This window comes from Parapedobacter koreensis, from assembly GCF_900109365.1.
GTDB lineage: Bacteria > Bacteroidota > Bacteroidia > Sphingobacteriales > Sphingobacteriaceae > Parapedobacter > Parapedobacter koreensis.
In genome coordinates this window covers 115344-173014 of sequence record NZ_FNZR01000008.1, presented here as the reverse complement: position 1 = coordinate 173014, position 57671 = coordinate 115344, and the positions used below count along the sequence as shown (strand labels likewise).

General features: G+C 48.1%; 40 protein-coding genes and 1 pseudogene (2 of these 41 cut by a window edge). 13 read left to right on the top strand and 28 right to left on the bottom strand.

The annotated features are described in order from the left end of the window. Positions 1-1270 carry the 3' portion of a serine hydrolase domain-containing protein gene (locus BMW65_RS18205; protein ID WP_090607542.1) on the top strand. It extends 239 nt beyond the left edge of the window, so the window shows 1270 of its 1509 coding nt (coding positions 240-1509); its start codon lies beyond the left edge, outside the window; its stop codon occupies positions 1268-1270. 4 nt (positions 1271-1274) lie between these two features. On the opposite strand, the gene BMW65_RS18200 is transcribed toward BMW65_RS18205, so the two are convergent. The 4 genes from BMW65_RS18200 to mutS all read right to left on the bottom strand — a co-directional run bounded on the left by BMW65_RS18200 (position 1275) and on the right by mutS (position 7972). Next, positions 1275-2750 (bottom strand): M14 family zinc carboxypeptidase, encoded by a 1476-nt coding sequence (locus BMW65_RS18200; RefSeq protein ID WP_090607540.1) that lies wholly within the window; start codon positions 2748-2750, stop codon positions 1275-1277. Next, a complete protein-coding gene (locus tag BMW65_RS18195; protein WP_090607539.1) occupies positions 2747-3793 on the bottom strand; it encodes a S66 peptidase family protein in 1047 nt (348 codons plus the stop codon). Before BMW65_RS18195 ends, BMW65_RS18200 begins: the two co-directional genes overlap by 4 nt. A 20-nt stretch (positions 3794-3813) precedes the next feature. Then, entirely contained in the window at positions 3814-5160 is a 1347-nt protein-coding gene (locus BMW65_RS18190; protein WP_090607537.1) for a dihydroorotase, read from the bottom strand. A gap of 202 nt (positions 5161-5362) precedes the next feature. Next, positions 5363-7972: a DNA mismatch repair protein MutS gene (mutS, locus tag BMW65_RS18185; RefSeq protein WP_090607536.1), complete on the bottom strand. Its 2610-nt coding sequence runs from the start codon at positions 7970-7972 to the stop codon at positions 5363-5365. An 88-nt stretch (positions 7973-8060) separates the two neighbouring features. Here mutS and mtgA point away from each other — a divergent pair, with 88 nt between their 5' ends. Together mtgA and BMW65_RS18175 are read left to right on the top strand one after the other, a co-directional pair. Then, a complete protein-coding gene (gene mtgA / locus BMW65_RS18180; protein ID WP_090607534.1) occupies positions 8061-8795 on the top strand; it encodes a monofunctional biosynthetic peptidoglycan transglycosylase in 735 nt (244 codons plus the stop codon). Positions 8796-8893: 98 nt separating this feature from the next. Beyond that, positions 8894-11464 (top strand): zinc-dependent metalloprotease, encoded by a 2571-nt coding sequence (locus BMW65_RS18175; protein WP_090607533.1) that lies wholly within the window; start codon positions 8894-8896, stop codon positions 11462-11464. Between the two features lie 96 nt (positions 11465-11560). On the opposite strand, the gene BMW65_RS18170 is transcribed toward BMW65_RS18175, so the two are convergent. From BMW65_RS18170 to BMW65_RS18095, 16 genes are all read right to left on the bottom strand, one after another. Then, positions 11561-12019, bottom strand: a complete 459-nt coding sequence (locus tag BMW65_RS18170; protein ID WP_090607531.1) for an ABC transporter ATPase — start codon at positions 12017-12019, stop codon at positions 11561-11563. A 33-nt stretch (positions 12020-12052) separates the two neighbouring features. Continuing rightward, the gene (locus BMW65_RS18165; protein WP_090607530.1) at positions 12053-12592 is read right to left on the bottom strand and encodes a DUF420 domain-containing protein; all 540 of its coding nucleotides are present in this window, start codon (positions 12590-12592) and stop codon (positions 12053-12055) included. A gap of 25 nt (positions 12593-12617) precedes the next feature. Then, a complete protein-coding gene (locus BMW65_RS18160; RefSeq protein ID WP_090607528.1) occupies positions 12618-13334 on the bottom strand; it encodes an SCO family protein in 717 nt (238 codons plus the stop codon). Then, positions 13334-13714, bottom strand: a complete 381-nt coding sequence (locus tag BMW65_RS18155) for a cytochrome C oxidase subunit IV family protein (RefSeq protein WP_090607527.1) — start codon at positions 13712-13714, stop codon at positions 13334-13336. Before BMW65_RS18155 ends, BMW65_RS18160 begins: the two co-directional genes overlap by 1 nt. A 26-nt stretch (positions 13715-13740) precedes the next feature. Beyond that, positions 13741-14469 carry a cytochrome c oxidase subunit 3 gene (locus BMW65_RS18150; RefSeq protein WP_090607525.1) on the bottom strand — a complete coding sequence of 243 codons (729 nt, stop codon included), beginning with the start codon at positions 14467-14469 and terminating at the stop codon, positions 13741-13743. A gap of 9 nt (positions 14470-14478) precedes the next feature. Further along, the gene (locus BMW65_RS18145) at positions 14479-15060 is read right to left on the bottom strand and encodes a cytochrome c oxidase subunit 3 (protein ID WP_090607738.1); all 582 of its coding nucleotides are present in this window, start codon (positions 15058-15060) and stop codon (positions 14479-14481) included. Between the two features lie 5 nt (positions 15061-15065). Continuing rightward, entirely contained in the window at positions 15066-15968 is a 903-nt protein-coding gene (cyoE, locus tag BMW65_RS18140) for a heme o synthase (protein WP_090607736.1), read from the bottom strand. A gap of 120 nt (positions 15969-16088) precedes the next feature. After that, positions 16089-17111 (bottom strand): COX15/CtaA family protein, encoded by a 1023-nt coding sequence (locus BMW65_RS18135; protein WP_317040490.1) that lies wholly within the window; start codon positions 17109-17111, stop codon positions 16089-16091. Between the two features lie 36 nt (positions 17112-17147). After that, positions 17148-19040, bottom strand: a complete 1893-nt coding sequence (locus tag BMW65_RS18130) for a cytochrome c oxidase subunit I (protein ID WP_177181204.1) — start codon at positions 19038-19040, stop codon at positions 17148-17150. 29 nt (positions 19041-19069) lie between these two features. Further along, positions 19070-20362 carry a cytochrome c oxidase subunit II gene (locus tag BMW65_RS18125; protein WP_245747684.1) on the bottom strand — a complete coding sequence of 431 codons (1293 nt, stop codon included), beginning with the start codon at positions 20360-20362 and terminating at the stop codon, positions 19070-19072. A 126-nt stretch (positions 20363-20488) separates the two neighbouring features. Beyond that, positions 20489-21724, bottom strand: coding sequence for a quinol:cytochrome C oxidoreductase (locus BMW65_RS18120; RefSeq protein ID WP_090607521.1), 1236 nt, complete (start codon positions 21722-21724; stop codon positions 20489-20491). A 20-nt stretch (positions 21725-21744) separates the two neighbouring features. Beyond that, positions 21745-22371 (bottom strand): c-type cytochrome, encoded by a 627-nt coding sequence (locus BMW65_RS18115; RefSeq protein ID WP_317040489.1) that lies wholly within the window; start codon positions 22369-22371, stop codon positions 21745-21747. After that, the gene (locus BMW65_RS18110) at positions 22364-22900 is read right to left on the bottom strand and encodes a DUF3341 domain-containing protein (RefSeq protein WP_090607517.1); all 537 of its coding nucleotides are present in this window, start codon (positions 22898-22900) and stop codon (positions 22364-22366) included. Before BMW65_RS18110 ends, BMW65_RS18115 begins: the two co-directional genes overlap by 8 nt. A 2-nt stretch (positions 22901-22902) precedes the next feature. Continuing rightward, on the bottom strand, positions 22903-24384 hold the full coding sequence (gene nrfD / locus BMW65_RS18105; RefSeq protein ID WP_090607516.1) for an NrfD/PsrC family molybdoenzyme membrane anchor subunit: 1482 nt from the start codon (positions 24382-24384) through the stop codon (positions 22903-22905). 20 nt (positions 24385-24404) lie between these two features. After that, positions 24405-27419 (bottom strand): TAT-variant-translocated molybdopterin oxidoreductase, encoded by a 3015-nt coding sequence (locus BMW65_RS18100; protein WP_090607514.1) that lies wholly within the window; start codon positions 27417-27419, stop codon positions 24405-24407. Positions 27420-27464: 45 nt separating this feature from the next. Continuing rightward, positions 27465-28754 carry a cytochrome c3 family protein gene (locus BMW65_RS18095; RefSeq protein WP_090607513.1) on the bottom strand — a complete coding sequence of 430 codons (1290 nt, stop codon included), beginning with the start codon at positions 28752-28754 and terminating at the stop codon, positions 27465-27467. 409 nt (positions 28755-29163) lie between these two features. On the opposite strand from BMW65_RS18095, the gene BMW65_RS18090 reads away from it, so the two are divergent. Then, on the top strand, positions 29164-29664 hold the full coding sequence (locus BMW65_RS18090) for a methionine-R-sulfoxide reductase (RefSeq protein WP_090607511.1): 501 nt from the start codon (positions 29164-29166) through the stop codon (positions 29662-29664). Here the strand turns inward: BMW65_RS18090 and BMW65_RS18085 are convergent. Beyond that, the gene (locus tag BMW65_RS18085; RefSeq protein WP_090607510.1) at positions 29621-30640 is read right to left on the bottom strand and encodes a LacI family DNA-binding transcriptional regulator; all 1020 of its coding nucleotides are present in this window, start codon (positions 30638-30640) and stop codon (positions 29621-29623) included. The two genes, BMW65_RS18090 and BMW65_RS18085, sit on opposite strands and share 44 nt — an antisense overlap. 150 nt (positions 30641-30790) lie before the next feature. Between BMW65_RS18085 and BMW65_RS18080 the strand changes: the two genes are divergently transcribed. Beyond that, on the top strand, positions 30791-33046 hold the full coding sequence (locus tag BMW65_RS18080) for a GH92 family glycosyl hydrolase (RefSeq protein WP_090607508.1): 2256 nt from the start codon (positions 30791-30793) through the stop codon (positions 33044-33046). A 216-nt stretch (positions 33047-33262) separates the two neighbouring features. Here the strand turns inward: BMW65_RS18080 and BMW65_RS18075 are convergent. The 4 genes and pseudogenes from BMW65_RS18075 to BMW65_RS18060 form a co-directional block, all read right to left on the bottom strand. Beyond that, a pseudogene (locus BMW65_RS18075) lies at positions 33263-34783 on the bottom strand (IS1182 family transposase); the annotation flags it as partial. A gap of 130 nt (positions 34784-34913) precedes the next feature. Continuing rightward, the gene (gene pnp / locus BMW65_RS18070) at positions 34914-37052 is read right to left on the bottom strand and encodes a polyribonucleotide nucleotidyltransferase (RefSeq protein WP_090607732.1); all 2139 of its coding nucleotides are present in this window, start codon (positions 37050-37052) and stop codon (positions 34914-34916) included. 166 nt (positions 37053-37218) lie between these two features. Further along, positions 37219-37497 (bottom strand): 30S ribosomal protein S15, encoded by a 279-nt coding sequence (gene rpsO / locus BMW65_RS18065; RefSeq protein ID WP_090607507.1) that lies wholly within the window; start codon positions 37495-37497, stop codon positions 37219-37221. An 89-nt stretch (positions 37498-37586) separates the two neighbouring features. After that, the gene (locus BMW65_RS18060) at positions 37587-38348 is read right to left on the bottom strand and encodes a class I SAM-dependent methyltransferase (RefSeq protein WP_090607505.1); all 762 of its coding nucleotides are present in this window, start codon (positions 38346-38348) and stop codon (positions 37587-37589) included. A 256-nt stretch (positions 38349-38604) separates the two neighbouring features. Here BMW65_RS18060 and BMW65_RS18055 point away from each other — a divergent pair, with 256 nt between their 5' ends. From BMW65_RS18055 to BMW65_RS18035, 5 genes are all read left to right on the top strand, one after another. Beyond that, positions 38605-39828 (top strand): ROK family protein, encoded by a 1224-nt coding sequence (locus BMW65_RS18055; RefSeq protein WP_245747683.1) that lies wholly within the window; start codon positions 38605-38607, stop codon positions 39826-39828. 140 nt (positions 39829-39968) lie between these two features. Continuing rightward, positions 39969-43445 (top strand): SusC/RagA family TonB-linked outer membrane protein, encoded by a 3477-nt coding sequence (locus BMW65_RS18050; protein WP_090607502.1) that lies wholly within the window; start codon positions 39969-39971, stop codon positions 43443-43445. A 10-nt stretch (positions 43446-43455) separates the two neighbouring features. Further along, positions 43456-45063 (top strand): SusD/RagB family nutrient-binding outer membrane lipoprotein, encoded by a 1608-nt coding sequence (locus tag BMW65_RS18045; protein ID WP_177181202.1) that lies wholly within the window; start codon positions 43456-43458, stop codon positions 45061-45063. Between the two features lie 509 nt (positions 45064-45572). Then, the gene (locus BMW65_RS18040; RefSeq protein WP_245747682.1) at positions 45573-47033 is read left to right on the top strand and encodes an alpha-L-fucosidase; all 1461 of its coding nucleotides are present in this window, start codon (positions 45573-45575) and stop codon (positions 47031-47033) included. 97 nt (positions 47034-47130) lie between these two features. Next, positions 47131-49488, top strand: a complete 2358-nt coding sequence (locus BMW65_RS18035; protein ID WP_090607498.1) for a hypothetical protein — start codon at positions 47131-47133, stop codon at positions 49486-49488. A 152-nt stretch (positions 49489-49640) separates the two neighbouring features. Here BMW65_RS18035 and BMW65_RS18030 read toward each other — a convergent pair whose 3' ends face one another. Beyond that, positions 49641-50732 carry a glycoside hydrolase family 18 protein gene (locus BMW65_RS18030; protein ID WP_090607496.1) on the bottom strand — a complete coding sequence of 364 codons (1092 nt, stop codon included), beginning with the start codon at positions 50730-50732 and terminating at the stop codon, positions 49641-49643. A gap of 296 nt (positions 50733-51028) precedes the next feature. On the opposite strand from BMW65_RS18030, the gene BMW65_RS18025 reads away from it, so the two are divergent. Genes BMW65_RS18025 through cysC form a run of 3 tightly spaced genes read left to right on the top strand, consistent with a single transcriptional unit; the run spans position 51029 to position 56631 of the window. Then, the gene (locus BMW65_RS18025) at positions 51029-51883 is read left to right on the top strand and encodes a glycoside hydrolase family 16 protein (RefSeq protein ID WP_143053920.1); all 855 of its coding nucleotides are present in this window, start codon (positions 51029-51031) and stop codon (positions 51881-51883) included. Between the two features lie 55 nt (positions 51884-51938). Beyond that, on the top strand, positions 51939-56123 hold the full coding sequence (locus BMW65_RS18020) for a hybrid sensor histidine kinase/response regulator transcription factor (protein WP_090607492.1): 4185 nt from the start codon (positions 51939-51941) through the stop codon (positions 56121-56123). Next, positions 56116-56631, top strand: a complete 516-nt coding sequence (gene cysC / locus BMW65_RS18015) for an adenylyl-sulfate kinase (protein ID WP_090607491.1) — start codon at positions 56116-56118, stop codon at positions 56629-56631. Before BMW65_RS18020 ends, cysC begins: the two co-directional genes overlap by 8 nt. A 2-nt stretch (positions 56632-56633) precedes the next feature. Here cysC and cysQ read toward each other — a convergent pair whose 3' ends face one another. Together cysQ and BMW65_RS18005 are read right to left on the bottom strand one after the other, a co-directional pair. After that, positions 56634-57443, bottom strand: a complete 810-nt coding sequence (cysQ, locus tag BMW65_RS18010; RefSeq protein ID WP_245747681.1) for a 3'(2'),5'-bisphosphate nucleotidase CysQ — start codon at positions 57441-57443, stop codon at positions 56634-56636. Beyond that, a protein-coding gene (locus BMW65_RS18005; RefSeq protein WP_090607489.1) for a sulfotransferase family protein crosses the window boundary here: on the bottom strand, positions 57436-57671 show its 3' portion. Its footprint extends 775 nt past the window's final position; only the last 236 of its 1011 coding nucleotides appear in the window; its start codon lies off the right edge, out of view — the gene reads right to left on this strand; its stop codon occupies positions 57436-57438. The genes cysQ and BMW65_RS18005 overlap by 8 nt, the downstream gene beginning before the upstream one ends.

Below are 57671 nucleotides of genomic sequence, written 5' to 3'. Positions count from 1 at the left end.
AATGCCCGTTACCCCCAAATCTGTATTCCGAATCGCTTCCATGACGAAAAGTTTTGTTGCAGCAGCCATTTTGCAATTGCGTGATAGCGGACTGCTCAAGCTGGACGATCCCGTAGCGCACTACCTCCCTGAGCTGAACAACCAGCGTTTGCTCACCACCGACGCCCCGCAGCTGACCATCAGGCACCTGCTTACGCACTCCGGTGGATTTCCGGAAGACAACCCCTGGGGCGACAGGCAACTGGACATCGATGATGAGGCATTTAGGACGCTTATCCAGGATGGATTTACGTTTTCGAATGCGCCCGGCATTGCCTATGAATACAGCAATACCGGTTTCGCATTATTGGGAGAAGTCATTAAGCGGGTATCCGGCCAGCGGTATGATGCCTATATCAACACCAACCTCCTGAAGCCATTAGGCATGAATGAGACGTACTGGGAGTATAGCGACGTACCGGACAGCCTGTTGGCTAAGGGATACCGGTGGGTCAACGGCCAATGGGTAGCGCAACCCATGCTCCACGACGGTGCATATGGCGCCATGGGCGGCCTGATGACCTCGCTGGAAGACTTTGCTAAATATGCTTCATTTTTCCTCCAGGCATGGCCTGCTCGCGATGAGGGGGATCATGGCCCGCTGAAGCGTTCATCGTTGCGGGAAATGCAACAACCTTGGACGTTCAACAATTTAACTGCCGGGGATGGTTGCCCGGTGACTTCTGCATATGGCTATGGGCTCCGATGGAGCCATGACTGTGATGGCGTCACTACCGTCGGACACAGCGGCGGCTTGCCCGGCTTCGGCAGCAATTGGATAGTCTTGCCCGACTATGGCCTGGGCATTATCTGCTTCAGCAATGTCACCTATGCGCCTGCGACATCCGTAAATCTGCAGGCAGCGAAATATATCATCAGCCAATCCGATCTTACGCCACGCCCAAAAGCTGTAAGCGTGGTACTCAAGCAGCGGCAGCAGGAGCTCATGGGATTCCTACCGGACTGGGAGGGGGCCGAAGGTAGTGATAGCTTTGCCGTGAATTTCTTTTTGGACAATTACATCGATATGCTCCGGTCGGAAAGCAAAGCCCTTTTCGATAAAGCCGGAAAAGTGCGCAAGGTCAACGAAATTGTAGCCGAAAATAATTTGCGGGGTACATTCGTCATCGAATGCGAGCACCATGACATTGCTGTCTATTTCACCCTGAGTCCGGAACAAACACCACGCATCCAGCAATATTCTATACGATTGCTGGCTGGTGAACGGTGATCGGTCACCATACATAGTTCTTAAACTCCTCTCGGGGTGTAGTGGCGAGATCGATCAGGTAGCCATTAATAACCGCATAGGCCGGTACGCCATTCCGCGCGAGAAAAAAATTGGCGTCCCGGCCAAGGTTTGGGCTTGCCGGGGTGGGCGGGCGCTGGTGAAAGACCACCAAGGGTAGCCCATGCAACCGCTGATCAGGTAGCTGCTGTACTTGAATGGCATAATAGCCCTGCCGCAAATAGTCCAGGGCCCGCGCCAACGAAACCTCCCCGACATCGCCAAACACTTTTGGATGGATTTTGCCCTGCATGAAATGGTAACCATCGGCGTCCAACTCGGTGTAACCGTAGTTTTCTTTCAAGTCGCCTACATCGGTAATATGCGATCTGACATAATAGTCGTTTTCCTCGGTCTGTTCATCCCGGTTTATCGATAGGTCTATTTTATAATCAACCGAATCACGCGATGCACCCACATTGCGTAAAAGCACATCCGAAAGCTTCGAATCGCTGAATGGAAGAGCCTCGTACTCGTCAATATCATATTGGTGGTAGCTTTCCTGTGCAATTTCGATTAAGGCATTCAAAATAATGATGAAATTGAGCTTGCGGATAAATTGCTTTTCGGGGTCGCCCTTATACCCGCCTGACTCTATCAACACCGTACTTGCGCCCCAGCCCTGGAAATTATCACCAAAGCCCCTGGGTGTATAGGTGTCGTCGTATTTGGCTACGCCACCCGGCACATAGCCCTGCAAAATACGGTTTATGCCAGCAGCAATCTTCATGGCATTGCCCCGTACTTCATTGATATCCCGCTCAGCATTATAGGCCGGAGCTAACAGCGCGACGGTCACCGGGGTGGAGGTACTGGGCACATTATAATAGATATTCATGTCGTGCAGGTTAAAACCATACTGGGGTTGCACGGTCTTGGCCGCATTAATCAACAGCCGGCCTTCCACTGTGGCGCCAGCCCGCGCATCACGGTTCAAATCCACATCCATGGCATTGCGACGAGTATACACATCGGCACCGTCGGGATTAAGCATGGGGATAAAATAAAGGCTTGTCTGTATTTTCAATAACTGACGGATGCTGTCCATACCGTCTCCCCCGGCTTCCAAAAAATTGAACAGATCCATCAACGCCATGGTAGCGGTGGGTTCGTTGCCATGCATCTGCGACCAAAGCATTACTTTCTTGGGGCCGGAACCATATTTCAGCTGATAAATGGATTTCTTAAGCACCGAAATGCCCAATTGGGTTACTTCAAAGACCTGGCCCGCCTTGCGCTTGAGGATAAGCGGTTCGATATCTGCATGTTTAAAACGACGATGCGTAATGGTCGGCTCGCGATAGGTCTCAAATGCGTTAGCCAGCATTGCCGTATCCGGCAGGTAAGTAATCCGGCGCTGTCCGTTGCCCTGGCAAGCCGCTGAAACCAAGAGTAAGCTGAATAGATAAGCAAAATGCTTCATACCATTGAAAATATGTTTTCCAATACGGTAATACTGCCATTTGCGGCGTTCATGCGTACCCTTGCGCCGATAGGCAGGATAAACTGCTCATCGATATGCCCGATAAGTGCGCCTTGGTATGCAGGTATTCCCAATGGTACAACATAATCATCCAATATTTGTTGCAATGTCAATGATTTATCCGGATGCTTTGCTTCGCAATCCGAACATTTACCAAAGATAAGCCCTTTGATTTTACGCAATGCTCCCGACAATGCCAACTGGCCGAGCATGCGATCGATGCGGTAAGGCTCTTCGCCCACCTCTTCCAAGAACAAGATGCTATCTTCAAAATCCGGGTAATAGTTTGAACCGGCGATGCCCGTCAATACCGTAAGGTTTCCCCCCAAGAGCTTACCTTCGGCCACCCCGGGCGTAATGGTCCGTACAACATCTTGTGGATCTGCTTTGGTAAAAATGCACTTTCCCAACTGTGCATAATTAGGCACACTTCCATTAAAAAAAAGCTGCTCAAATTGGTTGATGATTATTGGCGTCCATGGGCTATTGGCTACAGCACCGTGGAAGGTAACCAATCCCGTCTGGGTGTGGATGGCTTGATGAAACGCCGTGATATCACTATAGCCCAGAAAAATCTTGGGATTGCGGGCAATGAGATCATAATCCAGCTTGTCCAGCAGCCTCACCGCACCGGAACCACCCCGTAGGCATACAATAGCTTTCACGGTTGGATCGGCAAACATGTCGTGTATATCAGCAATACGCGCCTCATCTTTGCCCGCCAGGTGCCCATATTTTTCCCCCACATGCTGCCCCCATTTGACACGAAGCCCAAGGATACTGAAGTTTTTATCGGCGATGGCATATCCTTCGGTGTCTACCAATGCGGATGATGGTGTGATGATACCGATGGTGTCTCCCCTTCGGATCAGCGGTGGATAAACCGTGGGAATATGGCGGTTTACCTTAGTTAAAGCCAAGTTTGATCCGGGTAAGGCAGCCATCCCCATACCCAACGTTTTGATGAAGGTTCGTTTGTCCATGTTGTCTATAGGGGAATATGTTAGCGGTTGAACAGCAGGCGGTGCCCACTACCACTTTCCAGCACAGCACCGTGATCATACACCAGGTTGCCCGATACAAATGTATGGGTGATGGTCGATTGGAACGTGTGCCCCTCGAATGGCGACCAACCGCATTTTGACAGGATGTTCTCCTTGCTGACGGTATAGGGCTTATTCAAGTCGACCAAGACAAGATCTGCCCAGTACCCCTCACGGACAAAACCGCGCCTATCTAACTGGAAGCAGGTCGCGGTATTGTGGGCCGTCTTTTGCACCAACTGTTCTAACGTCAGCTTGCCATCGTGGTGCATATCCAATAATGCCTGCAAAGCATGCTGTACCAATGGGCCTCCAGAAGGTGCCTGCAAATACGGCTGTGATTTTTCGGCCAACGTATGGGGGGCATGATCGGTGGCAATCACGTCTATCCGTCCGTCAAGTACCGCTTGAAGTATACCTGCACGATCTTGCATGGTTTTCACTGCGGGGTTCCATTTGATAAAATTGCCTTTTTCAGCATAGTCGGCATCGCTAAACCAAAGGTGGTGTATGCAGGCCTCTGCGGTGATTCGCTTAGCCGCCAATGGTGTGCCGCTGTCAAAGAGATTGGTTTCCTTGGCGGTAGAGATATGAAGGATATGCAGGCGCGTACCGTGCCTCTTTGCCAGCGTCACAGCACGGGAAGACGATATGTAGCACGCTTCCGCCGATCGGATAAGCGGATGCATATCCACCGTGAGGTCATCGCCATGCATGGCTTTATACAATTGGAGGTTTTTCCTGATGGTGGCCTCGTCTTCGCAGTGCGTAGCGATGAGCATCGGTGAATTGGCAAATATGCCTTCCAACGTATGCTCATTATCCACCAGCATGTTGCCCGTGGATGATCCCATAAACACTTTAATGCCGCAGACCTCGCGGGGGTTGGTGCGCAATACTTCATCAAGGTTGTCATTGGCCGCTCCCATATAAAAGGAATAATTGGCCAAGGATTGGGTAGCTGCGATGTCGTATTTAGCTTGCAGCAATTGCTGCGTAAGCGTATTGGGCACCGTGTTGGGCATCTCCATGAAAGATGTCGTCCCGCCGGCTACTGCCGCGCGGCTTTCATGCCAGATATCCGCCTTGTGGGTAAGCCCAGGCTCCCGGAAGTGCACTTGGTCATCGATTAAGCCGGGTAAGAGGTGCAAGCCTTCGGCATTGATTTCTGTTGCCGTGGGGTGTGCGATTTCCGGTGCAATTCGTTCGATTACACCATCCACCATCAACACGTCCGAACTATAGACCTGCCCTTCATTGACGATTGTCGGTGCCTTAAGGAGTATCGTTGATGTCTGTTTTGCCATGTCCTATCCGATTCGGTATCCTTGCTCAAACACAAAGCCCCGTACGTGCAAATGAACGTAAAAAACTGAAATAAACAAAGACTGCCGTTTCGCTGAGCATAACATCAAATTCATTAATCCGTTTTCTGTATGACTACCGAAATCATGCCAACGTTTAACGAACGGCTGGCAAGGACGTAACAGCTGCTACGAAAAATAGAACTTAATTTTTCAACAACCGTTGGATCTCATCCAGTTTCATCAAGGCCTCCACGGGGGTAAGGGTATTGACGTCAAGGTTATTGAGCATATCACGGATTTTCACGAGGATGGGGTCATCTATGGAAAACATCTGCAATTGATAAGCCTGCTTCTGGATTTTTTTGATACTATCCTTGATGCGCTCACCGCCGGTACGCTCCTGTTCCAGCCGCTTGAGGATCTCGTTGGCCCGTTGTAGCAGCTTGGGCGGCATTCCGGCCAGCTTAGCCACATGGAGGCCAAAACTATGCTCACTTCCACCGGGCACCAATTTGCGCAGGAAGATCACTTTGTTGTTCACTTCCTTTACGGAAACATTATAGTTTTTAATCCTTGGGAAGGAAGTCGCCAATTCGTTTAACTCATGATAGTGGGTGGCAAAAAGGGTTTTGGCCCTCACCGTGGGGTGATGGTGCAAAAACTCCGCAATGGCCCAGGCAATGGATATGCCATCGTAGGTACTGGTACCGCGTCCGATCTCATCGAGCAGGATCAGGCTCCGCTCGGAGAGGTTATTCATGATGCTGGCGGTCTCATTCATCTCCACCATAAATGTAGACTCTCCGGACGACAGGTTGTCCGATGCGCCCACGCGGGTAAATATTTTGTCGACCAGCCCAATCCGGGCTTCCTTGGCCGGTACAAAACACCCCATCTGGGCCATGAGCACAATCAAGCCTGTCTGGCGCAACAGCGCCGACTTTCCGGCCATATTAGGCCCGGTGATGATGATGATCTGTTGGGTCTCGGTATCCAGGAAAACATCGTTGGTAATGTAGTCTTCACCTACCGGCAGGTGCTGCTCGATCACCGGATGGCGCCCTCCTTTGATGTCAATGGCCGTGCCATTATTCACTTCCGGTCTTACGTAGTGGTTTTTTTCGGAAATCACCGCGAAATTAACCAGCACATCAAGCTGGGCCACCAAGTGGGCGTTGTGCTGGACAGGTTTGATATACTCGGCGACAGCCGCTATCAACGCTCCGTACAACCGGGTCTCCAGCGCCTGAATCTTTTCCTCCGCACCTAATATCTGCTCTTCGTATTCTTTAAGTTCTTCCGTAATGTAGCGCTCTGCATTGACTAAGGTCTGCTTGCGCACCCATCCGGCGGGTACTTTATCCTTGTGGGCATTGGTCACCTCCAGGTAATATCCAAACACGTTATTAAAAGCAATCTTCAATGAAGGGATACCCGTAGCTTCTGATTCCCGTTTCTGGATTTCCAGCAGGTAATCTTTACCGCCGTAAGCGACCTTCCGTAGTTTGTCCAATTCCTCATCGACACCGGCTGCAATGACATTGCCTTTGCTGATCAATACCGGAGGCTCGGGATGAAGATGGGTTGCGATACGCTCGCTGATGCGGGTACAGGGATTCAGTTGCTCGGCGATAATGCCCAATGCTTCCACATCTGCACCGCTGGCCAATGTTTTCAGCCTGTCAATCGCTTGCAGCGCCCGCCGGAGCTGGGCAACTTCCCGGGGATTGGCCTTTTGGAGGCCAATCTTGCTAATCAGCCGCTCCAAATCACCGATCTGCCGGATTTCGCGTACCAGCTCTTCGCGAAGCTCGCCATGGCGGCATAAATAATCAACCACGGCAAGCCGTTCGTTAATGGCTGCCTGATCTTTCAGCGGCATCACTATCCAGCGCTTAAGCAGCCGGGCCCCCATCGGCGATGAAGTTTGATCCAACACGTCTACCAGGGTCACGGCATTTTCATTGGCCGAGCCCACCAATTCCAGGTTGCGGATGGTAAAACGGTCAAGCCACATATAGCGGTCTTCCTCAATACGCGAAATGTTGGATATATGCTGCAGGTTGCGGTGTTCGGTTTCGTTGAGGTAATGCAACGCTACACCTGCCGCTACGATGCCCGATGACAACCGGTCAATGCCAAAGCCTTTCAGCGATTTTACTTCAAAATGCTTAAGCAACGTTTCCTGAGCGTAATCACCACTGTATGGCCATTCATCGAGCGTATAGGTATAAAAATTAGCGCCAAATTCGTCTACAAACGCTTTGTACTGGCGCTTACCCATGATGACTTCCGTGGGCTTGAATCCCTGCAGCAGTTTATCGATGTATGCTGCATTGCCCTGTGATACCAAAAATTCGCCCGTGGAAATATCCAGAAAAGCAATGCCTATTGCGCTTTTATCGAAGAAAACAGAGGCAAGGTAGTTATTAGCCTTTTGCTGGACGATATTGTCATTATAGGATACACCCGGTGTCACGAGCTCGGTCACACCGCGCTTTACAATAGTCTTGGTGGTTTTCGGATCCTCCAACTGATCGCATATCGCCACACGCTGCCCGGCACGGACCAATTTGGGCAGGTACGTTTCAAGCGAGTGGTGCGGAAAACCTGCCAAAGCCGTCTCCGATTCGCTGCCATTGCCCCGTTTGGTCAGCACAATACCCAAAATGCCAGCGGCTTTTATTGCATCTTCGCCAAAGGTTTCATAGAAATCACCCACACGGAATAGCAACAACGCACCGGGGTATTTCACCTTGATGCTGTTGTACTGCTGCATCAATGGGGTCTCTTTCTTTGCTGCCTTTGCCAATGTAGGTTATTTTTTTGCGTGGGCGTAAAAATAGGATTATTGCAGGGATTTGACAAGTTTCTATTTGTATATTCGCATCACGAAAACAATGGCAGCCAAACGAAAACGCCGAAAACTGACGAAAAGCATAGTCCGGTTTATCCCTGTAATCCGGAACGTATACCTCCGCTGGACATTGCGGATAGTGGCCTACTTTTTTGCCGTTACCCTTGGGTGGGTACTCCTACTGTGCTTTATCAACCCGCCCATCACTTGGCTGATGGTACAGCGGGGGTTCGAACGCAAAAGCGACGGCAAAGCATGGAAAATCACGAAGCAATGGGTATCGTATGAAGATTTATCCGACAATTTGAAACGGGCGGCCATTTCGGGTGAGGATGCCCGCTTCATGGAACATTGGGGGTTCGACCGCAAAGCCATTGCCGACGCCTTCCGGCGCAACCAAGGGGGCGGCGCACTCCGTGGGGGGAGCACCATCAGCCAGCAGACTGCCAAGAATGTATTTCTCTGGCCCGGTCGCTCCTGGATACGCAAAGGATTCGAAACGTATTTTACGGTATTGATCGAATTGTTCTGGAGTAAAAAACGAATCCTTGAGGTCTACCTGAATGTCATTGAAACCGGAGATGGATTGTATGGCGCTGAAGCGGCAACGCAATATTACTATGGCAAATCTGCAAGCAATCTGACGAAACGCCAAGCAGCGCTACTGATAGCGGTACTACCCAATCCGAGGCGTTGGTCGCCGGCAAAGCCCACCGCGTTTATCAATCGGAAAACGAATGTGATTGTGCGCTATATGGGTTACAGTGACATCCCATAATTTGATATGAAACAGCAATTTTACCGCTGTAACGGCATCGGTCAAAAAAACAGAGAGGAAAAATAATACCTTTACCGCATTAACAATATGCTGCTATTATGATAAAAAATTATTTACTCTTAACGGGGGTAGGATTGGCGGTACTACTTGCTGCCCCTTCCTGTTCTTCAAAGAGAAAAACAGCCCAAGCCACTGCCAATGCACCGAAGGCACCCCAAGCGGCGGCACCTCGCGATTCTACCGCACGCACAGCACGGAGCGAAGGCCCAAAGAAAGTGGCCCCGAAGAAATTTGAGGATTTTATAAAGTCCAATGCCGAGATTGACAGCGGCCTCTTCAATATATACGTACAGGAAGATAAGCATTATTTCGAACTGCCGGATTCGGTGTTCGACCGGGATATCCTGGTCGTTACTCGGATCTCAAAAGGAGCCGCTGGCCTACGTGCCGGCATGAGCGGATATGCCGGTGATCAGATAAACCGTAATGTCATCCGTTTTGATAAAGGCCCCAACAACAGAGTGCTTCTCCGCAAGATTTCCTTTGCCGAGCGTGCAGATAGCACACAAGACATGTATCAGGCACTGTTGAACTCCAGCCTGCAGCCAATTGTCAACAGCTTTGATGTCGTCGCTTTCGGGAAAGGCAACAAAAGTACAGTCATCGACGTGACCGCTTACATCAGCGGAGACAATGATGTGTTCTTTTTTGATGGACGTTCAAAAACCTCCCTGCGGCTGGGCCAATTCCAAGCGGACAAGTCTTATGTAGGTACGGTACACTCCTATCCGCAGAATACCGAAATAAAAACGGTGAAAACGTACAACCTTTCCCCGCCACAGGGGGCGGGCGGGCGTCCAGCGGGAGGCGGTTCGGGTGGCAATACGGAAGGAACGGCTACGTTGGAGCTCAATACGTCTATCCTCCTACTGCCGAAAGTCCCTATGCGGGGCCGGTATTTCGACAACAGGGTCGGTTATTTCGCTGTCGGCTATACCGATTTCGGTGCCAACCCGCAAGGTGTAAAACGGCAATCACTGATCACTCGCTGGCGGCTGGAACCCAAAGAAGAAGACGTGGAGAAATACCTACGTGGTGAATTGGTGGAGCCAAAAAAACAGATTGTATATTACATAGACCCCGCAACACCAGAGAAATGGATTCCTTACCTTATTGCAGGTGTCAACGATTGGCAAGCGGCATTCGAACAGGCCGGCTTCAAGAATGCGATTGTGGGCAAACGGGCGCCTACACCCAAAGAAAATCCTGAATGGTCCTTGGAAGATGCCCGTTACTCGGCCATCGTATACAAACCATCCGATATTCCTAATGCCAGCGGACCCAATGTGAATGACCCACGCAGTGGCGAAATCATTGAAAGCCATATCAACTGGTATCATAATGTGATGTACCTGCTGCGCAACTGGTATTTTGTACAAGCTTCGCCAAACGACGGCCGAGCACGCAGGCTGACGTTTGACGATGAACTGATGGGTCAGTTGATCCGTTTCGTTTCCTCGCACGAGGTGGGTCATACGCTGGGACTGCGCCATAACTTTGGCTCCAGCTCGGCTTATCCCGTAGAAAAACTCCGTGACCCCAGCTGGATCAAAGAACATGGCCATGCCGCTTCCATCATGGATTATGCCCGGTTCAACTATGTGGCGCAACCGGGAGACGGTATTTCGGGAGCAGATCTTTATCCCCGTATCAACCATTATGACAAATGGGCTATCGAATGGGGTTATAAACTCATCCCACAGGCGGCATCGGCGACTGAAGAGCTTCCCATCCTTAATCAGTGGATCACGGGAAAGGTTACCGATCCCACCTATTGGTTCGGTACGGAAACCAACCCTGACGACCCTCGGTCGCAGAATGAAGACCTTGGCGATGACGCCATACTGGCCAGCAGCTATGGCATCAAAAATCTCCAGCGCATTGTGCCTAATCTCGTCGAATGGACCAAACAGCCCAATCAGCAGTACAATGATTTAGGGACCATGTATGGCGAAGTGATTACCCAATTTGGCCGATATGCTGGTCATGTGGCCAAAAACATTGGTGGAATCTATGAGACACCCAAGACGGTGGAGCAAGCAGGAGACGTATACAGCACCGTACCTACCGATAAACAACGACGGGCTGCCAACTTCCTCAACAAAGAAGTGTTTGCTACGCCCAAATGGCTGATCAGCCAAGATGTCGCGAACAAATCCGGCGCAGACCCTATGGCTTTGATCGGACGGGTACAAAACGCGACAGTCGATCGGATTATCAGTACACGGACAATCAACAACCTGCTGAAAGCCGAAGCAAAGCTGGGCACGAACACCTATCGGGTAACCGATCTTTTCAACGATCTTGATAAAGGGATATGGAGTGAATTGGCTAAGGGGCAGGCAATTGATATCTATCGGCGAAATCTGCAGAAGCATTATGTAGGCAGTCTTGCGGACCTGCTGACACCCCCTTCGGCAGAGATGAGAAGCCGCGGCGTGCCCGATCCGACCCAGTCGGACGTGAGCAGCGTCGCACGCGGACAACTGATCATCCTCCGTAACCGTGTCAGCACCGCCATCCGCGCTACCAAGGATAACTTAAGTAAATTTCATCTCCAAGACCTGCTTGCGCGGATAGATGCGAGTCTCGAAATAGGAAAGGATTAGAGGTAAACAGCGCCTGAACTGAAAACGGCTTGCCAATTAATAACAAAAACGTTGTTTGGCAAGCCGTTGTTATTTGCAGGCATATCCTCTTGCCTGCTAACGTGAAAATATCGTAGCATGCCAACTTTGCCGCAAGGGAACTTCCCATTTGTCTACCAACTCGGGATAGGAAGGCACGAGATTATTGAATACGATGGTATCGTCTGTCACCTCACCTGTGGCAATAAGCCGTTCGAATTCGGTGCGGGACACCGCTTTGATTTCATCTGCATGGCGATAAGCAACCTGCATGCGATCAAACAGGCTGAGCCCCGTCGCTTGCTCAATCTCCTTGAGGAGGTGCACGGATTTATCGATTGAGCAACCGGTAGGTGGTGCCACCGCATCATCAACCATGACAATAATAAATCGGTTATAACGGATTTCGGCTTTAGCGGCTAACGCCTTGCCATGGGCTTTCCATTGGGAGGTGAATCCCTCCAATTTCCCTAATATATAGGCTTTCTCACCGTCGGTCAACTGCCGATCGGCCTGGTATATCCAAATACGTTCCATCGTAACGCAAAGATACGGAATTTTCCATCCCCGTTAACCTCCGTAATACGGCGATATCATCAGGTACACGACCACGCCAGTGACGGCTACATAGAGCCAAAGCGGGAATGTAATCTTCGCCAGCTTGCGGTGTTTGGCGAAATTGCCAGACAACCCCCGCACATAGGTGACCAATACAAACGGGATAATAATAATAGATAATAAAATATGGGTAATCAGGATAAAGAAATACACATAGCGGATAACCCCTTCCCCACCATACGGTGTGGACTCGGAGGTCATGTGGTAAGCAACGTACATCACCAAAAATGCGACCGAACAGCCGATGCAAATCTTCACCAAGGCTTCGTGCAGTCTACGATTGCCCCCGCGGATGGCAACGACGGCCCACACCAGCAATACCGCTGTCACGCCGTTGATCGTTGCATAGATGGGCGGCAAGAATGTGAGCGGCCTCACATCATAACCCAAATCACGCAAATTAACACCAAACAGAATGGCTACAGCCACCGGGATAGCCACAGACAAAATAACGATCCACTTGTTATATCGTTTCTCAAGCACCTGTTCCATAACTACAAAAATGTAAAATCCAACCTCATTTATACGGGCTCTTTTCCCGAATTTCTTCTACCAATAACAGCTTGACCTCATCGATCAGCCGATCTACTTCCTTTTTCTGACTAGCGTCATAATACCCCCGGATACGCCGCTGTGAATCCACAAGGATCAGCGAAGCACTGTGGATAAAGCTGGCTGCTTTGGTCGTATCCTGTACAGCATCCACCAGAAAACCATTGCGAGCAATATGGAATACATCATCCTTACCCGCGGTAAGGAAATGCCATTTTTTTGTCTCCGGCTGATATCCCTTTGCATATTCCCGCAGTACTTCCGGTGTGTCATACAGCGTATCAACGGTAATGGTATAAAAGTTGACCAGCTCATTGTTTGCAAACCGTTCTGCCACCCGGTTCATTTCATCATTCATCTGTGCACAAAACGATGCACAACGGCTATAGAAAAAATTGACAACCACTACCGTAGAGTCATTGGCTAATACAGGTATCTCCTTCGCTTGCTGATTCACCAGTGAAAACGGTGGGATATGATGGAACAACGTATCGGGGATTTCTTTCCCCATCCGCCTACTGGATGTGCCTGTCAGCACTTTCTCTCCATAAATCGGCAATGTTTTATACCGGTTTTCGCCTTTTTTCTCCAGTAGATAATATAAAAATCCTGGCAATATCAAAATAGCTGCCAGGATTATCAATTTCTTTAAGCCACCGCTTTTTCGCTTGACGGTATTCATTAACTATTTGGCCAAAAGGGGAACGGGTTAAAATGCCCCTTCATATACGTTCCTTCTGTAAGCATCAATGCGATGAAGTAGATGATAAACAGAAACACGACAGTAATGGACATGATCAATCCGAATGTCTCAAACTTGAGGTGCATGAAATAAGCCACAATGTAATAGGCTTTAAGCAACGTAAGGGCTATATATACCATATTCACGCCCAGCCCCTTGGAAACCACCCCACCGTGTACCAACACCAAGGCGATAAAAAATTCCAATGCTGTGATGGCTAAGAGGTAGAAAAATACGCGCCAAATCTTGCCTTTGGACATACCTTCATGGTGCTGCCCGTCTTCATGTCCTACCGCATGATCGTGATGTTGAGAAGCCATAGCTTAATATTGCGTTTAATTATTGATTATACCAAATAAAAGAATGTAAATACAAACACCCATACCAAATCCACAAAGTGCCAATAAAGCCCTACTTTTTCCACCATGAGGTAAGAACCACGACGTTCAAACGTATTGGCCAATACCATGCCCAGCACAATGATGTTCAACAGTATCCCAACAGAGACGTGAAACCCATGGAATCCGGTTATGGTAAAGAAGAGATTAGCAAATTGCAAAGCCGACACTTCGGAGATCTCCCTGGAGAAAAAGGGCGCAAGGGTGACTTCGGGAGAAACGCCTTCTTGGTAAGGAATACTACCCCACCAAAAGCCTTCGTGGTGCAAGTGTGTCCATTCCATGGCCTGGCACCCTACGAACATCAGACCACCGATAATCGTAGCAATCATCCAATTGACCACTTCCTTTTTCGAATTGCGGTGTCCTGCTTCTACTGCGAGCACCATCGTCACCGAACTCATGATGAGGATAAAGGTCATAATACCCACAAACACCAGCGGGTATCCGTGATCGGCCACCATCGGAATAGATTGGAATACCTTATCCGGATCCGGCCATGTAAGGTGGGCAAAACGCTGTGTCCCATAATAAATCAGGAAGGCGGAAAATGTAAAAGCATCCGAAGTAAGGAAAAACCACATCATGATCTTACCATACTCCACATTGAAAGGCGATCGGCCCCCGTTCCAGCGTCCGGTTTTTACCTTATCCAATTCCGTTACAGTTGTACTCATTGTTCAGTGTTATTGATTCAAAAGTAAAAAAACATAAATATAAATCCACAAAAAGCCCAGAAAATGCCAAAACAACGCGGCCAAATCCATCCGGAAGACATTATTCACCTGGGGAATATTGCGAATACGCCCCACCAAAGCTCGTACTAATACCAGGATACCGGCAATGATATGCGCAAGGTGCATACCGGTAAACACATAGATAAATGACTGTGATGCATTGCTGTTGACAAATACCACACCCCGGGCAGTCAACACCCCCCATGCATAAACCTGCATGAAAAAAAAACCGACGCCCAATAAAATGGTGACTGCCAGTAATAATTTCTGCTTATCGAACAACGTTCTCCTCGCCGCATTATAAGCCAATTGTATCGTCACGCTGCTCACGACAATCAAAATCGTGCTATAGACAAATGCCTCGGGCAATATGGTCTTGATACCCCTATCTATCCCGCCGGCTGTATAAACAATAAAACCGCTGGAAAGAGCTGCAAACATCATGAACATCCCGATCATTCCCAGCCAAAGGTTGAATTTCTTCGCCTTCTGCTGGGTCAGCTCCTCTTTATCTTGCGTATATTTGGCCATGGCTATCATAAGGCATTAAAATCAAACAGCAGTATCAACTGGATGAGTGGCAAATAAAAAAAAGACGTAAACATCACCCGCCGTGCCGAAGCGAGGTCACGTTTCAGAAAAAATTTCAACCCGTACCAACTAAATAGCAGTGCACCAGCAATGGAGGCTATCGAAACCACAATGCCCCCAAACCCGAAATAATAGGGCAATAAGCTTACAGGGAACATGAGCAGTGTCGAAAAAAGCACCATAAATGCAGATAATTTATCGCGCTTCATCGTGGGCAATAGCCTAAAACCGGCACGTTTGTAGTCCTCGTCAAGCACCCACGCGATACTCCAGAAGTGAGGGAATTGCCATACAAACTGGATGAAAAACAACACCAATGGTATCATGACGATTGCTCCGGCATTGTACTGGCTGTAGGCAGCCAAATCATTCTGGCTAAAGGCGGCATAATAGCCAATCAACGGTGGCAATGCCCCTGGAAATGCACCAACAAATACGGCTATCGGGGACTTCCGTTTCAGCGGTGTATAGATAAATGCATAAAGTACGATCGAAAAAACAGACAAAAGCCCGGCGATAAAATTCAGCGAGACCAATGTATAAGTACCGGCAATCCCCATGATCAGGCTCAATACGAGCGCCTGCCCCGTAGTCATGCGGCCCGAAGGGATAGGCCTATCAGCGGTCCGCTTCATCAATTTATCCAAATCCCGCTCAATAATCTCATTGAACCCATTGGCGGAACCCGTAACCAAAAAACCACCAAACGTAAGAATCAACCAATTTATCCAATTGATATCTCCCTGCTGCTTGCTGCCAATTAAAAAAGCAATGGAAGCAGAGAAGACCACAGTCATGGTCAAGCGGATTTTGACCAATTGTTTAAAATCAGCCACAAATTGCATCACTTCGGCAAGCTCCCCCTTGCCGCGCTTCTGCACGGCCACGTCGCCACTAGCCATCCTTTTGGCTTGCATATCACGCTCAGCTATCTTCATCAACTAAACTTTTCTAATATATCAATCAATTCACTTCCAAGCCACTTTTCCAAGCAACAGCATCAAATAATACTGATTGCCAAACAACAAGCTCGCCAGCACCAAATGTGCCGTCTGCGCATACGGCGGAATATCAAAATAAGCCAATAATACGGCCGTTCCAATCTGTAATGCCAACAAGAGCAGGAGTACGTTTGTAAACCTGCTTTGGTGGCTACTCGGGGCAAACCGCGAGCGTACCACGAAAAACAAGAACACGATCACTACCGCGGAGACCACCCCCAAGCTACGGTGTATATCAAACACCTGCCCGACTTGTTCCAGCCATTCACCTCGGCCAAGTAGATGGCCTGAAGCCGAAACCAAGTCTATTTCCTCCCGTACCCCTGTACCTATCGCCACCTGAACAATAATCAACAGGAGCGAACATGCCGCCAGCACTTTTATCCCACTCGACGTGTGATTGATGAGCAGGTCCTTATCGCGCAATGACCGGGCCTTGAAATACGTATAAATACTAATCCCTACGATGACCAACGCCAACAGCATATGCACCGTAATAATCCAAGGCATCAAATTGGTAGAGACGACAATCGAACCCAACCAGGCCTGGTAACCGACGGCCACTACATTGATCACACTCCAAATAAAAATGGACTTCTTCGTTTTAAAGAACGTAAAGGAAAAAATGGCACAAAGTAAAAGCAAAAACCCTGTAATTGCCCCAACCAATCGGTTGATATACTCTGTCCACGTTTTCGCCGCATTGAATGGTTCATGTTGGAGGATGCTCTCGTCGTTTCGTATACGATCGGCCAGCTCATTATTGCCAAACCGATCCAGCATCCCCGCAAACCGCTCATTTTTTTTTTGCCTTCCCGCAATATACTTTTCCTCGTACCCTTCCGGCAACTGGGAAACTTCTGTAGGTGGTATCAACCGATCAAAACACTTCGGCCAATCGGGACACCCCATTCCAGATCCCGTACTTCGTACTACCCCACCTGCGAGAATCAACACAAACAACGATACTATCGTAATTTTGTTGATCAATAAAAATCTTTTTTCAGCAGGTGGAAGCATGTCCTATCACTCTGTCTCCTTCTCGGTCTGTGGATTATTATTGGCCAATTCCCACTCCCGTTGGATGCGCTCGGCCTCCGCGTTCCCTTCGAAATCATGCGGTAAATTCGAGCTCATTGTTTCCGAAAAAGGAACCGTTTGCGGGATAAAATCTTCATGATGTCCCGGCTTACTATAGTCATATGGCCAACGGTAAACCGTTGGTATCTCACCCGGCCAGTTGCCATGAATATGCTCCACGGGAGTTGTCCATTCCAACGTATTGGAACCCCAAGGATTCTGGGTAGCGCGCTTGCCAGACCAAATCGATGAAAAGAAATTCCAGATAAAGGCCAGTTGCCCCACGGCGGCAACGATAGCAGCCCAGGTAACAAATACGTTTACCGAAATCCATTTTTCCATGAACGGAAATTCCGTGAATGCATAATACCGACGTGGAACCCCATCAATGCCCATAAAGTGCATGGGGAAAAACACCAAGTAAGCACCAATGAAGGTCAGCCAAAAGTGCAGGTATCCCAATTTCTCATTCATCATGCGTCCGAATAGCTTCGGAAACCAATGATAAACCCCGCACAACATACCAAATATCGACGCCGACCCCATTACTAAGTGAAAGTGGGCTACCACGAAATACGTATCATGCAAGCTGATATCCAGCGCTGAGTTACCTAAATAAATCCCTGTAAGACCACCGGAAATAAAGAACGATACCATCCCGATGGCAAACAGCATGGCCGGCGTAAACCGGATATTGCCGCGCCAAAGCGTAGCCAAGTAGTTAAATACCTTAACCGCGGAGGGTACCGCAATAATCAACGTCGTAATCATGAATACACCACCTAAGAAGGGATTCATTCCGGTGACGAACATGTGGTGTCCCCAAACGATGAAGGACAAGATGGTAATACCTATCAACGAATATACCATCGCATGATAACCAAATATCGGTTTACGTGAGTTGGTAGAAATGACTTCGGATGTCAAACCAAGTGCAGGCATCAATACGATGTATACCTCGGGGTGCCCCAAGAACCAAAACAAGTGCTGGAATAAGATAGGGCTACCCCCTTCGTTTGGTAAAATCTGGCCTTGAACCACCAAATCCGATAAATAAAAGCTTGTGCCGAAACTCCGATCGAAGATCAGCAATACAACGGCAGATACCAATACTGGAAATGACAGCAAACCGACAATAGCAGTAAGGAACAACGCCCATATCGTCAACGGCATTTTCCAGAGATCCATCCCTTTGGTACGCATGTTCAGCACGGTACTGATATAGTTGGTACCACCCAATACCTGTGATGCAATGAACAGCGTCATACTGATCAGCCACAAGGTCATACCCGTAGCAGAACCACTGATTGCCTTGGGCACTGCGGAAAGCGGTGGATAAATCGTCCAACCGGCACTTGCAGGACCACTTTCTACAAAGAACGAAGCGATCATGATGATACATGCCACAAAGAAAAACCAATATGAAAGCATGTTCATGAAGGGTGAAGCCATATCCCGTGCACCCAGCTGATAGGGAATCAGCAGGTTAGCAAACGTACCGCTAAGTCCGGCCGTAAGCACGAAGAATACCATGATGGTTCCGTGTATCGTCACCAATGCCAGAAAAAACTCTGGATTGATGCGTCCGCCCTCGGCCCATTTTCCCAAGAAAACTTCCAAAATCGGAAATTCCTTGTCGGGCCAAGCCAATTGAATCCTGAACAAAATGGACAACAGCATGGCCACAACGGCCATGATAATACCGGTAATCAAAAATTGCTTAGCAATCATTTTGTGGTCTTGGCTAAACACATATTTAGTCCAAAACGATTCATGGTGATGGCCATGATCACCGTGATGATCCACGCTATGAGTGCCTGCGTTTGCTATTGTTGACATATCTGTGATTAATACGTTATTTTTCTAACTTAGTTGGCATTAGCCAATAATTTCTTCTCCGCAACTTCTTCCTCCGATGACACCTGTGAGGCCTGAAATTCTTTTCGCAAATCCTCCGTAAAGAAATACGGCTGCTCATTGAGCCAAGCTTGGTATTCCTCTTCGGTCACCACCCGTACAGTCTTCTGCATATTATAGTGTCCACCGCCACATATCTTGGCGCATAACATCACAAAATTATAATTGTAATCGCCCAATTTATCGCGCATTTCTTCGGTTGTCACGGTAGGTGTAAACTGGAAGTAGGTCTTCATACCCGGTACAGCATTCATCTGCACCCGGAAATCCGGAATATAAAAACTGTGCAAGATATCCTTCGAACTGATTTGGACACGAACAGGTTTATTTACCGGAAGCACGATTTCACCGCCCAATTGGTCATCCCAAGCGGTCTTGTCATTGAAATCAATTCCAAGGCTGTTCAGTGGGGTGGTCAGCCGATAATTACGCTCCCCAATTTGGCCATCACGCCCCGGATAACGCACGGTCCACGCAAACTGCTCACCAATCACCTCAATATGCAGTGCATTCTTCTGATCCTCTTCGGACACATTGGTTATGCTCCGCCATGTAAAGAACCCAAACAATACCAACACAGTCAATACGACGGCAGGCACGATGGTCCAAACTTTTTCAATCGTGTTGTTATGCGGATAAAAGTAGGCCTTCCTGCTGGGTGTTGCCCGGTATTTGAAAGCAAAACCAAACAGACCAATGTGGGTAAGCACCAACACGATAGTCGTAATCACGGTTGTAATCATAAACATGGTGTCTATACGTACGCCATGCTCAGTGGCCGCATCCCTCATGGATTGCGCACCATGATGCGCATAAGACCAATACACCCCGTAAAGGCCCACTACCAAGCACACCAAAAATAAATTGGCATGCAAATTATATAAGTAATAAGTCGTATCACGCCCATTCATCCGACGGGTCAATTCATAGACTTGCACGATTTTACCTACTACCGCCACCAACACACAAACCAAGAACACAATTAGCAGGTAGTAAAAGAAATTGGTATATACCTGCGGGTCGAGGCTCACTTTGCCCTCTTCTTGAGTTGTCGCTGTAGGGGTAGCGCCGACACTGCTTGTCGCAGCTACCGAGTCTGTTGCTACGGCAGTGGTATCAGAAGCAGCCGACGTATCGGCAGGTACAGCCACATCGCCAACTGTAGCTGCTGTGTCTGTAACCTGGCTGGAAGTGTCTGCTTGCTGTGCGAACGCCACCGTAACCGGCAATGATATACTTATCACCAGCGTCAGTAAAAAAACTATCTTAAGATTACTATTTTTTATAAAGCCCATCTCTATTTATAACGATTGTCCGTGTTTCTATATTTTAACGTCGGCCTGCCCTATCCAGCCTTCAAATCTCGTATATCAAATCTGGTGGTGCAAGCTTTCTTCCAAAAAAGGATGCTTGGCCGGTGCCAACGCATGCCGACTCAATTTGCTGAGCACCAAGAAAGAGAAAAGCCCTACAAATCCCAGCGCCGTACCAATTTCTATCCAACCGAAGCCCCGGTGCAACTCCACTGTACCGGGCATAATCATGATGTAATAATCTAACCAATGCCCCAACAGCAGCACGATACAGACAGCCATCAGGCTATTCATCTTCCGTTTAGCATCCCTATCCATCAAGGCCAGGATAGGCACAACAAAATTGATAAACAGATTGACCCAAAACCAGGGTTTATACTCAGGCTCCCAACGCTTATAAAAATACACTGTTTCTTCAGGGATGTTGGCATACCAAATCAACATGAACTGTGCAAACCAAACATACGTCCAAAAGATGGAAAAACCAAAAATCAGTTTTCCCAAATCGTGCAGGTGATTTTCATTCACCCAAGCCAGGTAGCCAGATTTTTTCAACAAAATCAGGATTAATGTAATCACGCATAAACCACTTACCCACATGGCAGCAAAATTGTACCAACCAAACATGGTCGAAAACCAGTGAGCTTCTAATGACATCACGGTATCAAACGACCAAATGGGCGTTGTGAAGCCAAATATCACTAAAAACAGCGCCGACAATTTGAAGCTCTTCTTATAGGAATTAAGGCCGCCATGGAGGTCTTCGTTATACGAGTACTTTGCCAGCAACCAAGCGCACGTGCTATAAGCACCCATAAATACAACCTGACGCAATAAAAAGCCTGGTGCATTCAAAAACGCGGATTTTCCAGCCACCAATGCATCATAATGGGAGCTTTCCGGATCGGTAAGTCCTTCGGCATACCAATGATGGTACAAGTTGTGCGAAAACAATCCCGTTGCTGTAATAACCAGCAGGATTATCGATGCAATAGGCAATACACTGGCCATCGCTTGTGGAATCCGAATCATACCGGAAGACCAACCCGCCTGTGTAACGAATTGTAAGGCTAAAAAGAATCCACCTGCAGCACACACGCATGTGAAATAATACCCCATCAGCAACAAATTGGCGTATGTACGTTCCACGATGATGTGTTCACTGGAGAGCAAGCCCAAGGCTACGGCCACTATGCCTACCGCAAGGGCGATCAAACTCAATATCCTCGCCTTCGCCGTAAACGTAAATTGCTCGCTAAAGTTATAATCGTGATGATGACTATGAGTTCCCATTTAATATAGCTGATATAATATTATTTCTTTTGTAATTCTCTGACATACATGACCACCTTCCAACGTTCTTCGGGAGACAATTGAGACGCATGAGATCCCATCATATTCAGTCCGTAAGTAATCGTATGGTAAATCTTACCATCCGTTAATTCAGCCATCAGGCCTCCTCTTGAAGAATTGATCCCATCGGACTTGGCGTATGATGGCGGTGGAGGAAAATTCTCCAACTGCCGCGATTCAGACTTAGATTCCAACCGCCTGTCTTTGGTAATCGAACCATCACCGTGACCTTCGGGTCCATGGCATACCGCACAATACACTTGGTAAAGGGCCTCGCCCTGAGCAAGGGTTGCCTCCGTGCGTTGGAGGGGGTTGAACAGTTCAGCACCGGCGCGCTCATAATCTTCCGTGCTCGCCGTATAGGGAAAGCGCTCAAATCCCACAGGTGTAGTACCCGGTGGCGGCACCTGAGCCGTTTTGCCGTCTTTGAAGTTGGCATTCGGTTGGTCAGGATTATATCCTATCGGATCATACATATTTCGCGAAAATTCCCAGCCCGTGCTGCGCGTGGTATTGTCACCACAAGCTACTACAGCCGCAATCGCTACGACTGCACCTACAGCGCCAAGAAATCTCATCTTATTCATAGCTAACATATTTGCGTTCATTGTACTTCACTTCTACGGCTCCAGCTTCTTTCAATAGGTCTTCTATTTTCTCATGATCCGTATTATCATTGGCATCGACAGCAATGACGAACCGATCGTCCGTGGCGCGCAAATCCATTACCCGCGGAGCCCTGCCCGGGAACAAATGATTGCGATAAAAAAACGTTGCTACCATGCCTAAGGCGGTGATCAAGATGGTACATTCGAAAGTAACCGGTACAAAATCAGGCAGCGGCAGCGCAGGCTTGCCCCCGATATTCATGGGCCAATCATAGGCCATTGTATAATATAAAAGACTAAAACCCAGTGTACCGCCCAATAATCCAAAGCAAAAGGCTGCTATGGGTAGCCGCGACGGCCGCACGCCCAACTTAGCCTCAATACCATGGATGGGCATCGGCGTAAAGCAATCATAGATACTAATGTTATTGGCTTGCAGCTTGTCAATCCCGTGCATCAGCTCGTCCGGGTCTGCAAAACTTCCGATGATATATTTGATATTGCTCATTGCTACTTGGTTTCTAATTCCTTAATGTCTTCTTCACTGACTGAATCGTACTTTGAAAGTGAATTTCTGAAGAATTCCACATGCTCGGGATCCAAATGCCCCTCTTTAACCAGCTTGGTCTTCTGTTGCAAACTTGCGCTCTTCAACAATAATTTCACTTCGGCAATCGCTATACCCGGCAGGAACCGGAGGAACAGCAAGAATAGGGTGAAAAACAGGCCTATGGAGCCCACAAAAATACCGACATCCGTCCAAGTAGGATAAAACATCGCCCAGCTCGAAGGGATATAATCGCGGTGCAAGGAAGTAACGATAATCACGAAACGTTCAAACCACATCCCGATATTGACCACGATGGAAAGCACCCATGAAATGGGAATGCTTGTACGTATCTTCTTGAACCAGAACAATTGCGGCGAAATCACATTACACGTCATCATCGCCCAGTAAGCCCAAGCGTACGGGCCTGCAATCCGATTGGCAAATGCATACATTTCGTATTCCGAACCGGAATACCAAGCGATGAATAACTCGGTCAAATAAGCGATACCTACGATGGAACCGGTGACCATGATAATCTTATTCATCGACTCGATGTGGAACATCGTGATGTAGTTTTCAAAGTTGAGCACCTTGCGCATGACCAACAGGAGTGTCTGCACCATGGCAAAACCGGAAAAGATAGCACCCGCAACGAAGTAGGGCGGGAAAATGGTGGTGTGCCAACCCGGAATCACCGAAGTGGCAAAGTCCATGGATACAATGGTGTGCACCGAAAGCACCAGTGGTGTAGAAATGCCCGCAAGGATGAGCGATACGATTTCAAAACGCTGCCAGGTTTTAACCGAACCGTTCCATCCGAAGGAAAGGATGGAATAAATGCGGCGTTTTAACCCGGCCGCACGGTCGCGTACAGAAGCGATGTCCGGCAACAGACCACAATACCAGAATACCAACGATACCGTAAAATACGTCGAAATCGCAAAGGCATCCCATACCAACGGTGAATTGAAGTTTACCCACAGCGAGCCAAACTGGTTTGGCAAAGGGAAAATCCAATAGGCCAGCCAAGGGCGTCCCATGTGGGCCACTACATACGTAGCGGCGCAAATCACCGCAAAAATCGTCATTGCTTCTGCCGATCGGTTGATGGAATTACGCCAGTTTTGCCGGAACAACAGCAATACCGCCGAAATAAGCGTACCAGCGTGACCGATACCTACCCACCATACGAAGTCGGTGATATCCCACGCCCAACCAACGGTCTTGTTCAATCCCCAAGCCCCGATACCGGTCCAAAATGTGTAGCTGACACTCACGACCCATAGCAAAGCGCCCAACGCCGCCATGGTGAACCCTATCCACCAAGCTTTATTAGGTTTATTTTCTACCGGCAGCAAGATATCGTCCGTCACCTTAGCATAGGTGATATCTTTTCCGGTTACTAATGGTTCTCTTAATATTGATTCGTTATGCGATGACATAGTCTATTGTTTCAAATTGATTAAGCCTCATACGTATTTCTCACCTTCGTCATGTAACCGATTCCCGGCTGCACATTAATTTCCTCCAACACGTAGTATACACGTTCGTTCTTCAATGCCTTGGATACTTCGGAATTAGGGTCATTGGCATCGCCAAAGATGATGGCGTTAGCTGAACATGCAGAGCCACAAGCCAGGGTGATATCACCATCCCGCAGCTGCCGTTTTTCCATTTTTGCTTTCAGTTTGCCCGCTTGGATACGTTGGATACACATCGAGCATTTCTCCATCACCCCACGCGACCGTGAGACGACATCCGGATTCAACACCAATTGTGTAAATTCATTATTCAAGTAATTATCAAAACGGGAATCATTCCAATAGTTAAACCAGTTGAAACGGCGCACTTTATACGGACAGTTGTTCGCACAATAGCGTGTACCAAAACAACGGTTGTAAGCCATGTGGTTCAACCCTTCAGAAGAGTGTACGGTGGCCAGTACCGGACATACGGTCTCGCATGGTGCGTGCTCACAGTGCTGGCACATCATGGGTTGGTGTACCACCGATACGCTTTCCATATCATCCAAATCGCGGATGTCATCTTCTTTGGTATACGATTGGCCATCTTGCTCAATAGCGTAATAGCGATCTATCCGCATCCAATGCATCTCGCGGCGGCGGCGCACCTCATCACGTCCGACCACAGGGATATTGTTTTCAACATTACAAGCGACGATACATGAACCACACCCGGTACATGCATTGAGGTCGATTGCCATCACCCATTTATGCCCGGGTTGCTCATATTTATTCCACAAATCGTACGTCTTGTGCTGATCCGTCCACTTTCCGGCATTATGCCCCGGATTTTCCTTATACTGTGCAAAAGTCGTCTCGCGGATAACATTACGGCCCTCAATCGTATGGTGGGTTTGCGTTTGTGCCAATTCGTAGGTGCCGCTGGCCTTGGTCAACTTAGCCGTTGTATTGAATTGTAATGTACCATTTACCAACTTCGCAAACGGGTAGGCATTTTGTCCCACATTGTTACCCGCCTTACCAACTTTGGTACGGCCATAACCTAGGGCAATAGAAACAGTACCCATGGCTTGGCCAGGCTGCATCAGTACGGGCAGTACGACCTTGTATCCGCCTTCTCCTTCTACGGTGACCAAACTGTTTTCCCCAAGTCCCAATGACTCGGCGAATTTCGGATTAATGGCCGCGTAGTTATCCCACGTCACTTTGGATACCGGATCCGGCAATTCCTGCAAATAGGCATTGTTTGCCTGTTTGCCGTCTTTCAGCGCCACGCTTTGGTAAAGCTGTACCTCTACTTCGCCAGCCAATGCTTTGCTATTCGCTACAATGGTATTCGCCACCGTAGTGAGTGCGGCCGCGTCGACGCTGTAAGTCGATGCAGGCTGGTCTCCCTTATATTCAAAACCAGTCTGTAGCACATCTTTCCAGGTCTTGGTGCTGCCGACAAGGATATTTTGCTCCCAGTTGTTCTTAACGAATGTATAGTAATCGGTCTTTTCGCCTGCCCAAAGCAAGAGGCTATGTTCAGCCTGGCGTGTATTGTATACCGGATTAATAGTGGGTTGCACAATGGTATAGTAGCCTCCACGCGGATGCGCATCGCCCCAGGATTCCAAGAAATTGTGATTCGGCGCAATGGCTTCCGATTCCGATGCCGTTTCGTCTTCGCGGTCAGCAAATGACAACTTAAACTTGACCTTGCTCAACGCTTCTTTCACCGCTTCAGCATTGGGATAATCATATAACGGATTGCTGTCCAAGAAGAACACGGCATCCACATCACCCCGGTTTGCTTCAGCTAAAAATGAAGCAAACGCCTCGTCATCCCCTTTATGTTGGTAGGACGGATTGTCCAAATCAATCGTGCTGCCGTAGCTTTGCAATGCCACATTGATAGCATTGGTGAGCGTTTGTATCGCCATGTCATTGGAGCCAGCGACCACCACCGCACGGCCCCGTGCCTGTTGCAACTCCTGAGCCACCAGCTTTAATGCCGTTTGTGCCTTTTGGTTTGTGCTCAACGCACCGGGCAAACTGCCACCCGTGATGACGTTATAGAGCGCAATCAATAGCGGGCCTTCTTCGGAAGGCTTGATGGCTATCCGCACGTCTGCATTGGAACCTGTAAGGCTCATGCCGCCTTCAAATTGAATATGGCGTGACATTTTGCCATTTTGCAGACTTTTGTAATCGCGGTTTGCGATGTATTGTTGGGTGTGTTCTTCCCCGCTCAACCACGTGCCGATAAAATCAGCGGCTACACTCACAATCACATCTGCATTATCAAAACGGTAATGCGGTACTACAGCCTTTCCAAAGCTATGCTGGTTGGCCTTGATAATTCCACTATACGATACAGCGTCCACTTCAACTAAGCGGGCTGTGGGGTATTTTGCTGAGAACTGCGCTATCGCCGCCAGGGTTGACGGGCTATTTATCGTTGACGCAACAATACGGATTTGTTTGCCGGCAGCGCTGGCAGCATCCAAAGCGGTCACAACATGGGTATCCAGTTCGTCCCAAGAAATATCAGCCCCATTGAACTTGGGCCCCTTCAGCTTGGACATATCATACAGGTCCAACACCGAAGCCTGAGCAGCGGCATCCGTACCGCAATTGAGCCCTACAGCTTCGGGATTAGCTTCCAGCAGGATAGGCCTGCCTTCGCGTGTTCTCACCAATACGCTTTGCCCCTTGAAGCTAGAGGCATAGAAGTTAGGAATGCCGGGAGTCACCTCCTCGGGTTTAATCAAGTATGGTACGGCTTTATGTACGGGTGTACGTTCGCATGCTGCCAACGTAACGGCTCCCAGTCCAAATCCCAGCGCTTTCAGGAAATCGCGGCGGGGGGTTTTCGTGCTCAAGCCAGCTTCATTCAATACGTCTTCTACAGGAATCGGTTCGGCAAATTCACCCTTGCTTTTTGACACAAAAGCAGGCGTCTGATGCAATTCTTCCAACCCTTTCCAATATTTCTTGTTGCTATCCATTTAAGCTATATATAAGATTGCGTATGTCTATATTATGTATTTATCTTAATAATGGCATTTGCCACATTCCAAGCCACCCAACATCGCGGCGGTTACTTTCTCGCCTTTTTTCAACTTCTCATGGGCGGCTATTAACTGATCATAGTAAGCATTGCCTTCATGATTCACTTCCGTCTCTTGGTGGCAATTTATACACCATTTCATAGTAAGTGGCGAATACTGATAGATTTCCTCCATCGTTTCTATTGGCCCATGGCAAGTCTGACATTCCACACCGGCTACAACGACGTGCTGCGAGTGATTGAAATAAGCAAAATCAGGTAGATTGTGAATCCGTACCCATTCAATCGGCCGTTGGTTCGGCCCGTATTCCATGGTTTCCGGATTGTAATCCAATGCCCGGTATATTTTGGCAATTTCCGGCGACAACTCCCCGTCATATTTATCACTTGCTGTGATCGCTTTGTGACAGTTCATACAGACATTCGCCGAAGGAATAGAAGCATTTTTTGATTTAAAGGCGCCACCGTGACAGTATTGGCATTCAATCTGATTGACCCCCGCGTGCAACTGGTGAGAAAATTTGATGGGTTGCACGGGCTGATACCCTTCATGAACCCCTACATTCCACAGTGTCTTCCACCCGGCGGAGCCAAGGAAAATGGCCAACATCAGCACGGTAAAAAACACCAGCTTTTTATTCTTGGCCAGCTTTTTTAACTTGCCAATATAGTCCTTCTTTGGCCCTTCAACCAATACAGGTTCTGGAATAAGGTTTTTGTTGCTTGCGATAACCCGTTCCAAGGTACGGATGACCTTGTTGAGCACCAAGATAACCACAAAGGCCAGGATGATTACGGCTACCAAGCCCACGATCATAAAGCCGCTGGCATCACCGCTTGCGGCCGCAGCACCGCCACCAACGCCAGTAGCCCCTCCTGCTGCATCTGCGGTCGCTTTCTTTTCCTCTTCGGCCTTGATGTAAGCCAGGATGCTTTTTATTTGGCCCTCACCCAATTGGGGGAAGGCGGTCATTGCAGCCGAAGGGAACTGGGCATCCAATTCCAAAGCAATCGGATCACCGGATGCAATCACAGAAGGTGCATTGTGAATCCATTTCAACAACCAAGCCTCGTCACGCCGCTCATTCACTCCAGCCAGTTCTGGGCCCAAAAACTTACCAAATACCTTGTGACAAGAAGAACAATTGGCCTTGAAAATCGTCTCACCTTCCTTCGCATCCTGCGCCTGCAACGAAGAAACCGAAAACAACAACACCAATGCTACGGATATTGGCTTAGCAATTCTTTCAAAAACTAATGAGATATTTCTCATATTGAGCACTTTATACAGATTATGATGAATGTAAAAATTTGGGTTATCTGAATCAATGGAACTACACCCCTTTAATAATGCCACAAAAGTATAACTTATTGGCGTATCGGTGACAATTGGATGACTGAATTTAATAATTTATAATCGTTCTAAATTGATCAAAATATGCGATTAGAGCGCATAGGGCATATTTTATGGTGATACGCAACCGATCACTGGAATAAGTACAATTTTATGGATTTTGTTTTTTTTATATAATTTTTTATTATCATGTAGTGTATGGTGAACACCTTGGCCACCGACGTGCACACCTCCAATTTTGTCATCCGTCATGAAACCTTTTGTTAAAAATTATGTATATTCGCATAGGGCAAATTAATTCAAATTGCTTCAAGAAAAAAGATTAATTATGCGTTATGTTAGCCTTGTATTAACATCTTCGTTTTTTTATTTGGCATGTGGGCAGACCGTCGCACAACGGGATGTTCAACATCAGTCCGATCATGCCAATCATACTTCAATTGAAAACACCATGGATACCACGAAATACAACAAATTGACCCCCGAGGAAGAATACGTCATTATCCACAAAGGTACCGAAAGGCCATTCACTGGCGAATTACTCAACAACAAAGCGCAAGGGCTCTATGTATGCAAGCGCTGCAATGCCCCCTTGTACCGCTCAACGGACAAATTCGAGTCCCATTGCGGCTGGCCGAGTTTTGATGATGAAATCGAAGGTGCCGTGACGCGCATCCCTGATGCCGATGGGCGACGTACGGAAATCGTTTGTGCCAACTGCGGCGGACACTTGGGCCACGTTTTCCTTGGCGAACGCTTCACCGAAAAAAACACCCGCCATTGTGTCAACTCGTTATCAATGAAGTTTGTGGCAGCGAAGACTCCCTGATGATTAATTCCGATGGCAACATGATTTGTTTCGTCTCTTTCACCTTACCATCGAGCTGGTTGAGCAGCACATTGATAAGCTCGTCCGCTATGGCCTCTATGGGCTGGGATACGGCGGTAATCGTGGGCGAAAACAACTTAAAAAGTGTGTGGTCATCATAGGAGACAATCCCCGGCATCGGGACAGGGGAGTGTTTCAATGCTTTTAAACCCGTGATTGCGATATAATTGGTAGCAAAAAAGACAGCGTCTGGTTCTTGATCCGCTAAAAACGAGTAAATCGCCTGCATCGTCGTTGCCTCATCATCGCCCATATTGACCTTTTTGACGTAGGGCTGCAATTTATACGTATCAATGGCCCGCATATAGCCGTTCATCCGATCTTGCATTTGTGTCTGGGATGAATATAAGGTAACCAGCGCAATGCGTTTATATCCTTGCTGTGCAAGATGGGCTGTGGCATCGTATGCGCCCCTTACGTTGTCAGAAACCACATAATTGGTCGTCAAACCCGGAATATAGCGATCAAACAAAACCAACGGGAGCTGGTTGCTGAGCAACGCCTGAATCGTATCACGTATCCCTTCAGATGGCGTAATGATATAACCGTCTACATGGCGATCCCTGAAAAGCTGGATAAGTTCGATGGTTTTATCGGGCTGGTTGTCCGTACTGCAATAGATAATACGATACCCTTTACTGTACGCCCTCGTCTCAATGAGGCGGGCAATGTTTGCAAAAAAAGGATTGGAAATATCCTCGATAACCAAGCCAATAATTTTTGTTTTGCCGGTCCGCAAGCTTTTCGCCAGTTCATTAGGTTTATACCCTACTTTCTGCACGTATTCCAATACGCGCTTGGTCAAGCCATCACTGATGCGCTTTTCTTTAGCTTTGCCATTAAGGATAAAAGACACGGTAGTAACTGACACGCCCAAATCCTTTGCAATGTCGCTGATAAGTATTTTTTTCTTCATTTTAGCAAAAAAAAGCTTAATGTTTAGCTTCGAGACAAACGTATGGATTTTTCAATGAAGTCCACAAAATAATTCGCAAAATTATTTACCGTTTTGGAATAAAAAATTAGCTTTACAGCGAATTGGAATAGTAACTTTTTTGAAACAAACATGCTAAAGCGCTTAAGCACTTCCGTAATTTTCATTGCCCTATGCACCTGGTCATGGGCCCAAGATTCACTGATTTCGTATGTCGATCCATTCATCGGCACGGGCGGGCATGGCCATACGTTTCCGGGGGCTACTGTCCCTTTCGGCATGGTGCAATTGAGTCCTGACAACGGCCGCAGCGCCTGGGATTGGTGCAGCGGTTATCATTACAGCGACAGCTTAATTGCGGGATTTAGCCACATGCATTTAAGCGGTACGGGCATCGGTGATTGGCTGGACATATCGGTGATGCCGTTGATAGCACCACTTGACGATACCACCACTTTTGTGCAGACGCAGTTCAGCCATGACAACGAGCGGGCGTCACCAGGCTATTACCAGGTCACACTGGAAAACGGCATCCACGTCGAACTTACGGCCACTGAGCGGATCGGTTACCACAGGTATACGTACGCACAACCAAATGATACGCCTGTGATACGTTTTGACCTTTCATTTCACCAAAATTGGGATACACCCATCGAAACCCATATCAGCGTCCTCAACGACAGCACCCTGATAGGTTATCGCTATTCTACCGGTTGGGCTAATGTGCAACGCGTATATTTTGCGGCCAGAACCTCCTTCCCTTTTGTAAAAACCATCCTCAACAACGGGCTATCCGCGTCGGCCATGATCGATATGGCCGAGACGTATGACCGCGGCAAAGGCGTATCTGCCCAACTGATCTTTGACGGCAGCCTACCTCATAACACTGTTGAACTGAAAGTAGCCCTATCAACAACCAGCTATGAAAAGGCATTGGAGGAATTACATCTTGCCGAGGATGAGGGCTTCAATGATGTACATCAGGCTGCTAAAGACAAATGGGAAGCCGAGCTGCAAAAAATCAAAATCAGTTCAGGCAATGATGAAATAAAGCGCGTCTTTTATACTGCACTGTACCACACCGCCCTGTCTCCTACCTTATACGCAGACCGTGATGGCGAATACAAAAACGCCCATGGCGATATACACACCATGCCCAACGGTGCCAGCCGCTACACGCTCTTTTCACTGTGGGATACCTTCCGTGCGTTGAACCCCTTATTTACGCTGACGCAGCCCGAAAAATACACCGATATACTCAACAGCATGTTGGCATTCCACGACGAAAACGGCTTACTCCCTGTATGGGATCTGAGCACGTGGGAAACCAATACCATGACAGGCTACCATGCCATTCCCGTATTGGCTGATGCCATCCTTAAAGACTGGCCCGGATTAGACGCCGAACAGGCCTATCAGGCCATGCTGAAGAGTGCATATCAGGATATCCGTGGCGTACCGGATTACATTGCATACGGCTATCTACCCCAGGATAAAGCTGGCGGAAGCGTGACCATCACATTGGAATACGCTTTTGACGATTGGTGCATTGGCCAAGTTGCCAAAAAGCTCGGTAAAACAGCCGACCACGCTACGTTTATGAACCGGGCAAGATCTTACACCAATCTATTTGACAAACAAACTGGTTTTATGCGCGCCAAAAAGAGTGATGGACAGTTTGTAGAGCCTTTCGATCCTTTTTGGTCAGAACACGACTTCGACAAAAGCCAATATATCGAGGGCAACGCTTGGCAGCATTCCTTCTTCGTACCCCATGATGTACAAGGGTTGGCCAAGCTATATGGAAGTAATCAAGGCCTGAGCAGCAAACTTGATGCGTTGTTTGCCGCTCCTTCGGAAATGCACGGCGAGAACATCTCGCCAGATGCGAGCGGTTTCATTGGACAGTACGCACACGGCAACGAGCCCAGCCACCACATCGCTTATATGTACAGTTATATCGGTGAATCCTGGAAGACCCAGGAACGTGTCCGCCAAATCGTAGACTCCATGTACCACGATGGCCCGGATGGCTATGCCGGCAATGAAGATGCCGGCCAGATGAGTGCCTGGGCCGTCTGGAACATTGCCGGGCTTTATCCTGCCAACCCTGCCAGCGGCGAATATGTGTTTGGAAGTCCAATAGCGGATGAAACGACCTTTACCTTACCAAATGGCAAACTGTTTGTCATCCGTGCTCTCAATAATGGTAGCCAAAACAGTTATATCCAGTCGGCCACACTAAATGGCAAACCTTATGAGGGCACCTACATCCTACACCAAGACCTGCTCAACGGCGGCGAGTTGGTGCTCAAAATGGGGCCGAAACCCAATAAACGTTTTGGCCGCAAACCGGAGACCTGGCCGGGCACTGCCGGTAATCAGTAAGGGGACCAGGTGATCCGAAACAAGAAAGGGGGCTGTCTAAAAAGGTAGCCCCTTTTTTTATGGCGAACTCGATATTGTCGGTCGGATATTTTGGGTTCGGGTTATTTGCTATGCAGCCTGCCGGTTATGACTGTAATGGCGGCAGAGCAAAGGGCATAGTTTGATAAGCGCCGGGTTATAGGGGGTGTTTGTGCCGTTGTTTTGCCTGTTTTTGGCTTTTGCAACCATTTTCCTCAGGTTGTGCCCGATGGCCATGAGGGCGAACTCGATTCCGACACCCGCCAGGCCTTTCAGGGTGAACCTGTTGAAGTTGTTGTTGCTTTTGAGCTGCCCGAAAGCCGCTTCCGGTTCGATGGGTCTTTTGCTCCGGTGCATCACCCCCCGGTCGGATGCCAGCAGCTCCCGTGCTTTGTTCCTCAGTTCATTCAGCCGGCGGTTGACCATGATTATCCGGTCTTCTTTACTGTCATGGCACATCCCCCGCATCGGGCAGCCTTCGCACCGTTTTGCCCGGTAGTAGCCCAGCTGCGAGACATACCCGTTGCTGCTTACCTTTCTGCCCTGTCTGTACTGCTCCATCCGCTGTCCCATCGGGCATACATAGAAGTCTTCCTCCGCGTTGTGGAACAGGTTCTGTACAAGGAACGGGTTGTTTTTATAACTGCGCTTCTGCTCCCTATGGAAGTAGTTGTATTTGACGAAAGCCTCTATCCCCCTGGATTCCAGCATTTCATAGTTCTCTTCGCTGCCGTAGCCCGAATCGGCAACCACCTCCCTGCTCTGGGTGCCGCATTGCTGCTGGAACCCCTCCAGGTGGCCTGCCAGCGTGGTGGTGTCCCCGGCCGTTTGGTGGATGCTGCAATGGGTGATGAACTGCTCCTCGGTGCTGATCTGCGCATTGTAGGCCGGTTTGAGTTGCCCGTTCTGCATATGGTCGTCCTTCAGACGCATGAAAGTGGCATCCGTGTCGGTCTTGCTGTAGCTGTTGCGCCCGCCTAGCATTTCCAGTTGGTATTCGTACTGCTCCAGACGGGGGAGATGTTCTTCCTGTAATTTCTTAAGCTGCTTTTGGGTGGTTTTCCCCGTGTCTTTCAGTTTATTGTTGAGCTCCGAGAGCTTCTCCTTCAGTTCCCTGCTGTCGATGGGCTTTGCCGTATCGGCATGCTTCAGCCCGGATTGGTCGGCCTTGATCTGGCTTTCGATATCCGAGAGCACCGAGGATATCTTCGCTTCCAGCTTGGCCTTGTTCTTCTCCACCGAACCCTTCCATACGAACGTGTAGCGCCCGGCCGCCGACTCGATCTTCGTGCCGTCTATGTACTGCACTTCAAGGCTCACATAGCCCAGTTCCTGCAGCATCCCCACCACATCGGCAAAAAGCCGCTGGATATGCCCCTTCAGCCGCTTGCCCCGGAAATAATTGATCGTACGGAAATCCGGCGTGCTGTTGCCCGAAAGCCACATGAAATGGATGTTCTCCCGTAAGGCTTTCTCGATCTTCCGGCAGGAATAGATATTGCTCAGGTAACTGTAAAACAGCACTTTGACCAGCATCCTCGGATGGTAGCTCGATGTACCGCCCCCTTTGTAGCGCGAAATAATGTGTGAAAGATCAAGTCCGTCGACAACCTGACTGACAAGCCGGACCGGGTGGTCAGATGGGATCCGACTGAAAATATCCTCCGGAAAAAGGACCGGACTGTTGGAAGGCAGGGGTTTGAATCGTATGTTTGCCATATTGTTTGGGTGCACCTAAAGATAACAAATCTTTAGGACAAACAATAAAAATCCCCGGCCGATTTTGGCCGGGGATTTTCTTTAAAGGAACTTTTTAGACAGCCCCCTTTTTATAGGAAACTGATTTTTCTTATACTTCTCTTTTCTCAGGCTTTGGCAATAAGGCTTTGCGCGAAAGCTTCAGCTTGCCTTGTTTGTCGACATCCAACAGCTTTACGGTGACCATATCACCCACGTTGAAGATACCGTCCATCGTTTCAAACCGCTTCCAGTCGATTTCCGAGATATGCAACAGGCCATCTTTGCCCGGCAGGATTTCGATAAATGCCCCAAACGGCATGATAGACTTTACCTTACCCTCATAGATTTCACCGATTTCCGGTTTAGCGGCAATCGCTTTGATCCGGCGTACGGCATCATCGATGGAAGCTTTGTTTTCAGCAAACACCTGTACCACACCTTTATTGCCCACTTCTTCAATGGCAATGGTAGCACCCGTTTCACGCTGCATCTCCTGAATGATCTTTCCACCGGGGCCGATGACGGCACCAATGAACTCCTTGTCAATGGTAAAGCTGACGATACGAGGCGCATGTGGCTTATAATCGGCGCGCGGCTCGATAATGGTCTTCGCCATCTCACCCAGAATATGCAACCGGGCTTCCTTTGCCTGTTCCAATGCTTGCGTAAGCACTTCCCATTTCAACCCATGGATCTTTAAATCCATCTGACAACCGACAATACCATTTGCCGTACCCGTCACCTTAAAGTCCATATCACCCAAGTGATCTTCGTCTCCCAGGATATCGCTTAAAATCGCATACTTGCCCGTTTTTTCATCGGTAATCAACCCCATAGCAATACCCGATACCGGAGCCTTCACTTTCACGCCCGCATCCATAAGGGCAAGCGATCCAGCACATACCGTAGCCATGGATGACGACCCATTCGATTCCAGGATGTCCGAAACCACGCGAATGGTATACGGATTTTCGTCACCGGTAGGCAGTACCTGTTTCAGTGAACGCATGGCCAAGTTGCCATGCCCTACTTCACGGCGGCCAGGCCCCCGGTTAGGGCGCACTTCGCCCGTGGAAAATGCCGGAAAATTATAATGCAATATAAACTTGTTGTACCCGTGGATAAACGCCCCGTCAATCATTTGCTCATCATCTTTCGCACCCAATGTCACCGAAGTCAAGGACTGGGTTTCGCCACGTGTAAACACAGCCGAACCATGGGCCGCTGGCAGGTAATCCACCTCACTCCATATTGGACGTACCGTACGCACGTCACGGCCATCAAGCCGAATGCCTTCGTCCAATATCAAATTACGCACAGCATCATACTGTACATCGTGATAATATTTCTTAATTAAGAACGCTGTTTCTTCATCGATTTCCTCGTCGCTGAACGCCGCCAGTATAAATTCCTCGCCAATCTGCTTAAACTGTTCGCTACGCTCATGCTTTGCCGAAGCCGATTTGGCCACTTGATAGACCTTATCATAGGTAGCTGCAAAGATTTGCTCACGCAATTCAGGATTGCTCGGTTCATGGTTGTATTCGCGTTTCGCGGTTTTCCCAACCCGTTCAGCAAGTTCGATTTGAGCCTGCACTTGCTTTTTGATAGCTTGATGGGCAAATTCGATAGCTTCCACCATTTCGGGTTCGGAAATCTCCTTCGCTTCACCTTCCACCATGACGATATCCTGCGCAGAACCTGCGACAATAAATTCGAGCGTAGCCCGCTCCAATTCGCTCAATAGTGGATTGACAACCAGCTGGCCATCAACTTTAGCTACCCGTACTTCTGAAATGGGGCCGTTAAACGGAATATCGGACACAGCGATGGCAGCCGAGGCAGCCAAGCCGGCCAAAGCATCCGGCATAATGTCTTTATCTGCGGAGATCAAAGAAATCATCACTTGGGTATCCGCGTGATAATCCTCGGGGAATAAGGGCCTTAAGGCACGATCCACCAACCGTGAAATAAGGATTTCATAATCTGATAAGCGTGCCTCGCGACGTAAAAACCCGCCCGGAATGCGTCCCGCAGCAGCATACTTTTCTTGATAATCTACCGAAAGCGGTAAGAAGTCCGTTCCGGGTTTGGCTTCCTGTGCAGAAACCACGGTAGCAAGTAGCATGGTTTTCCCCTGCTTCACGACTACCGAACCATCGGCCTGTTTGGCCAATTTTCCGGTTGAAATCTCGATTTGGCGATCTCCGCCCATATCGATTGTTGTTTTGATTTCGTTGTAACTCATTTGTTGTTTCCATTCGATGTGCCGTTCGTCTTTTAGAAGCACATCATTTTTTTATAATAGACCTTTTAAATTTGCACAAACTTAGCTAAAATGCGCAGTATTCACGAATAAAAAAAGCCACCTCCATGATAAATGGGATGGCTTCATAGAAAGTTTTACCTGAAAGCTATTTAATAATGTCACGCAAGCCCAATGCTTTGATGATGGCCCGGTAACGTTCGATATCTTTATTGAAAAGGTACTTCAATAAAGAACGGCGTTTACCTACCAACTTCTGCAAAGAACGTTGGGTAGCAAAGTCTTTCCTGTTTGCTTTCAAATGCTCCGTCAAATGAGCAATCCGTTTGGTGAATAAAGCCACCTGACCTTCAGCAGAACCGGTATTGGTTGCGCCTCCGGCAAATTCAGCGAAAATATCCGCTTTGTACTCTTTACTTAAATACATTACTTGAATAATATTAAAGCGTTAAAAAAAATATTGGCTGCAAAGGTACGCTATTTTTTGATACGCTCCAAATGAAGTTTTGGCGCTGTTTACCCCAGCCTTCCGATAAATAGCCTTGTTTTATACGAGAGCCGTACTTTGCCTTCCTGCTGGTGGCCAGCAAACAAAACAGCAAGCGAGTCCAACAGTTCATTCAATACCGTGGAGGTTTCATCCGGCATAAATGAATAAGAACGTGTCCGCCCGCACAATTGCTCAAAAGTTAGAAAATCCACATGTTCAAACACCCGGTATTCCGGCAACGCCGGGGCAAAGAAAGCAAATACGTCTGCCGTGTCGATTTTACGTTGGCTCACATTCATGTAATCCGCTGCATAGGTACGAATCAACGTTTCATATGCCGCTTCAAAGGCACTATCTGTATTCCTCAAATTCCACACGATGGCCACAAAGGCATGTTCCCTGCCTATCCGTGCAAACTCGGTTTTTGTTTGTGCGAGGTCAAACCAATGGAAAGCCTGAGCCGACAAAATAAAGTCGACCGATTGATCCGGCAGGCCAGTGGCTTCGGCTGTACCATCTACAAATATACACCGCGGATATGCCGCCAATCGCTGTATAGCTATGCGCCTCATCGCTTTATTGGGCTCCACCACATAAATGGAATGCCCCCAATCGGCCAACTGTTCCGTAAATATACCGGTTCCCGCAGCGATGTCGGCAAGCACAGGTTCAGGAATTGACGCAACAAATTCAGCGAGAAACGCTATCAATTCGAGCGGATAGTTAGGGCGGAAAAGATCATAATTTTTCGCCCTGCGCGAAAAGCGGCTGATACTATCCTTCATCATAAAATATGATAGATTAAGTTGACATGTTGTTTTAGCCTATTCTTGTCGACGTAAAAATAAGCAAATAGTTCGGAAAAAACATCATTTATCAAACGTTTGTCAATCAAAATTTGAATTAGATAATAATATTTATTTGATTTATAATCAATATATTAAAAAATCTTAATAGTTTTTTTTAAAAAGTAATTGCATTTATCGTTATTTATTTATTAAGTTTGCCTAAACAAGGAATTATTAACCATTTATACATAAAATTGTGAAATACGATCGGCAAGACCAATTGAAACAATCCGTATTCAAGTTACTTTATTATAATGACACATTGTCCTTAGCTGAACTAAGCACATACACCAAAAAAAGTGTGCCCAATATAACGAGCATTATTAATGGGCTGGTCAAGGAAGGCTATGCTGTAGAACATGGTTTGGCTCCATCTACAGGAGGTCGTCGACCGGTTAAATACCGGCTCAACCCTAAAAAGAAGCAATATATCCTTGCTGTTGCCATGGATCAATTCGTAAGCCGAATAGTAGCCTACAACTTGGCCAACGAAGCCATTCATGCTGAAACTTCGATCACCTTGCCATTGCAAGATAATGACCACGCTTTTGAGCAGCTTTGCCAATTCATCAACTCCTACATCAACGAAGCCGGTATTAAACATGAACATATCCTGGGCATTGGCATCGGTATGCCGGGATTCATCGACGTTGAAAAGGGTATAAACGCTTCATTCCTGCTTACCGAAAATGGGGAATTGGGGCTTCGCGACAAGTTGAGCCGGTCTTTAGGATTGCCTGTATACATCGAAAACGACTCCAGCGTCATCGCTATTTCGGAGTTGCATTTTGGCGCTGCCAAAGGACTAAAAGATGTGATGGTCGTCAATATGGGTTGGGGCATTGGATTGGGCATGATAGTTAATGGCAGCCTGTTCAGGGGACATAATGGATATGCTGGTGAATTTAGCCACATCCCGCTATCGCACACCAACAAGCTTTGTTCATGTGGCAAAAGAGGGTGTTTGGAGGTAGATGCTTCATTGTTGGTAGCGGTAGAAAATGCCAAACAGGCCATGGCTGAGGGCGCTACGTCCAGTCTGCACAAGTCATTTGCCGAAGAAGGCAAAGCCGAAGGGGATCTGCTCATCGAGGCAGCACAGTCCGGCGATCAGTTGGCCGTTTCCACACTTTCAGACGCTGCTTTTATGGTAGGCAAAGGCATCGCCACCCTTATCCACATCATGAATCCCGAACGTGTCGTGCTGAGTGGCAGGGGTGCCGCCGCAGGAAAACTTTTGCTCGCACCTGTACAGCAAGCTATCAATGAATTCTGCATCCCCAAACTGGCAGAACAAACCAATATTGCCATTTCCGGCCTCGGCTATCATGCCGAACTACTGGGTGCCGCCAGCTTAGTTATCGAAAATTGTGTCCTGCACCGAAAAGAAAAGGGCGAACTTGACACACTTAATTCCTAATAAACCGACCGCACTAATCAACGTTATCCAAGCAGAAAAAAGAAATTCCAAAAAGCGCCATATGATAAAAAACAACTAACTAACAATCAATCCTTCTTCAACACAATCAATCAAATTATGGATTTAAACCAACTTGACAAATGAGAAACTTGTACATCAATTGTTGCATGGTAATCATGGCACTGCTTGGATCGGTGCTTCTGGTTTATGCACAGCCATCCATCACAGGTATTGTGCGGGATGTTGACGGCCCCATTGCTGGCGTAAGCGTACAAATCCAGGGCACCAGCCGCGGTACGCAAACGGATGCCGAAGGGCGTTACACCATTAGTGCTTCGGCAGGAGAAACGCTCCAATTCAGCGCGCTGGGATATGTTACCCAAAACATTGCGGTAGGTAGCACCCCCACGATCAATGTAACGCTCGAATTATCCAGCGGCGAAATTGGTGAAGTGGTAGTCACAGCTTTTGGTATCAAACGTGAAAAACGGGCTTTAGGCTATGCTACACAAACCGTTTCGGGCGGAAATCTCACCGTTACCCAACCTTCATCCGTTGCCCAGGGATTGGCTGGCAAAGTGGCTGGCTTGAATATCAGCCAAGCCTCTGGCGGTGTAGAAGGCGGCTCGTCGCGGCTGGTCATCCGGGGGAACACCTCCCTCACAGGTGACAATCGTGCGCTGATCATCGTAGATGGTGTCGCCATCAACAATGATCCGGTAAACAATAATGCCAACAACGGTGGCGGCGGTGCTGTGGGAACGCAGTTGGGTGCCGACGTAAGTGGTTATAACGACTGGGGAACAGGGCTTAACTTTATCAATCCGGAGGATATCGAAGACATCACCGTATTGAAGGGCCCGGCAGCGGCTGCACTGTATGGCGCACGTGGTGCGAACGGCGTCATTTTGATTACCCGAAAAAAAGGAACGAGCCGTAAAGGGTTGGGTGTGGACTATTCCTATTCTTTCCGGGGCGTCAATGCATATGAGTTTTTGGATTTCCAGAATGAGTATGGCTCTGGGGGAGTTGCCGCCATGTGGACGGCCGATAACGATAAAATGTTTCCGACGAACGCAGCGGGCCAGCGTGTGCAAATCAGCCTCGACAATGGGTACAATTTTCCAGCTGGCGACTATACATCGTCTGCTTACGGCAAATTTCCTTACGACAATACCACAGACTATTACAACCTGCTATCGTTTCCAAGTGGATTATCATGGGGCCCACGATTTGACGATCAACCCATTCTTTGGTATGATGGGGTGCTCAGGCCTTATTCGGCACAGCCGGACAACTGGAAAGCTTTTTTCCCGAATGGCTCGGTAGGTCAGCATAATGTGGCTATCTCCGGCGGCGGTGATTTCGGGACGGCACGTTTTTCATACACGCGAAGTGATAACAAAGCCAACGTCCTGAACAGCAATTTTAACACCAACACCTTTAACCTGGGAACCACCATTAAGGTAAGCAGCCGGGTTACTGCAGAAATCACGGGAAGCTATACCAGCTACGAACGGCTCAATACGCCGCCGGTAGGCGCAGGCCATTTCCTTGCCGGCTTTTCCTACGCTGTCCCACGTGATTACCGATCAGATGTAGAAGAGCTGAATAATTTCGCACCCGACGGATCGCGGCTTGATGTGACCAATTCCAGCAATTTCCCAGCAGGATCCCCCCGCTATCCCTATTACAGTTACATGGCCAACTCTTTCTGGAGGCAATACAAAAACAACACGACATTCGCTCGTGATCAACTCATAGGTGGCGCGAAAATCATTGCTGATGTAACCGACTGGCTTACGCTAACCGCGCAGGGCGGCCTGGATAATTCCAGCGACAATACGGAAATCAAAAATTATCCGACCAACTTAGCGGGCACACAAGATGGCTATTACGGACAGGCCATGGCGAAGAGTTTCAACCGCAATTTGAATGCCTACGCCCGCTTGCATAAGGACAACCTCTTTGACCAAGCGATCAGCGGTAGCTTAACAGCCGGAACCGAAGCGTATCATCGCAACGATTACACCGTCAGCAACAAAACGAACGGGAACTTTGTGAAGCCGTTTATTTTTGCCTTGAACAATGGCGTCAATCCACCGACCGCCGCAGAAGAAACACGATATGGCAAAAAAATCAATTCGATTTACGGGTTTCTCGATTTGTCCTACAACGACAACCTTTTCTTGCAGGTCACCGGAAGGAATGACTGGTCATCTACACTGGCCGATGCTTATAACTCCTATTTCTATCCATCGGCTAACTTGAGTTATGTGTTCAGCGATGGGATCAAAGGCATGCAGACGGCCGCTCCTTGGCTAAATTTCGGGAAACTGACGCTGTCCTATGCAGAAACCGGCAGCGATACGGATCCCTACACCATTTATGACATCATCACGACCGAAGCGTATAATGGTCAGGCGGCACAAACCTACCCCAACACCTTGAAGTTTCCGGGCATTGAGCCGCAGCGTAGCCGGGCTTATGAGTTAGGGTTGAGCTTGGGGTTCCTGAAAAATCGGCTGAATGTCGAGTTAACGGCATACACCATGAAATCCTCCAACCAAATCCTCACGAATGCCTTGCCAATTTCCTCCGGATTCAGCAACATTCAAATCAATAGGGGGGAATTGGGCAACAAAGGATTCGAGTTTATCATCAACGCACGCGCCATACAAACGCCTGACTTTTCGTGGAATATCAGTGTAAACGGTGCTACGTCAACGACAAAGGTCCTGGCCTTGGACGAAGGCATTGATGATCTGACCCTCGGCTCTTTTTTTGGTGGAAGCGGTGTCTCACAACGGGTAAAGGTGGGCGAAAAATACGGCACCATATACGGCAGGGATTTCGTCTATGCGAATGGACAGAAAGAAGTGGTAGATGTGGTCAATCCGGATAACGGCCTACCCCTTACGTATACAGTGAACGGCCAAACCTACATCGCCGGAACACGGTGGAAGACTACTGACACCGAAGTACCCATCGGAAACGCATTACCGCTGTTGACCGGAGGTATCAGCAATACGTTTAGTTACAAAGGCCTCTCCCTGTATGCCATGATTGACGCAAAAATCGGGGGCGATACTTACTTTGGTACCTACGCAGCGGCGATGGGCAACGGCTTATTACAAGAAACAGTCAAAGAACGCAATGGTGGCGGGCTCCCGCTCGTCTATCCCGATGGCACGACTGCTAATACCGGTGTTGTATTTGACGGCGTATATGCCACTTACGGATCCGACGGGGAGTTAATAAGCACGACACCCAACACGAATGTAGTCAACTACCAGTGGTACTACCTGAATACCTTTACGTCATGGAACCACTTGGGACACATTCCGCGGTCAGCCTCGGTCTTTGAAAACACGTGGGTAAAACTTCGGGAAGTGGCGCTGACGTATCAACTTCCTGTGAATTTTGTCCAAAAAACAGGCTTTCTCCAAAACCTCAGCGTTTCACTGATTGGACGTGACCTGTTTTACATTTACACCAGCATCCCCAAGGGATTGAATCCCGAGGGCGTAAATGGCATCGGGAACATGCAGGGCATCGAATATTCGTCTGTACCCCGTGCACGTTCCTTCGGTTTTTCCATCAAAACATCGCTTTAAACAGACTGTCATGAAAAGCACTCAAAAAATCATATACAGACTACTGGTTGCAGGTTTAGCAACCGGCTTAGTATCCTGCGAACAGGGCTTTGAAGAGATCAATCAGCCCTACAAAGATGCCAGCGTAGCGACAACATCCGTACCGGGATTGTTCAACGGACTGGCAAAAAACATCACCAACGAGGACAACACACTATACGTAAGCTTGTTTTACCCCCTTACCAATCAACAGGCCGTACAGAACACATTGGCCCCCTATCTTAATTACACGTCCAGCCTGTGGAACAGCTATTACCCAAGCCTGTATAATTACAAGGCGTTGATCCGAAAAATAGATGAGCAGGAAAATCCGGCGTTATTCGACAACGTAAGGCATATGGCCACCATCCTCATCGCCTCCAAAACGTTGCACATGCTGGACTACTATGGTGATATCCCTTACAGCCAAGCCGCATCCGCGGATCAAGGCGTTGAATATTACCGACCCGCGTACGATAACCAAGTGGATATTTACAAAAGCGTATTGGCAGATTTGAAAGTGGCCGTTGATGGTGTCGGGATGGCAGCCAATCAAACCAGTATCGGTGCATCCGAATCGTTCCTTCAGAACGACTTTGATGCGTGGAAGAAGTTTGCCAATGCATTGCGCCTTCGATATGCCGTACGGTTATATGATAAAGAGCAAGCGTTGGCGTCGGAAATCATTACCGATGTCATCGGTGGAAACAAACCCCTACCAAACAATCAAAATCCTGCCAGCTTACTGAAGGACAACTACGGCTTTTGGCCAATGTCGGTCTCTCCGGCTATCGTGACCGAACGCCAATGGTATACGTTCCGCGAGCGATCAGTGTCCCGTCTGCGTTTGGGCACAAATATGTGGAACCAGATGTCCAGCAGCGATGACAAAGACGGTACAGGCATCTATGATCCACGTTGCTACGTTTTCTTCCAAACCAACAACGCGGATGAGTGGATAGCGCAGCCGCATGATGGTTCCTCCACGGACGGTGGCGATCCCTACAACGGCAGTTTGACCGCCAGACAGCCCATCGGTGAAGATCCAGACAACCGTTATTCAACGTTCAACTTTTACCTTGCGTATGATCAATGGTATTTCCCCTACCTCATCATCACGGAAGCGGATGTGCATTTCCTGAAAGCGGAGATCTACCAACGCGGCATGGGAATAGCCCAGAACACCACACTGGCTAAACAGGAATATGAAGCTGGCATTACTGCATCCGTCGATTTCTGGTATGCCTATGCGCAAAATTCGCAAGCATGGGGCGTCAAACCCACTCCGCCTACTGATGCAGAAATGGAAGCATTTTTGACGAATCCCGATGTGGCGTATGATGGATCGAACAATGCTGATGCACTGACCAAGATCGCTACGCAGGCTTGGATAGCCACGTTGTTCGAACCGGCTGAAGCATGGGCAATTGTACGAAGAACAGGTCTAACGCCGCTTGCACCCGGCACGACACGTTCCACCATTTACAAGCTACCTTATCCTGATGCAGAAAGAATAAACAATAACGCAAATTGGATGGCTGTGACCGGAGGGGCTGAAGCACCCGAACAAACAGCAACGAAGGTATATTGGATGCCTTGATAGTCAATCCGGCAAATCAACATGCATAACAAACAAGATGGCGGCTGTTCTTAGCCGCCATCTTGTTTTTGATAAGACATGTAGCATTCTGCACCATTCCTTCGTTTAACTAAAAAACCAGTTTACGCGATAGCTTAAGCTTCCTCCGACCGACCGCCTATTACCCTGCCCGGAAATGATCCGAGATTATCTCAAGACTTTTCGTAAATGCGCCTGTGATAATGCACGATGAGCTACGGCAAGTCCACGATTTGGCAGCTTGATCCGTTATTTTATGTTGAAAATAAGCATATTAAAATATCTTATAATTTCTTTTTAAAAAGTCATTTCAAAAAAATCAATATTTTATTAAGTTTGCGTTAGCGATATGCTATTCAGCAGGTTATTCGCAGTTATTTCCAACAAAAAACCTAGCGTTTCAGTTGATAGCTAACAAGGATCATCATTATGAATTATCATTAAAAACACATATCAACGAAGGATTTCATCAACCAATATAAATACTGACCATGAGAATAACTCGCAACTATTTCTTCCCGGCCGCCATGGCGTTAATTGCGTGCCTTCCTTTTTTGGCTACAGCCCAGCACCACGACGTGTCCGCCAACTACATTCCACCTACCGATCCGCTTGTGCAGAAGAACCTGGCGGAATGGCAGGATCTCAAGTTCGGGCTTTTCATGCATTGGGGCACATACAGCCAATGGGGGGTTGTAGAAAGTTGGAGCCTCTGCCCAGAAGATGAGGGCTGGACCGTTCGGCGCGGGCCCCATGCCCAAAGTTACTTTGACTATGTAAAAGCCTATGAAAACCTGCAAACTACGTTTAACCCCACGCAATTCAATCCCGAAAAATGGGCCGAAGCGGCCAAACAGGCAGGCATGAAATATGTCATTTTCACCACCAAGCACCATGATGGCTTTGCCATGTTTGACACCAAACAAAGCGATTATAAAATCACTGACAGCAAAACCCCGTTTTCCAGCCATCCACGGGCAAACGTAACCAAAGAAATTTTCGACGCCTTCCGCGGGGATGATTTCAAAATCGGCACCTATTTTTCGAAACCGGATTGGCATTCTGACGACTACTGGTGGCCCTACTTCCCGCCAAAAGATCGCAATGTCAACTATGACCCGGTGAAATATCCCGAACGCTGGGAAAGTTTCAAGAATTTCACTTATCATCAAATCGAGGAGTTGATGACTGGCTACGGCAAGGTCGATATCCTCTGGCTGGATGGCGGCTGGGTGAGACCCTATTCCACCATAGACACCACCGTGGAGTGGCAACGCACCATCAAGACCGAGCAGGATATCGATATGGCTCGCATTGCTGCCATGGCCCGCACGCATCAGCCGGGGCTACTGGTGGTCGACCGTACCGTAGCCGGCGAATTTGAAAACTACGTCACCCCCGAACAGCAGGTACCCTCCGAACCGCTTGACATTCCCTGGGAAAGCTGCCTCACCATGGGCAATTCATGGAGCTACGTACCAGACGATATATACAAACCCGCGCGCCAAATCGTACATACGCTTGTCAAGATCGTCTCCCGGGGAGGCAATTATTTGCTGAATATCGGTCCGGGGCCTCATGGCGACTGGGATCCGGCAGCCTACGACCGCCTGAGGGCGGTAGGCGAATGGATAACGATCAACGGTGAAGGCATCTACAGCACTCGCACGGTAACGCCTTATGCACAGAGCAACATCTTTTATACGCAACACAAGGATGGCAACACCAGCTATGCATTCTTATTATCCGAAGACGACAGCGATCAAGTCCTGCTTCCTGCCACCATTCAGCTGGCCCTGCCTGATGGTAAATTGGTAAAACAGGTGGAAATACTGGGATTGGGCAAAATGAAGTTTAAAACCAACGGAAATACATTGGAAATCACCGTTCCAAACAACAAACGTACCCTTACAACCTTGCGTTACGCAGCCGCCATCAAATTGAGTCACTGATATCAGAAATCGTGCTATCATGCTACAACGTGAATAGTTCGCGCTTTCATTACCAAACTCCAAGATAGTTACCGAATAATTGCATTTACATTTTAACATGATACGACAAACAGATCCTACAAAACTTCGTTTCCGCACCGTAATTACATGCATTTGCCTTTTTTTATTACCAATTTCACTGGCACAGGCACAGACCTACAAAAGCGAATCGTTATCGTTATCCATCGGCCCAAAGGGCAACATCACTTCCTTAAAGGCCATTTCTTCGGGCAAAGAATATGCTATCGATACCGATCGCAATTTTTTGGTACAGCTCATACACGATGGGCATAGCATATCACCCGTGCAAGCGCGGTTTGACAAGCAACTGATCACCTTCGATTTCCCGGGCGACCTGTTTGTGCGAATCCGCGCTACCCCGCACAAACAATACCTTCGGTTTGAAGTGCAGGACATCAGCAAGGATGTGGAGGCGCTCGTCTGGGGCAACATCCATACGTCACTCAAGGACAGCATCGGCAACACGGTAGGTGTAGTGCGCGATGCAGCATATGCCATCGGCATGCAGGGACTCAATACCAAGACCTCCGGCGGAAAATGGGTAAATCAGGAAGGGGCTATTTTCGACACCGGTACTGCCGCGCTTTCCCGTCCTTCCGGATCGTCTTTACAGGCCTTTACAATTAATCGGTCAGTAGCTCGGAATATCAAGGTATGGGATCGCTGGCAGAATGTCCCGGTGCCGGCCATACCGGACGGACAGATCGAAGGTTCAGCGATTGCCCTGTTCGGTTGCAAGCCAGCCATGGCCCTGCCCACGATCCTTTCCATTGCCAAAGCGGAGAAACTCCCATATGCCATGTGGCAGGACGAGTGGATTCGGACGTCCAAAGAAGTAGGCAGGCCTTACCTCATCACCTCGTTCAACGAATCCAATGTAGACACTTTCCTGAACCTTGCCAAGCGGATGGGAATGGCGGGCGTGTATCACGAGGATCCGTTTGATACGTGGGGTCATTTTGTGTTGAAGGCATCGTTATTTCCCAACGGGCGTAACGGCTTTAAAACAGCGGTGGACAAGGCGAAAGCACTCGGACTGCGGCTGGGCTTCCACACGCTGACAACCTTTCTCACCACCAACGATGCTTACGTGACACCGGTTCCCAGCGAGCACCTCATGACTGCCGGATCCGCAGCGCTCGAACAGGCCATTTCCGAACAGGAAACCGAAATCACTGTCAGCTCGTCTGAATACTTCCAGATGCGGAGCGACCTGAACTGTGTACGCATCGGCACCGAACTTATCCGCTTCCGCGAGGTCAGCCAAACGGCACCGTACCGGCTACTGGGATGTGTACGTGGGGCGTTCGGCACCATGGCACAGAAACATGCCGCCGGAACTGCTGCACATCGGCTTATCGACCATCCATACAAAGTGCTTTTTCCGGATTGGACACTGCAACGCGAAGTCGCAGACAACATCGTCCAATTCATCAATGAGACGGGTGCCAACCAAATGGATTTCGATGGACATGAAGGCACCTATGCCACCGGCATGGGTGATTTATCCTTCAACACCTTCGCCGAGCAGGTATTCCGTGGCGCGAATCACCCGGTCGTATTCGGATCCAGCAGGGCCAACCATTATTTCTGGCATTTCAACCATTACCTCAACTGGGGTGAACCCTGGTATGCCGGTTTCCGCGAGAGCCAAGCGGATGTGCGCTTTGCCAACCAGCCGTTCCTGGAAAACAATTACCTGCCCAACATGCTTGGCTGGTTCCTAATCACCGAACACACTACGGTAGAAGATGTCGATTGGATGCTTGGCCTTGCGGCAGGTTACCATGCCGGCTACGCTTTGGTGTTGAGGGAACCTGCTTTGGCAAATCCGAATCTGGAAGAAATCGTCAACCAAATTAACCTGTGGACAGAAGCACAGCGGTCAAATCTCTTTTCTGACGAGCAGCGGATGTGGTTGAAGGATCCAGCCAATGACATGCACCTGTACCGCGAATCGAACCAATGGTTCGTCCAACGATTCCGCAAGCATGTCTTTGAGCACGAAGCGCAAGTACTGCAACCCGGCCAGCCTACGTCATCGTCTTGGGTATTTGAAAATGCCATGGTGCCCCAACAAGCACAATACGTCCTACTGGCAAGTGGCAAGTCAGGGGAAATCCGTAATCCTACCATTGAATTGGACAATTCATTTAGTATGCAGATCCCTATCGTATTGGCGGCAGGCGAAAGCCTGGTATTGGATGACACCGATGCCGCAAAGCTGTATAACAATAAAGGACGCTTTATCAAAACCGTCCCGTTGCCAAGGGCTTTGCCTGAACTGACTGTGGGGTCACATGACCTATTGTTCGATGCGGTTATGGATGCAAGTGAGGACGTCAAAGCTGTGCTGAGTATCAAACTGCTGGAGAGTACCGCGCAAATCAAATAACAAGGCCAAAAACTAATAGTGTCAGAACTGGTGTTCCATAATACGGCTTGTTGTCCAACGCAATGTTCATCACGGTGGTTATAGCGACCGATTGAAGCTGCTCATCATCCAGAAATTGGCCAGCAAAGAGACACCCTTCAAAAGTTAACAGTTTATTGGTGCACAACCCGATCTATCGCGTCCACCATCCCTTCCCTTTCCTTGTCTAACGTCAATTCCCAAAACATGATGCCCCCAAGGCCTTTATCCAATGCATAGTGGGTCTTCGCCGCTACCGACCGAAGGTTATCACCGGTGGCATATCGCTTGTCCCTCGCATGGTACCAATACGGTGCCTCTGCGGCTTCGTCGTAGTAATACTTCCAGCCTTTCTGTTCAGTCAGTTCGGTTTCGTACTGCTGGAAACCATAGCCATTGGTATGCTCACCCGGCTGATACCTTCCATTATTTTCCGGGGCCACATCTTTCCAGACGCGGGTGTAAAATGCAGCACCGATGACCAGCTTGCTGGACGGAATACCGATATTCAACAAATACGCCACTGCACGGTTGGCCGACTCCTCATCCGCGCGCACACTGTAAATGGGGGTGTGATGCCCCGTGACCGTCGAATAACCATGAACCAAATCGTAGCTCATGATATTTACCCGATCCACCAATGGCATTACCTTATTCCATTCAATGGATTGATCAAGGAACTTCTGGAATCCACCGGCGGCAAAACTCAGCTCGTTTTTGTCGCCCAATACCTGCCTTAATGATTTGACCAATTCCGTAAAATTCTCACGGTCTTCCGGTTTATAGGGGTGCCCGGGAAAACCAGCAATCGCCGGATACTCCCAGTCCAAATCAATACCGTCAGTCCCGAAATAATCATTTACTTCCTTCACCGATTTGGCAAACAATAACCGGCCCTCATTGGTTGAAAACACATCCGAACACGGTTCGCAGCCACTCCACCCACCCAAAGAAAGCATGATCTTCAACTGTGGGTATTCCTGCTTCAAGCCTACCAGGTGTTTGATGGTCGTGGTATCGCGCGCATTACTGATGTGGAAACGGCCTTCCTTCAGATGCCCAAAACTGAAAATGATGTGCGTAAGTTTATCCAACTCATACGCATCAATCTTTTTGTCATCTCCAGTGTAATAAGCAATCACCGAGAAATCATGTGACGGCTGGCTGATTCCTTGCAGGATTGCGAGGAATATACATGCCACAGCCGATAATGTTTGTCTTTTCATTTTAGTATTTGTTAAATTATTTTACCTAAGCCTCCCTGAAATTGGTCATATTGGTTATTAACAGCAAACTTCATAAAAAGCATATAAAAAAAGAAATAACTTTTTAATATTTTTTTATAAGTCAGCCGAAAAATCAGATTTTCAAGCAGAACAACAAAGTTGAATAATAAGAAAGCCGGGTTGAGGCCCAGCAGTAAAGAACCAGCTTACCAAAAATACGGCATATAGGAAATTTTTATCAGATAGGCACCGATATATTTGGACGACATCATTTCAAACACGTAAGCACAAAATTTATGAGTATGATTAGAAGCCTTGTCATGGTTTTATTTTTAGCAAGTTCCTGTTTTGCCTGTGACCCCGGCGAATCTGCAAAGGCGGAATCCCAAGGACAAGTTAAACCGGACACCATCCCGGCACCACGTATAACAGCCCCCATCCAGGGTACGGATGGCCAATACCGGATTGCTTGGAAAGGAATTACCTGGCTGGTGAAACATGCACCCAATCGGGACGAACCAAAAGGCCCCGGCGAAAATATCTGGAGCAGTAGCAATGTTTGGATAGACGAGGAAGACAAGCTCCATTTAAAAATCACCCGTCAACCGGACGGCAGGTATTTATGTGCTGAACTAAGGAGTGAAAACAACTACCAATACGGAACGTATACGTGGAAAGTCACCTCCGATCTCGATGGCTTGCATAAAGACGTTATCTTCGGCCTATTTCAGTATGGTGGGACAGATTATATCAATGAAATAGATTTTGAATTTACAAGGTGGAATAAGGCGAATAATAATTGGTGCAACTATACCGTATACCGCAAACAAGTGACGACATCAAATCCTGAAACGAACTATGCGCATACTGACTTTTCGGAACCCTTGGATGGGACGTACTCCACGCATGTTTACACGCGCCAAGAAGACCAGATAATCTTCAAAAGTTATCATGGTCATGATACCAATACACCATTCCTAAATATGCCAGGCGGCGTTACGGGGTGGGTTTTTGATGAACTGGATAACGTACCGACCAAAGCAATGCCCGTGTATATCCAACTATGGACAAAATACAAAAATGTAGGCGACTATGCATTAAACAGTACGGAGACCGAGGTGGTTATAAACGATTTTACATTTATCCCATAGCCTACCTGCAACGTGGTATGCCGATATTTTCCTCTATATTTGTATAAATCTTGCAATGAATAGTGTGTTGTTCCGTTGTTGCCTTATTTTTGCCTGCCTAAGCAATTGCTGTCTTGTCAGGGCACAATGGGACTACCTGAAGTTCAGACAACTGAAAACGTCCGACGGCCTTTCTCAGAATACCATACAAACCATCTTTGAAGACGATCTGGGTTTTATGTGGTTCGGAACACAGGATGGAATAAACAAATACGATAGCTACAAGTTCCACATCATCAGAAAAACCCCCGATGCCGAATACACCCTTCATTCCAATGACATCAAAGCAATCATCCAGGATAAGGATAAGCAGCTTTGGATCACCACTTCGGATTCCGAATACCCCAATATCTTAGATCCGGTCACCGGGCAGATCAAGGGAGCGAATAGTTATTTAGCCGACAAAAACACCGATCTGTCCAATGTCATTTCTTTTTCGACCACAAGGGACGGTGACGTTTTGCTTTGCAGTCGATCATCCGGCTTGCTGATTTATAACCATCAACGCAGGGAGATTACGGGTACAGGGGTGAGTTTTCCGGTTACCTGCGCCGAGCAGGATCAGCAGGGAAACCTGTGGATAGGCACCTACCAGCAAGGCATTGCCATGACGAACCGACATGGCGAGATACTCCGTAAGTACGCTATTTCCGATGATGGCCCGATTACGGATATCCATATTGATAAGTCAGGACGGATTTGGGCAAGTTCAGCGACATCCGGAATTTATTATTATAATCCGATAAGCGATAGCTTTACAAACGAACACCTCAATTTTGCCGGTAAACTCGTGGACCGGACAAAAGTCTTGTGCATCGGTGAGGATATCGACGGCCAAGTCTGGTTCGGCACGGAGAATGAAGGGTTGTATATCCTGAATCTGCGCCAGCGGAGTTGTAAAATTTACCGCACAGATAAACAGGATGCCAGAAGTATCGCCAGCAATTCAATCAATTGCATACGCCAGGATAGAAAAGGCAACATGTGGATAGGCACATCCGGCGCAGGTATTTCGATGGTCAATATTGACGAAATCAATATTTTACATTTCAGGCACACAGACAGCCCCAGCAGCCTGAACAACAACATCATCAATTGCCTCTACCAGGATTCGCGTAATAACATCTGGGTGGGCACGGATGGCGGAGGGCTCAACAAGTTCGACAAAACAAACAACACTTTTGCCAACGGAACACGTATTCCCTTCCAGCAACTGGGTGTCGGATGCTATGTTGTTTCGATCACAGAAGATAATAGCGGAGAACTTTGGATAGGTACCTGGGGGAAGGGGATCTATCGCTATCATCCGGAGAAGAACAGTTTGAAACAAATAAATACAGCCAATACTCCAGCCTTAAAAAGCGATAACATCAACAGTTTGCTAAAAGACAGGAATGGCCGCATCTGGATTGGGACATACGGCGGAGGGCTGACCCTGTATAACCCGTCTACTGCCGGATTTCAGCATTACGGTATCAAGGAAGAAGGCAACCGGATCAACAGCAACCATATACTTTCGCTTTTTGAATCATCCGACGGGACGATTTGGATAGGCACGGAAGGCAGCGGCGTAGGACTATACACGCCGGCAAGCGGGTCTTTTCATTTTATCACCACAGATTCGGATATGGCAGGAAGCCCGCTTTCTAGCAATACCATTAAGAGCTTCACGGAAGATCGCCATGGGAACATTTGGATCGGAACCGCATATGGCCTCAACAAGCTGAACCACGTGCATAGACAGAATAGTGTCTATTTTACATCCAATTCTGCGATCCAAAGTGATATCGTCAATGCCGTAGCGATGGATAATTATGGCCACATTTGGGCAGCGACCAACAAAGGAATTACAAAAATCGACGATCGCACCCAAGCCATGGTCAATTACATGCCATCGAATGGCCTGCAAGGAGACGAATTCAGGCGGGCGAAACTGGTAGACCGGGAAGGCAACCTCTACTTCGGTGGGGTCAACGGATTGAACATGATTAACAAATCGGGCATCAAACCCAGGAGCTATACGCCTTCGCTCGTATTTACAAATTTCCAATTGGGCAATATCGATGTGCCTATCAGCACGCCGGAGCATGCGACCCCGTTGGCGCAGGACATCAACTATACGGAGACCGTCACACTGGATTATACACAAAACGTTTTTTCGCTTGAGTTCGCATCGCTTAATTACATCGATCCGGCCATGAAAACCTACGCCTATAAGCTTGACGGCTTGGATCAAAAGTGGCTGCCCCTTGGCAATAAAAATGTACTTTCTTTCAATAACCTGCAGCCCGGCACGTATAAGCTGTTTGTCCGTGGTACAGACAACAGCGGCAATTGGTCAGACAACCTGGCCAGCATCCGGATACTGATTGCCCCTCCTTTCTGGCTGACTTGGTGGTTTAAAGCAGCTATCGGATTGCTGGTACTGTGCATCATGGTATCCATTTACTACTACCGGTTGAGGACGATCCGCCGCCAGAACACCCTATTGGAACAAAAAATCGCCGAAAAAACCGTGTTGTTGCACAATGCCAACAACGAACTACTGGCGACCAATAATGAGATACGCCATCAAAATACTACGCTTGCTTTAAAAAATGATGAAATCAGCCAGCAACAACGGCAAATCATTGAGCAAAACAACAAACTGGAATCCGTAATCAACGAGCTGGAAACAAGCAATCAGATGAAGGATAAATTTTTATCCATCTTGGTGCATGATTTAAAAAACCCATTGTCGGCGCTCACCGGTCTCACGGATTTGCTGAAAGAAAACCTAACCCATTTGTCCAGAAAAGAGATCACAACGTATATCGAAGACCTGAGCGTGTCATCCAATTCATTGAGCAACTTGGTCGTCAACCTGCTGGAATGGGGAAAAACAAAAACAAATAAACTGCATTTTTCACCAAAATCATTTAATCTCTATGATCTGATCCAAAAGAATCGCTACCTCTTTGCCTTGCAGTTGCAGGCCAAACGCATCACGTGCGATGTACTGCTCGACCCCGGTATCCAGCTGTTTGCAGACTATCAGATGATGAATGCCATCATCAGGAACATCTTGAGCAATTCCATCAAATATACAAACGAAGGAGGGCGGGTGACCTTTGCCTGTACCATTGAGCATGGATATATACGCATTACGATAGCTGACAACGGCGTAGGTATGGAAGCTGCCCAAATAACAAAAATCTTTCATGGCCAATCCGACTCAACTATAGGTACCAATGGCGAGACAGGTACAGGTTTGGGATTTCAGATATGCCGGGAGTTTATCAAAGCCCATAACGGCGAATTGGCCATTGAAAGCACCAAAGGACACGGATCCGTATTCACAATTTCAATACCCGATGCGCAGGCCAGCACCAATGGCCAGCAACTTGATCTTGCCAGCCCGACGCCGATAACCGTTGAATCGTTACAGCAATTTGCAAATGTACGTATATTGGTCGTAGATGATAACCAGAGCATACGTTCGTTGCTCAAGCATACGTTGGAAAACTATTTCGAGGTGGATGAAGCCTGCGATGGGCAGGAAGGGTTGGATACCGCCAGAAAGACCCAGCCTGATTTGATCATCACTGACCTCATCATGCCGGGCATAGACGGCATATCCCTCACCAAATCGCTCAAAAGCGATATCACAACGTCCCACATCCCTGTTTTGCTGCTGACGGGCGAAGATCAAGAAGCGAGCCAGTTGCGGGGATATAAAGCAGGGGCAGACAGCTACCTGACGAAACCAATACGTGCCGATTTGCTACTTGCCGTCATCAGGAATTTTTTAAACAAACCCAAGCCGATTCAAAAAGATTCGATGGGCACGCCGGATAACGCCGAAGATGCCCTGGCATTGTCGGAGTTGGATAAAGCATTCATGGCTGATGTGCGGGATTTTGTCGTGGTACACATGGCCGAATATGACCTCGATTATAAAAGCCTATGCCGCCAATTTGGAATGAGCCGCTCCGTCCTGTATGCAAAATTCAAGGCAATTACGGGCAAGGGAGTACACGACTACATCAAATCCATCCGGCTATCCGAAGCGGAAAAACTCCTTCACGAAGGCAAATTGAATATCAGCCAAATTGCCTATACGGTAGGATTTAATTCCGTATCTTATTTTTCAAAGTCATTTTCAAAACAGATGAACGTATCGCCCAAGACGTATCAGAAAAACACCAAACCATATGATTAAAAAAAGAGTGATATGGCTCTTTGGATTGTCAGGAGCTGGCAAGACCACCTTATCCCACCTGCTTGCTGAAAAGCTGGAAAACCTTGGCCTCAACGTCGTCCTGTTGGATGGGGATGATTTAAGGGCAGGATTGAATGCAGACTTGGGGTTTTCGAATGCAGACCGTGCGGAGAACATCCGGCGGGCAAGCCATATTGCCAGCTTGCTGGTGAAACGCGACATCGTCTGTATCGGCAGTTTTATCACGCCGCTTAATGACCACCGGCAACTCATATCCCAGATTGTGGGGGATGAACTCCTGCTTGTCTACCTGGATTGCCCAACATCCGAATGTGAGCGCCGGGATGTAAAGGGGCTCTACAGGCAAGCTAGAAACAATGCCATTGCTGATTTTACGGGGATTTCCGCCGCTTTTGAACTACCAAACGCAGCTGTACTATCCATCAACACACAGCACCATACACCGGAGGAATGCGTGGATATGCTGCTCCGGGAATTGACCGGATAGGTCTATTCCCCAGTCAGGACGCTACAAATAAAACTACCGTTTACCAAATTGACTTTGTTGTAGGTAAATGCGCTTCCGTCCGCATTGGTCATCCGCGCTCCACTGTTGACAGCGATGGCATGTCCCGCAGCAGTATCCCACTCCATGGTGGGTCCATGCCGGTAATATACCTGCGCCTTACCCTCGGCTATCAAGCAAAATTTCAGGGAGCTTCCGATGCTGACTACCTGCTGAATCCCCCGTGAAGCCAGAAATGTACTTTCCGCTGCTGTCTTATGGGATTTACTACCCACAGCCACGGGGGGTTCACTGGTCCGTGCCTGTATGTTACGGGCTTCACCGCTGCCCACGATTTGGAAACTGCCGTGATCGTTTAAGCCGTAGTACACCGTATCGGTCACGGGCACGTAAATAAGGCCAAAAACCGGAGCGTTCCCAATGATCAAGGCAATATTGACGGTAAACTCCCCATTTCTGGAAATAAATTCTTTCGTCCCATCAAGCGGGTCTACACACCAATAACATTCCCAGTCTTTCCGCTGTGCATACGGGATGTCCCTCCCTTCTTCCGATAATACCGGAATTGCCGGAAAAAGGTTCGTCAAACCCTCGCTGATTATCCGATGGGATAAGGTGTCTGCCACAGTGAGGGGCGAAGCATCGCTTTTTTGGAGGATATGCCATTCGTCCATATCCGTATGGTACACCTTTAGAATTGCTTTTCCGGCTTCCTTGGCGATGGCTATCAAGGCAGGGATATCGTCCGGCAGAAAAGGAATATACATCGTTTGTCCGTTGCTTATTTCATTCATATACACCCACCGCTGCTTCTTTGATGCGTTTAATCAGATCAAGCTGCGGTAGTCTCTTTTTCACATCGTCACCTTTGGCTTGAAATGTACGTTTCAGTTGCTCATTTCTTTCACTAAAGATCGCTATTTCTTCTTTGGTAAACTGTTTGAGATCTTCATATGCCGTGATCGGTTCATAACCCAACGACACCAAACTATCAGCTGCCACGGATTCGAAAACACGGATAT

Excerpts from the sequence above, each read along its gene's own strand:
- BMW65_RS18190 (WP_090607537.1), bottom strand. The coding sequence starts at position 5,160 with ATGGCAAAACAGACATCAACGATACTCCTTAAGGCACCGACAATCGTC.
- BMW65_RS18020 (WP_090607492.1), top strand. The coding sequence starts at position 51,939 with ATGAATAGTGTGTTGTTCCGTTGTTGCCTTATTTTTGCCTGCCTAAGC.
- BMW65_RS18195 (WP_090607539.1), bottom strand. The coding sequence starts at position 3,793 with ATGGACAAACGAACCTTCATCAAAACGTTGGGTATGGGGATGGCTGCC.
- BMW65_RS18200 (WP_090607540.1), bottom strand. The coding sequence starts at position 2,750 with ATGAAGCATTTTGCTTATCTATTCAGCTTACTCTTGGTTTCAGCGGCT.
- mtgA (WP_090607534.1), top strand. The coding sequence starts at position 8,061 with ATGGCAGCCAAACGAAAACGCCGAAAACTGACGAAAAGCATAGTCCGG.
- BMW65_RS18130 (WP_177181204.1), bottom strand. The coding sequence starts at position 19,040 with ATGTCAACAATAGCAAACGCAGGCACTCATAGCGTGGATCATCACGGT.
- BMW65_RS18050 (WP_090607502.1), top strand. The coding sequence starts at position 39,969 with ATGAGAAACTTGTACATCAATTGTTGCATGGTAATCATGGCACTGCTT.
- BMW65_RS18025 (WP_143053920.1), top strand. The coding sequence starts at position 51,029 with ATGAGTATGATTAGAAGCCTTGTCATGGTTTTATTTTTAGCAAGTTCC.
- BMW65_RS18085 (WP_090607510.1), bottom strand. The coding sequence starts at position 30,640 with ATGAAGAAAAAAATACTTATCAGCGACATTGCAAAGGATTTGGGCGTG.
- BMW65_RS18090 (WP_090607511.1), top strand. The coding sequence starts at position 29,164 with ATGCGTTATGTTAGCCTTGTATTAACATCTTCGTTTTTTTATTTGGCA.
- pnp (WP_090607732.1), bottom strand. The coding sequence starts at position 37,052 with ATGAGTTACAACGAAATCAAAACAACAATCGATATGGGCGGAGATCGC.
- BMW65_RS18095 (WP_090607513.1), bottom strand. The coding sequence starts at position 28,754 with ATGAGAAATATCTCATTAGTTTTTGAAAGAATTGCTAAGCCAATATCC.
- rpsO (WP_090607507.1), bottom strand. The coding sequence starts at position 37,497 with ATGTATTTAAGTAAAGAGTACAAAGCGGATATTTTCGCTGAATTTGCC.
- BMW65_RS18120 (WP_090607521.1), bottom strand. The coding sequence starts at position 21,724 with ATGGGAACTCATAGTCATCATCACGATTATAACTTTAGCGAGCAATTT.
- nrfD (WP_090607516.1), bottom strand. The coding sequence starts at position 24,384 with ATGTCATCGCATAACGAATCAATATTAAGAGAACCATTAGTAACCGGA.
- BMW65_RS18035 (WP_090607498.1), top strand. The coding sequence starts at position 47,131 with ATGATACGACAAACAGATCCTACAAAACTTCGTTTCCGCACCGTAATT.
- BMW65_RS18080 (WP_090607508.1), top strand. The coding sequence starts at position 30,791 with ATGCTAAAGCGCTTAAGCACTTCCGTAATTTTCATTGCCCTATGCACC.
- BMW65_RS18175 (WP_090607533.1), top strand. The coding sequence starts at position 8,894 with ATGATAAAAAATTATTTACTCTTAACGGGGGTAGGATTGGCGGTACTA.
- BMW65_RS18145 (WP_090607738.1), bottom strand. The coding sequence starts at position 15,060 with ATGGCCAAATATACGCAAGATAAAGAGGAGCTGACCCAGCAGAAGGCG.
- BMW65_RS18160 (WP_090607528.1), bottom strand. The coding sequence starts at position 13,334 with ATGAATACCGTCAAGCGAAAAAGCGGTGGCTTAAAGAAATTGATAATC.
- BMW65_RS18060 (WP_090607505.1), bottom strand. The coding sequence starts at position 38,348 with ATGATGAAGGATAGTATCAGCCGCTTTTCGCGCAGGGCGAAAAATTAT.
- BMW65_RS18110 (WP_090607517.1), bottom strand. The coding sequence starts at position 22,900 with ATGAGCAATATCAAATATATCATCGGAAGTTTTGCAGACCCGGACGAG.
- BMW65_RS18040 (WP_245747682.1), top strand. The coding sequence starts at position 45,573 with ATGAGAATAACTCGCAACTATTTCTTCCCGGCCGCCATGGCGTTAATT.
- BMW65_RS18030 (WP_090607496.1), bottom strand. The coding sequence starts at position 50,732 with ATGAAAAGACAAACATTATCGGCTGTGGCATGTATATTCCTCGCAATC.
- BMW65_RS18155 (WP_090607527.1), bottom strand. The coding sequence starts at position 13,714 with ATGGCTTCTCAACATCACGATCATGCGGTAGGACATGAAGACGGGCAG.
- BMW65_RS18165 (WP_090607530.1), bottom strand. The coding sequence starts at position 12,592 with ATGGAACAGGTGCTTGAGAAACGATATAACAAGTGGATCGTTATTTTG.
- cysC (WP_090607491.1), top strand. The coding sequence starts at position 56,116 with ATGATTAAAAAAAGAGTGATATGGCTCTTTGGATTGTCAGGAGCTGGC.
- BMW65_RS18170 (WP_090607531.1), bottom strand. The coding sequence starts at position 12,019 with ATGGAACGTATTTGGATATACCAGGCCGATCGGCAGTTGACCGACGGT.
- cysQ (WP_245747681.1), bottom strand. The coding sequence starts at position 57,443 with ATGAATGAAATAAGCAACGGACAAACGATGTATATTCCTTTTCTGCCG.
- BMW65_RS18150 (WP_090607525.1), bottom strand. The coding sequence starts at position 14,469 with ATGAGTACAACTGTAACGGAATTGGATAAGGTAAAAACCGGACGCTGG.
- BMW65_RS18100 (WP_090607514.1), bottom strand. The coding sequence starts at position 27,419 with ATGGATAGCAACAAGAAATATTGGAAAGGGTTGGAAGAATTGCATCAG.
- BMW65_RS18045 (WP_177181202.1), top strand. The coding sequence starts at position 43,456 with ATGAAAAGCACTCAAAAAATCATATACAGACTACTGGTTGCAGGTTTA.
- BMW65_RS18115 (WP_317040489.1), bottom strand. The coding sequence starts at position 22,371 with ATGAATAAGATGAGATTTCTTGGCGCTGTAGGTGCAGTCGTAGCGATT.